Origin of the sequence: Stenotrophomonas sp. 1278 (genome assembly GCF_029892765.1) — a bacterium.
GTDB classification, from domain to species: Bacteria; Pseudomonadota; Gammaproteobacteria; order Xanthomonadales; family Xanthomonadaceae; genus Stenotrophomonas; species Stenotrophomonas indicatrix.
In genome coordinates, this window is record NZ_JARXWD010000020.1 from 1 (window position 1) to 57,671 (window position 57,671).

The following is a 57,671-nucleotide window of genomic DNA, read 5'->3' on the forward strand; positions in this document are numbered from 1 at the left end:
GTATGGGGCTGCAGGACCGTTGGCGCCATGGATGGCGCCATCGAGCCCCCATGGATGGGTTTACGGCGTGTCCTGCAGCCCCATACCGCCCCGCCCAACCCGCAGAAAACCCAGAGCCGGCTGTTGCCGTTGCTCCGGCAGTTGCTCCGGCCGTTGCTCTGGCTTGAAGCAGGTGCAGGGTGCAACCCTGCCGCCCCCTCCTGCGCTAGGGTGAGGCGATGCCGCGCTGCAGCTTGGCTACGCTGCATATTTGATTACACTTGAAACTTGTTTGCCCACGACTCCGGACACCCACCATGAAGCTTGGTTCCTTGAAGGAAGGCGGCCGCGACGGCACCCTGATCGTCGTCTCGCGTGACCTGCGCCACGGCGTGCGCGCCACCGGCATCGCCGCCACCCTGCAGTTGGCTCTGGAGGACTGGAGCCATCTGGCCCCGCGTCTGAATGCGCTGTATGAGTCGCTCAATGCCGGTGACGCCGATGGCGTGTTCGACCTGGACCCGCAGGCCCTGGCCGCGCCGATGCCGCGCGCCTATGAATTCGTTGATGGCAGCGCCTACCTGCCGCACGTCGAGCGCGTACGTCGCGCCCGCGGCGCCGAGGTGCCGGAGAGCTTCTACAGTGATCCGCTGATGTACCAGGCCACCAGCGCCGGTTTCCATGGCCCGCGCGATGCGGTCAAGGTGGTCAGCGAGGACTACGGCATCGACCTGGAAGCCGAGATCGTGGTGATCACCGACGACGTGCCGATGGCGGCCACGCCCGAACAGGCGGCCGGCCACATCCAGCTGATCGGCCTGGTCAACGACGTCTCGCTGCGCAACCTGATCCCGGGCGAACTGGCCAAGGGCTTCGGCTTCCTGCAGTCCAAGCCGCGCTCGGCGTTGTCGCCGGTGTTCGTCACTCCCGACGAACTGGGCGCTGCCTGGCAGGACAGCAAGGTGCACCTGCCGCTGCTGACCCACATCAACGGGACGTGGTTCGGTGCGCCGGAAGCGGGTGTCGACATGCAGTTCAACTTCGCCCAGCTGGTCGCGCACGCGGCGAAGACGCGGCCGCTCAGTGCCGGCACCATCGTCGGCTCGGGCACCATCGCCAACGAAGACACCAGCAAGGGAGCTTCGTGCTTCGCCGAACAGCGCGTGGTGGAAACCCTGCGCGACGGCAAGCCGAGCACGCCGTTCATGTCCTTCGGCGACGTGGTGCGCATCGAGATGCTCGATGCCGCCGGCAACAGCATCTTCGGTGCGATCGAGCAGCGCATCGAACAGGCGGCCAAGCCCTGAGCATGGAGGCGGCGATGGAGATTCCGGTCGACGACGGCATCGTGCTGTACACCTACTGGCGATCCAGCGCCGCCTACCGCGTGCGCATCGGCCTGGCCTTGAAAGGCCTGGCTTTCGAAGCACGACCGGTGCATCTGGTGCGCGAGGGCGGCGAGCAGCACCATGACGCCTATCGCGGGCTCAACCCGCAGCAGCTGGTGCCCACGCTGCTGCATGACGGCCACGTGCTGACCCAGTCGCTGGCGATCCTGGAGTATCTGGAAGATCGGTTCCCGCAGGTGCCGCTGCTGCCGGCCGACGCCGCTGGCCGCGCACGGGTGCGGGCGCTGGCGCAGCTGGTGGCCTGCGACATCCACCCGATCAACAACCTGCGGGTGATGCAGTACCTCGAGCGCGATCTGCAGTTGCCGGCCGATGCACGCACGCGGTGGACCCTGCACTGGATGGCCGAGGGCTTTGCCGCAATGGAAACGATGCTGGCCAACAGCGCTGACACCGGTACGTTCTGCCACGGTGACCGCCCGGGCCTGGCCGACATCTGCCTGTTGCCGCAGCTGTACAACGCCCATCGCTTCGGCCTGGACCTGGCGGAATACCCCACACTGCGCCGCATTGAAGCGGCCTGCCAGCAGCTGGATGCCTTCATCGCTGCACGCCCCGAAAACCAGATCGACGCCGCCTGACGTCCCGCTGTGCTCGCCGGGCATGGCCTGGCGCTACCGGTCTCCGGCGCGCGGTAGCGCCGGGCCATGCCCGGTGGGCGCGGAATCGGTCGCCAGCAGTTGCCGCAGGTCATCGCGGAACAACCGGTAGGCGTCCTCGCGCCGCGTATCATCCTTCTGCCGCAGTACCCAGGCAGGATGCACGGTGGCGTATCCCCGGGTGCCATCCTCGAGCGTGAGCCAGCGGCCACGGTCGCGCGTCAGGTTGAAATCGCGACCGAATACGGACGAGGCCGCCGTGGCGCCGAGACAGACGATCACCTGCGGCTTCACCCGTGCGATCTCGCCCTGCAGCCACGGCCGGCAGGCATGCACATGGCGGCTCTCAGGGCGCTTATGCAGGCGCACCTTGCCTCGCCGCTCGTGGTGGAAGTGCTTCACCGCGTTGGTCAGGTACAGGGCGCTGCGTTCGATGCCCAGTTCCTGCAGCGCACGGTCCAGCAGCTTGCCCGCCGGCCCGGCGAAGGGGCGACCACTCAGGTCCTCGACATCACCGGGCTGTTCGCCCACCAGCATGATGCGTGCATCGGCACGACCTTCACCGAACACGGTCTGGGTCGACGCTTCCCACAGCGGGCACTGCCGACAGACGGCAGCCTGCTGGCGCAACGCCTGCAGGCTGCCATTGTCCGCACCGGCACCGGTTGCATCGTTCGGCCGTGCGGGAATACGTCGCTGCGGTGCCTGTGCCGGTCGATCATGCATCTCCTGCACGCGGCCGGCTGCGTCGCGCACAAGACCCGGCAACAGGTGCGCTTCGGGAAGATGCTTCCAGTAACGGGCGGGCATTTCCTGCTGCATCATCCGCGTGTTGAGCCGGGCCGGATTGAAGATGCTGGCGTAATAGGTCTGCCACAGCGTCTCCCGGGCGTCTTCGGCGGGTGCATCGCGACGGCTGCCGCCATCACCGAACGAGAGCGCGCTGCCATCCCAGCGGACACTGCGCGCGGGTGTCAGGATCGCCCAGCGCATGCCGGCAAAACGGCGGGCGAAAAACGGCGCGACCCGGTCGACGATGTTGTGATCGGGCTCGAACCAGGCGATGAACGCGTCGGTCTCGCCGGGCACCTCCCGGAAGCGTACGAAGGCCTTCATCTTGTGCGTGTCGCGGCGCACCGCCTGCGCCAGCGCCATCAACCGCAGCACATCGGCGTCGGCCGGATTGGACAGCACCGTGCGTTCGCCATGCGCGATGCGCCACAGCAGGCGGTACAGCAGCGGCAGGCGCTGCGGATCGCGATGGCACAGGCAGGTAGCGGCCAGTTCGACGAAGTCGCGCGGCACGTTCGGGACGGTGGCGCCGTCGGGCGGTGGCGCCTGCTGCACCGCCGGCGCGTCCAGCAGCGACGCTTCGGTACCTGTGATCCAGTCCAGCTGTTCCGGCAGCACGCCGCGCAGCAAGGCCTCACGCGCCGCACCGCGCCAGGCATCCAGCGACCACGGCGGGTCTACGCGCAGCGACCAGCGCTGCAGCTCAGGCAGCGGGCGCGGCATCGAACAGCGAGCCCTGGCGGGGTGGTGGCGCCAGCTTCGCGCGCAGCGCCGCCGGATCATCCAGCGCACTGCGCGGATGGTGGTCGGCCAGCTGCACGAACGGCAGCAGTTTGCTCATCGGCGCCTTCAGTCGTGCAACGTCGGCCACCCGCAGGCGGCCGTGGCGGCGTGCCATCAATACGCGCTTGACGTTGCGCACTCCCAGGCCTGGCACCCGCAGCAGCAGCTCCTTCGGCGCAAGATTCAGGTCCACCGGGAAGCGTTCGGGATGGCGGATCGCCCAGGCCATCTTCGGATCGATGTCCAGATCCAGCATGCCGCCCTGGGTGGTGTCGGTGATCTCCTCCACGCCGTAGCCGTAGAAGCGCAGCAGCCAGTCGGCCTGGTACAGCCGGTGCTCGCGCTGCAGCGGAGGTGGCTGCAGCGGCAGCTGGCGGCTCGCATCGGGAATCGGGCTGAAGGCGGAGTAGTACACCCGGCGCATGCGGTAGTTGCCGTAGAGGCTGTCGGCACTGGTCAGGATCTGCTGGTCGCTGGCACCGTCGGCGCCGACGATCATCTGCGTGCTCTGCCCGGCGGGTGCAAAGCGGGGAGGGCGAGGGCGCGTGCTGCGGCTGGAAACCGGTGCGATCACTGCCGGCGCCTTGCGGGCCTCCTTGGCTTCTTCGATGCGCCAGCGCAGTTCACCCATCGCGCCGCGGATCGATGTGCTGGTCTTTTCCGGGGCGAGGGTGGCCAGGCCTGCCTCGGTGGGCAGTTCGACATTGATCGACAGGCGATCGGCGTAACGACCCGCAGCGGCCAGAAGTTCTGGCGATGCCTCGGGGATCGTTTTCAGGTGGATGTAGCCGGCGTATCGGTGCTCCTCGCGCAGCCGACGAGCCACCTCCACCATGCGCTCCATCGTGTAGTCCGCGTTGCGGATGATGCCGCTGGAAAGAAACAGCCCTTCGATGTAATTGCGCTTGTAGAAGTCCAGGGTGAGCGTGACCACCTCGTCCACGCTGAAACGCGCGCGCGGCACGTTGCTGGACACCCGGTTCACGCAATAGGCGCAGTCGTACACGCAGAAGTTGGTCAGCAGGATCTTCAGCAGCGACACGCAGCGGCCATCGGGCGTGTAGCTGTGGCAGATGCCCATGCCCTCGGTACTGCCGATGCCGCCGGAGGCGCGCGAATCGCGCTTGCCCGCACCGCTGGAGGCGCAGGAGGCATCGTATTTTGCGGCATCTGCAAGGATGGCCAGCTTGCGTATGGTTTCCATTGAAGAAACCTACGCACGAGGGGTCTCATTGGATGAGACCGCCCCTTAACCCTTCAGGATTCCACCGGGCATGGACCGGCGCTGCCACCACGCGTCCGGTAGCGCCGGGCCATGCCCGCCGGGCGCGCCGTCAGAACCCGTGGGTAATGCTCGGCGCGCCGGCCGAGAAGTCCGCATACGGATCGTGCTCGCCGCTGCCGCCTTCTGACAGGCGGAACTTCAGCGCCAGGCCATCGCGCGAGTCGGCCGCGCGCAGGGCTTCTTCCTGATCGATGGTGCCGTTCTTGGCCAACCGGAACAGGCACTGGTCGAAGCTCTCCATGCCTTCTTCCAGCGAAGCCTCCATCGCCGCCTTGATCTCGTGTACCTGGCCGCGACGCAGCAGGTCGCGGATCATCGGCGTGTTGATCAGTACTTCGGTGGCCGGCAGGCGGCGCCCCTCCTTGTTCTTCACCAGACGCTGGCTGATCACCGCACGCAGGTTCAGCGCCAGGTTCATCAGCACGTTCTTGTGCGCGCTTTCCGGGAAGAAGTTGAGGATGCGCTCGATGGTCTGGTCGGCGTTGTTGGAGTGCAGGGTGGCCAGGCACAGGTGCCCGGTTTCGGCGAAGGCGATCGCCGCCTCCATCGTTTCGGCATCCAGGATCTCGCCGATCAGGATCACGTCCGGCGCTTCGCGCATCGCGTTCTTCAGCGCATTGTGGAAGGCATGGGTATCGAGCCCGACCTCGCGCTGGTTGACGATGGACATCTTGTGCTTGTGCAGGTACTCGATCGGGTCCTCGATGGTGAGGATGTGACCGGTGGTGGTGCTGTTGCGATGGTCGATCATCGACGCCAGCGAGGTGGACTTGCCCGAGCCGGTGGACCCCACCACCAGCACCAGCCCACGCGGGGTCATGATGACGTCCTTCAGCACCTGCGGCAGGTTGAGCTCTTCGATGCTCGGAATCCGGCTGCGGATGGCGCGGATGACCATGCCCACTTCACCGCGCTGCTTGAACACGTTGACGCGGAAACGCCCGGCATCGGCCAGGGCGATGGCCATGTTGAGTTCCAGCTCGCGCTCGAACTGCGGCACCTGGCCCTCGTCCATCAGCGAGTAGGCGATCTTCTTCACCATTCCCGGCGGCAGGCCGGTATTGCCGAGCGGATACAGCTTGCCCTCGATCTTGATGTACACCGGCGCGCCGGTGGTCAAGAACATGTCCGAAGCGTTCTTTTCGGTCATCAGCTTCAGGAAGTAGCCGATATCCATTGCGAATTTTCCCCAACGAAACTGCCGGTGCCCGTTGCAAGCACGGTACCGGCTTGACGACAATGGCCGCGAACCGACAACCGGTACGGCCTCCCCAATGAAACGACTTAGCTTCGCACGAATGCGCCACAGCCTGTATGTGATGGCGTTTGCATTCGCACTCTCTGCTCCCGCCTGGGCGCAGGATGGCGCGTTGGAACTGGCCCAGGCCCGGCAGGCGGTGGACAAGGCCACCCAGGCCGACGCCGACCAGTACGCCCCGGACCTGATCGGGTTGGCCCGCCAGGGGCTGGAGCAGGCCCAGCGTGCCGCTGGCGACCGCCGCGAGCGCAAGAACGCACCGGCCCTGGCCCTGCGTGCCACCGTTGACGCCGATCTGGCCCGTGCCCGCAGCGAGGAAGCCACGGCGACCGCACAGCTGCAGCTGCGCCGCAACGAGGTCAACCAGCTGCAGCGCCAGTTGTCGACCGGGGAGGACCGCCGATGAAGACGATTTCCGCGCTGACCCTGGCTACGCTGCTGGCCCTGCCGACGCTGGCATTGGCCGCTGACAACCCGATGGTGGGCCAGCTGAGCCAGCGCCTGATGGCGATCCAGGCCAATCCGGACACCGCCGAACTGGGCGCCTTCGAGCGCATGCAGGCGCAGCAGGCCATTGCCACCCTGGAAAAGGCCAAGCGCCGTGACCAGGAGCTGGCCACCTACCTGGCCGAGCGCCGGGTCGAGATCGCCGAGACCGCCGTGCGGGCTGCGCTGGCCGCGCGCGAGGTCGACCGCCTGGAGCGCACCCGCGGCGACCTGCTGATCGAGGCCAGCCGCCGCGATGCCGCCCGCGCCCGCCAGGAGGCCGAACAGCTGCGCATGCAGGCGCAGATGCAGGCAGAAGAGGCCGAACGCCTGCGCCAGGCGGCCGAGGCCGAGACCCTGGCCCGCCAGGATGCCGAGAACGCCCTGACCAGCGTGGCCGGCAAGCAGCAGCAGCGCCTCAGCTCGGCCCAGCAGAACGCGGCCAAGCTGGCCCGTGAGGAAGCCGAGCTGGTGTCCGGGCAGAAACTGCCGGGCTCGAAGTTCGATGGCCGCGGCGAGGTCTTCACCTTTGCCGGTGAAGCGTTTGCGGCCGGGGCCTCGAGCCTGTCCGGTGGCGCCCGCAACCAGGCCAAGGCCCTGGCCGAGTACGTGAACATCGGCAAGAAGGGCAGGATCCGCATCGAAGCCTATGACAGCGCCAATGGCGTCGGCCAGAAGCGCGCCGAGGCACTGCGCGACGCGCTGGTGTCGGCCGGTGTCGCCAGCAGCCGGATCCAGGTTGCTGGGAAGAAGGCCGCCTCCACCCGGGCCCGCTCGGCCGAGGTCGTCATCGCGCCGTAATTGATTGATATTGTTTGTTTTTCGTTGTGTTGAGTATTCAGCCTGAACCCCGCCTCGGCGGGGTTCGGTCTTTTTGCCGCAGGGGCTTGAACCCCGTCCAGAGCAAGCGTAGGGTCAATTGTCCGGGACGCAATAACGCGGACCGGACGATGGGAGGGCCGGGCCGATGCAAGCAGGGCGCGAACCGCAGCAGATCGAAGTGCGCAGGCCAGTGCCGCACGTCGTTGTGGGCACCCATGTGGGCATCGACCGGCACTCCTCCATGAACAACGCCCCGTGCCTTGCGGCCGGGGCGTTCGTGTATCTGTCGAAGGAGGTCCATCATGTTTGAAGATCAGCCCCAGAGCGAGATCGACGCCCGTCGCGCGCGCGATCCGGAGTTCCGGGCACTCCATGACCAGCACCGCAAGTTGAACAAGAAGTGCATGGATGCGGAGTTGGGTGTACTCCCGATCGATGATGTCACCCTGGGTCGAATGAAGCGCGAGAAGCTGCTGGCCAAGCAACGCCTTCTGCGAATGTACGAAACACCGCTCGCAACCTCGTCCCCCACGCATTGACGCACCCCTGTCGTGCCCGGAATGGCATGACCCGGCCATCGATGGCCCTGCCAGGCTCTCCTGACCTGGCAACGCGGCGCCGCTGAACGCAGGCGTCGCGCCAAGGCACCACACGCGGTGGTGCCTTGGCCCCGCAGGTACGTCCCCCGATGCGGGCGGTACCGGTCTCCTCGTCGATCCGGGGCCGTCCGCATCCCCTTGGGCCGCCAGCCGAGCTGGTGGGTGCCGACCGTGGGTCAGCACGCCTCCCGCCGGGCATGGCCCGGCGCTACAGAAACGGCTCCTGACTTTCGTCGCCATCCATCGGATAATCACCGGTCCGGCCCTGTGTGGCGCGAACCGAAGTCCCCCGAATGCCCATCCATTCTTCCGTCCTCGAACTCATCGGCCAGACCCCTATCGTCAAGGCCCAGCGCCTGGATGCTGGCGTCTGCGAGCTCTACCTGAAGCTCGAAAGCGCCAATCCGGGCGGATCGATCAAGGATCGCATCGGCCTGTCGATGATCGAAGCGGCAGAGAAGCGCGGCGACCTCAAGCCCGGCGCCACCCTGGTGGAAGGCACCGCCGGCAATACCGGCCTGGGCCTGGCGCTGGTGGCCCAGCAGAAGGGCTACAAGCTGATCCTGGTGGTCCCGGACAAGATGAGCCGGGAAAAGATCTTCAACCTGAAGGCGATGGGTGCCGAAGTGCGCCTGACCCGCTCGGACGTGGCCAAGGGCCACCCGGAGTACTACCAGGACCTGGCCAAGACCATCGCCGAGCAGACCCCGGGCGCCTACTTCGTCAACCAGTTCGGCAACCCGGACAACCCGGCCGCGCATGAATTCGGCACCGGCCCGGAGATCCTCGAGCAGATGGATGGCGATCTGGATGCCATCGTGTTCGGCTGCGGCAGCTCCGGCACCATGACCGGCCTCTCGCGCGCCTTCGCCACGCTGTCGCCGAAGACCGAGCTGGTGCTGGCCGACCCGGTCGGCTCCATCCTGGCCGAGTACATCAACGACGGTGTGCTCAACGACAAGTCGGGCAGCTGGCTGGTGGAAGGCATCGGCGAGGATTTCCTGCCCTCGATCTCCGATTTCAGCCGTGTGAAGAAGGCCTACGCCATCACCGATGCGGAGAGCTTCCATACCGCGCGTGAGCTGCTGGGCAAGGAGGGCATCCTCGGTGGCTCCTCGACCGGCACCCTGCTGGCGGCGGCGCTGAAGTACTGCAAGGAGCAGACCACGCCGAAGAAGGTGCTGGTGCTGGTCTGCGACACCGGCAACAAGTACCTGTCGAAGATGTACAACGACTACTGGATGCTGGACAACGGCTTCCTTGAGCGCCCGCAGCACGGTGACCTGCGCGACCTGATCCTGCGCCCGTACGGCCAGCGCGACACCGTCGTGATCGGCCCGAACGACCTGCTGACCACCGCCTATCAGCGCATGAAGCTGTATGACGTGTCGCAGCTGCCGGTGCTGGACGGTGACCAGCTGGTCGGCATCGTCGACGAAAGCGACGTGCTGCTGCACGTCTACGGCGACGAAGCACGCTTCCGTGACCCGGTGGCCACCGCGATGGTCAGCAAGCTGGACCGGCTGGATGTGAAATCGCCGATCGAGGCGCTGCTGCCGGTGTTCGACCGCGGCCAGGTGGCGATCGTGATGGATGGTGACACCTTCCTCGGCCTGATCACCCGCATCGACCTGCTGAATTACCTGCGTCGGCGCGTTCAGTAAGGCGTTTATCGCCGCAGATCGCTGCTGAACCCCGGTTTATCCGCGTCAAAGCTCGTTAAGGCCGCGCTGATAGACTCCCGCTCCTTCGACGGCGCCGGTCATCGGCGCCAATCAGGAAACGACATGTCCAACGCTTCTTCCCCGGACCGCGCGCTGGCGCTGGCCACCCTGGCCATCCATGGCGGCCAGTCGCCCGACCCGAGCACCGGCGCGGTGATGCCGCCGATCTACGCCACCTCGACCTACGCGCAGTCCAGCCCGGGCGAGCACCAGGGCTTCGAGTATTCGCGTACCCACAACCCGACCCGCTTCGCCTACGAGCGTTGCGTGGCCTCGCTGGAAGGCGGCACCCGCGGCTTCGCCTTCGCCTCGGGCATGGCTGCCAGCTCCACCGTGATCGAGCTGCTGGATGCCGGCAGCCACGTGGTGGCGATGGACGACATCTATGGCGGCAGCTTCCGGCTGTTCGAGCGCGTGCGTCGCCGCACCGCCGCGCTGGACTTCAGCTTCGTCGACCTGACCGATCTGGCCGCCTTCGAAGCGGCGATCACGCCGAAGACCAAGATGGTGTGGATTGAAACCCCGACCAATCCGATGCTGAAGATCGTGGACATCGCCGCGGTCGCCGCCATCGCCAAGCGCCATGGCCTGATCGTAGTGGTCGACAACACCTTCGCCTCGCCGATGCTGCAGCGTCCGCTGGAGCTGGGCGCGGACCTGGTGCTGCATTCGGCCACCAAGTACCTCAACGGCCATTCGGACATGGTCGGTGGCATGGTCGTGGTCGGCGACAACGCCGAACTGGCCGAGCAGATGGCCTTCCTGCAGAACTCCATCGGTGGCGTGCAGGGCCCGTTCGACAGCTTCCTCGCATTGCGTGGCCTGAAGACCCTGCCGCTGCGCATGAAGGCGCACTGCGCCAACGCGATGGCGCTTGCACAGTGGCTGGAAAAGCACCCGGCGGTGGAGAAGGTGATCTACCCGGGCCTGGCCTCGCACCCGCAGCATGAGCTGGCGGGCAAGCAGATGGCCGGCTACGGCGGCATCGTCTCGATCGTGCTGAAGGGTGGTTTCGACGCGGCCAAGCGCTTCTGCGAGAAGACCGAACTGTTCACCCTGGCCGAGTCGCTGGGCGGGGTGGAAAGCCTGGTGAACCACCCGGCGGTGATGACCCATGCGTCGATCCCGGTGGCACGCCGCGAGCAGCTGGGCATCAGTGATGCACTGGTAAGGCTGAGCGTGGGTGTTGAGGACCTGGGGGATCTGCAGGTGGATCTGGAGCGGGCGCTGGCGAGTACTGCTGCGTGAATCCGATAACCGTGTCGTCCGCCAAGACCTCGGTTTCGCCGCTGGCGATGGTGCGCAGTTTTCTCGGCAACCGCGTCTTGATCTACCAGCTGGCCAAGCGCGAGGTCATCAGCCGCTACCGTGGCTCGTTGATGGGCTTGGCGTGGTCGTTCTTCAACCCGTTGCTGATGCTCGCCGTGTACACCTTCGTGTTCTCGGTGGTCTTCAATGCCCGATGGGGTGGCGATGTGGCACACAAGGGTGATTTCGCGATCATCCTGTTCGTCGGCATCCTCGTGCACGGCATCTTTGCCGAGTGCGTCAACCGCGCCCCCAGCCTGATTGTGGGCAATGCCAGCTACGTCAAACGCGTGGTGTTCCCCCTCGATACGCTGCCCTGGGTGGCGATGGGGGCGGCGTTGTTCCATGCGCTTGTGACCCTGGTGGTGCTGCTGCTTGCGCAGTTGCTGATCCGTGGCGTCCTGCCCTTGACCGCACTGTATTTCCCGTTGGTGGTGTTTCCGCTGGTGCTGTTTACGATGGGCCTGGCCTGGCTGTTGTCGGCGCTGGGCGTGTTCGTGCGCGACATCGGCCAGATGACCGGCATCTTCACCACTGTGCTGCTGTTCCTGGCGCCGGTGTTCTATCCGGTGAACGCACTGCCGGAAAACATGCGCAAGTGGATCTACTTGAATCCGCTGACGTTCATCATCGAACAGTCGCGGGAAGTGCTGATCTGGGGCAAGGCGCCCGATTTCATCGGCTTGGGCAAGTACGCCGTCTTCGCTGCTGTCGTCGCATGGCTTGGCTATGTCTGCTTCCACAAAATGCGCCGGGGGTTCGCCGATGTCATCTAATGGATCCACGCACGAACCGGACGATCTTGCGATCCGGGTGTCCGGTGTCACCAAGTGCTTCCAGGTGTACGCGCAGCCGCAGGACCGCCTCAAGCAGGCTGTCCTGCCGCGGCTGTCGCGGCTGCTGGGACGCCCCGGCGGCATGTACTACCGCGAATTCTGGGCATTGAAGGGCGTCGATTTCGAGGTGCGCCGTGGTGACACGGTGGGTATCGTCGGCCGCAACGGCTCGGGCAAGTCGACGCTGCTGCAGATCATCTGCGGCACCCTGCAGCCAACCCACGGTGAAGTGACCGTGCGGGGCCGGGTGGCCGCGCTGCTGGAGCTCGGTGCCGGCTTCAATCCGGAATTCACCGGGCGCGAGAATGTCTACATGAGCGCCTCGATCCTCGGCCTTTCGCGCGAGGAGATCGATCGCAAGTATGACGATATCGTGGCATTTGCCGATATCGGTGACTTCCTCGAACAGCCGGTCAAGACCTATTCCAGCGGCATGTACGTGCGCCTTGCATTCGCGGTGATCGCTCACGTCGATGCCGATATCCTGGTGATCGATGAGGCGCTGGCGGTCGGTGACGCGATCTTCGTGCAGAAATGCATGCGCTACCTGCGCAAGTTCCGCGAAAACGGCACGCTGCTGTTCGTCAGCCACGACACCTCTTCGGTGCTGAACTTCTGCCAGAGTGCCGTCTGGCTGGATCGCGGTGACATGCGCATGCATGGCACCGCGCAGGACACCTGCAACGCCTACATCGAATACTGCTCACAGGAAGTGTATGGCGACACCGTCAAGCTGCAGTCGCGCCAGGCCGCTGCCCGAGCCGCGGATGCACCTCCCGGCACGCCGGCGCCCGCACGCATCGAGAAGGACCTGAAGGTCGAGTTGTTCGACAACGTCGCCAATTCGGCCGGCTGGCAGTCCGGCGTGGCGAGCATCGATTCGGTCACCCTGTGCAACGAAGACGGTGAACCTTTCACTACCTTCGTCGGTGGCGAGCATGTGGTGCTGAAGATCCGCGCGACCGCACACGACCCGCTGACCAGCCCGCTGATCGGGTTCTTCGTCAAGGATCGCCTGGGGCAATCGCTGTTCGGCGAACATACCTACACCTACATCCAACCGCCGATGGAAGTGGAGGGGGGGGCCGGGTTGGAGGCGTCGTTCCGGTTCACCCTGCCACTGCTGCCCAACGGCGAGTACTCGATGACTGTCTCGATCGCCGAAGGCGACCCGTACACCAACACGCAGCATGCCTGGCTGCACGATGCTGTGTTGATCCGGGTGGCGTCGCCCACGCTCCGCTATGGTCTGGTCGGTATCCCGTTCGAGGAAGTGACCATGGTCCGTACCGGGGAGCCGCAGCGGATGGGAGAAGAGCCGTGACCGCCCCGCACACGCCGACAGTAACCGAGGCCCATGGTTTCATCCCCCCATTGACCAGTGATGACCCTCGAATCAGCGTCGGTCGATACACCTACGGTTCTCCGCAGCTGAAGGTGTGGTCGGAAGGTGAGCGCATCGAGATCGGTGCGTTCTGTTCGATCGCTGATGATGTAGTGATCTTTGGCGGGGGCGAGCACCGCCTGGATTGGGTGACCACCTATCCGTTGCGCATCGCGTTGAATTCCCCTGGCGCGGGCCACGACGGCCACCCGCATACCAAGGGCCCGACCCGCATCGGCAACGATGTCTGGATCGGGCATGGCGCGATGATCGTTTCCGGCGTCACCGTGGGCGATGGTGCATGCATTGGCGCAGGCGCCGTGGTTTCGCGTGATGTGCCTGCGTACGCGGTTGTCGCTGGCAATCCGGCGATGGTGGTGCGCAAGCGTCATGACGAGAAGACGATCGCCCGTTTGCAGGCGCTTGCCTGGTGGAACTGGCCGATCGACCGTATACGGTCCTTCGAGTCACTGCTCTGCAGTAGTGATGTTGAAGCGTTCATTGCCGCCGCCAGTGCATCCTGATTCCTTCAACCATTTCAAAGAACCCGGCTGTCCCATGAATGATTTTCCGCTGTCGAACAGCATGCTGATCTCCCCACGCGAGCTTTCGCTGAGCGCGTGGCTGGGTCACATTCCCTTTGCCTCATGGCTGGTCGAGCAGCTGCAGCCACAGTCGATCGTCGAACTTGGCACTCATCGTGGCTCCTCGTTCCTCGCGCTCTGCCAGGCGGTGCAGGAGCAGGGGCTGACCTCGCGGGTGTTTGCTGTCGATACCTGGGAGGGCGATGAGCACGCTGGCTACTATGGCGACGAGATCTACAACGAACTGCGCGAGTACCAGCAGCGCAACTATGCCGGCATTTCGGAAATGCTGCGGATGCGGTTCAACGAAGCCCTTCCTTACTTCGCAGAGGGCTCGATCGATCTGCTGCATATCGATGGCCTGCACACCTACGATGCAGTTCGTGAGGACTTTGAAACCTGGTTGCCCAAGCTCTCCGACCGGGCGGTGGTGATCTTCCACGACACCTGTGTCCGCGAGCGCGGTTTCGGTGTCTGGCAGTACTGGAGCGAGATCCGCCAGCAGTACCCGGCGTTCGAGTTCACCCATACCCATGGCCTGGGTGTGCTGCTGGTCGGCAAGCAGCGTGTTCCTGCGTTAGCCGACCTGGCGGCCCGCGCCGCCACGGGCGCGTTTTCTCCCATCAATCGCCTTTTCGATACGCTGGGCAGCAATATCAAGCGCGCCGAAGAAGTGGAGCGGGTCAATGCCGGCCTGGTGGATGCACGCAACGAGGTCAATCGCCTCGGAACGCTGGGGCACGAGTTGCAGCAGCGTTGCCTGCAGCTGGAACAGGAAGTGCGCGACGGCCGGGAGCAGGTGCGACAGGCTGAGCAGCAGCTACAGCAGGTGCGGGAGCGGGCCGAGCAGAGTGCGGTGACGGCAGAGGACCTGAGCCGGATCGTTGCCGAGGAGCGTGCCAGGACGGTTGAGGACGTGCAGGCTGCACTGGGCCCACGACTGGATTCGCAGGCACGGTCGTTGGACAGGCTGCTGCAACCGTGGTGGCGCCGCTGATCGACATCCTGCCAACGGCCAGGATGTTACGTTGCAAATGCAGGGTGCTTGGGCTGTCAGGGGAAGTAGAGGGCAAGCGCTCCGGCAATGAATTTTTTCCAGACCCATCAGCAGATTGGGTTGAACCGTTTTCTAGGGATGAACATGTCTACCGTCAAGCCGATCTGCTTCTATCTGCCGCAATACCATCCCGTCGCGGAAAACTCGGAGTGGTGGGGACCTGGCTTCACCGAGTGGACCAATGTTGCCAAGGGAAAGCCGAACTTCGTCGGCCACTACCAGCCCCATATCCCGCGCGAGCTGGGCTTCTATGACCTGCGGCTGATCGACAACATGCGGGCGCAGGCTGAGCTGGCCTCGCTGTATGGGATCCATGGGTTCTGCTTCTACTACTACTGGTTCGATGGTCGGCGCATCCTCGAGCTGCCGCTGGACAACTATCTCAAGAGTGACATCGAGTTCCCGTTCTGCGTGTGCTGGGCCAATGAGAACTGGACCCGCACCTGGGATGGCCTCGAGAAGGACGTACTGCTCGAGCAGAAGCATGGCGCCGATGAGGATCGGCGGTTCATGGAGGATATCCTGCCGCTGCTGAAGGATCGCCGCGCGATCAAGGTGGATGGCAAGCCCATGCTGCTGGTCTACCGCGCTGACCTGTTCCCGGATGCGAAGGAAACGGTCGCGCGCTGGCGCGAGGTGGCCCGCGAAAACGGCGTGGGCGAGATCCATCTGGTGGCAGTGCAGTTCTATGGCATCGTCGATCCGCGGGATTGGGGCTATGACGCAGCGGCCGAGTTCCCGCCGCATACGTTCATCGGTGCAGAGAACCGGCTGACGCGGCCGATCGACATCACCAACCCGGAGTTCCGTGGTGGTCTTGTTGACTACCGCAAGGTGGTCGCCCAGTCGATCAGCCGGCCCAAGCCCGACTTCCGCTGGTATCGAGGCATCGTGCCGGCTTGGGACAATACGGCGCGGCGCCAGCACACCTCGCACACGCTGGTTGACGCCTCTCCGTCGATCTATCAGTACTGGCTGCATCGTCTGGTCGAGTACACCCGCGTCAACAACGCGCCGGAAGACCAGATCCTGTTCATCAATGCCTGGAACGAATGGGGCGAGGGCTGCCACCTGGAGCCGGACCTCAAGCACGGGCTGGCCTACCTGGAAGCGACCCATGCGGCGCTGAACGGCGTGGGCAGTGACGAGGCACTGATGAAGGACGAGGCGCTGCTGCGCGCACTCGGTGGCGAGCGCATGAAGGCGCTCCTGGACGATCGCGAACGCCTGGTCAACGATGTGGTTCTGCTCTCTGCCGAGGTGCGCCGTACCAATCCACAGGGAATTTCCTCGGTTCCGAAGCCGGGCCTGCGGGCCTTCATCGGCCGGTGCCTGCGGCCTTTCCCCCGCCTGCGTTCCTTCGCGGTGCGCGCCTATCACGCGTGGCACGCATGAGTTCCATCCGTCGCGTTGCAGTTGTTGCCCACTTCGACGCCGAAGGCCGGTTGACTGACTTCACGCGCCGGTTGCTCGAAAACCTGCTGCGGCACGCAGAGCGTGTAGTGCTGGTGTCGACACGTCTCGACGCAGACCAGGCCGTGGGCCTGGACGAGCGCATCACGGTCATCGTCCGCGAGAACGTTGGATACGATTTCTACTCGTTCCGGACCGGTGTGCTGGCGGTAGAGGCATTGTATGCCTACGACGAGTTGATCATCGCAAATGACAGTGTGCTGATGATCGATCCCGAGGGCATGGATCGTGCCTTCGCGAAGATGCAGGGCGTGGAATGCGGTGCGTGGTCCATGACCGAGTCGCAGCAGGTCAGCCGACACCTGCAATCGTATTTCATGGTATTCCGCAAGGACGTTTTCTTCAGCCAGTACTTTCATCAGTTCTGGAGCGATGTGCGCGTGCTCGATGACAAGTGGGAGATCATTCTTTCCTATGAGATCGGGCTGACACAGTGGCTGCTGCATCATGGGGTGCGAATTGCCTCGGCATTCGAACCCGATGCTGCCGGTCTACGCAAACTGGCCGAGCGCGTGAAGCGCAAGCGGGAGCGCGATGGCCTGGCCGCCGCTCCCGGCAAGTTTGAACTACAGCAGGCCAACCCCGTTCACTACCTGTGGGACGACCTGTACCGGCAGTTCGGCGTTATCAAGACCGAAGTGCTTCGCGATGATCCCAATGGCGTGAACGACGTCGGCCTGTCCAACCTGATCGCCGATCCAACGATGCTGGCAAAGGTCGAAAAAGAAGTGTCGCGAATGCGCCAGACGCGCAGCAATGTGATGCCTTTGATTGCGACCCAGTCAACTGGGCCGACGCAGGAAGAGCTGCAGCGCTACGGTGTGGGGGCCATCCCCGCCGACAAGTTGAAAGCGCGATTCGCCATCGTGCTGCACCTTTACCATATGGATCTGATCGAATCGATCCACGGCTACATGCGCAATCTGATTGCCGACCACGACGTGTTCGTGTCAGTGAAATCACTTGCCGATCGTCGGCTGGCGGTGCGCTTCTTTGAAGAGCGCCATGTGCGCGCATTCGTCTTCGTTCATCCCAACATCGGCCGCGACGTGGGGCCGTTCGTCAGCCTGCTCAACACCGGGCTGCTGGAGCGGTACGACGCGGTATGCAAAATCCACTCCAAGAAGAGTGTCTATCATGGCGCTGGTGGTCAATGGCGCGATGAACTGATGAAGTCATTGCTGGGATCCTCCCATACCGTGCTGAAGATCCTGCAGGCGTTCAAGCAGGAGCCGGGATGCGGCATCGTCGGACCCGAGCATGCCTACGTCTGCAATGCTCGCTTCTGGGGCGGCAACGAAGAGCGCCTGCGTCGCCTTGCTGCCGAGACGGGAGTCGAGGACGCACGCATCCGACTCGGCTTCTTTGCCGGTACCATGTTCTGGGTCCGACCGGCTGCATTGCAGGCGTTGCGTGACCGCAGCATCGGGTTGAGCGAGTTCGATCCGGAGGCGGGGCAGTTCGATGCCACGCTTGCCCATGTGATCGAGCGGCTCTTCGTGCTGTGGATCGAGCAGGCGGGATATTTTGCTGCCACGACCCGGTTGCCCGGCACGCCGCTTTGCCACGAAGACTACGCGACTCAAGGAATTTCAGTTCTACCTTCATGACTTTCAAACTATGGGATTGCAGGATGGATGATCAATCGTGGTATGAACGAATTGTCGGTTCCATCAGCGATCCCTCGCTGGGGCTGCCTGGGTTTCCAACGGCATACCAGCAGGAAGTCTTTGTTGGAAAGTCCAATGAGGCGGCGCTTGCGGAGGCGTTCCATTTTTACCGGCAGGTGAAAGCGGGGAGCTATGCTCTCCGTCGCGATTCTACGGTTCTGGACTTCGGCGTAGGCTGGGGGCGCATCATTCGCTTCTTCCTCAACGATGTCGATGCAGGCAACCTGCACGGCGTCGATGTGGACAAGGACATTCTGGACGTGGCGAGGTCCACCGGTGTTCCGGGCAATCTGAGCGTCATCCAGCCCAATGCCAAGCTCGAGTACGACGACGGCTACTTCGACGTCATCTATGCGTTTTCGGTCTTCTCGCACCTTTCCGAGCCTTCGGCGAAGTTCTGGCTGGCAGAGCTAATGCGTGTCCTGAAACCTGGTGGCACGCTGGTCATGACCACTACGACAGACAGTTTTCTGGAACTTTGCGAGGCTTGCTCGTACAAGCTCAATGATCGCAACCAGTACGAAGAGGACTATGCCCGCATGTTCGCGGACCCGGCGGAAGCACGTCGCCGATATGCCGCAGGCGAGCACGTCTACGCCGCTGTGGCGGGTAATGCTGAAGTGCTGGAAGCCTCCAATTATGGCTGGGCTGCCATGCCGCCGGCCTTCGTCGAACGTGAGATAGGGCGCCTTGCACAGTCCATCGCATTCGTCGAAGCCACCCTGGAGCTTCCGCAGGGCGTGTTCACTGTGCGCAAATCGGCCACGTTCGCCCACCGCGTGGCACGCAGGCTAAGGACGATGGTTGGAAGCTGAGGCCTTGAGCATCGGCCTGTTACGGCGTGAGCTCTTTTCAGGCGCGCCTATGGGGGCGTCGGCGCGCTGACGTTGACCGTGATGCTCCAGCCCGGGTTGACCGGAATCGTATGCGTACCGGGCTGGTCAAGTACTGAGGAATGACCCCGCCAATTGAGATCGACGAGCGATGGGCGTCGCAGGTACTGGGTGTTGGTGACGGCCACAAGCATGATGAGTGCCGTGGTTGTCAGCGTGGCATCGAGGCGGCTGCGCTTGGTGCCGTTGTTCAGGGCCAGCCACAACGCCCACCAGGCGACTACCTTCATCAGGTAGAAATAGCGGTCAGCTGCGCCCAGGGAGTACATGGGCGTGAGGTCGGCTATCCGCAGCATGGGTGCAAAGCACTCGACGGCGGCCAAGGCAAGAAAGCCCAGCACCACCAAGCGCGCGTGTCCGTCGACCTTGCGTGACCACAGCAAGGCGGCAAGGACCCCGGCATAAAGCAACAGCCAGGTCGTCCCGGTCAGGAAGTCGCTGCCGAATGTGTGGATGGGAACGATTTGGGTGAAGGTGGACTTGAACGCTGGCAGCAGTGGTTGCACCACCTCGTGCTCGCCCGGTGGATGGGTCACCAGCACGCAGACTTGAACCAGAGCGCCGACCACGAGGGGCCCCACGGCATATGCATCGCGGCTGGCAATGAAGCGGGACAAAGTCCCGCCGAAAGGGGCCATGGACAGGCGTTTGGCCAGCCAGCCGGCTGCTGCGATCCCGGCGACGACGATCAGCAGCAGGGTAGAGAACACGCCAGTCAGCGAGATCAGCAGAATGCCCACTGCGCGCAGCCACGAGGCGCGTGTCGATGACTTCTCCTGCGCGGGCGCAAGGCAGTAAGCCGCCATGGTGAACTGCAGGAACCATTGCGCATTTGTGATGGTGCCGAAGATTTCGCCGCTGGTCGGGACGGCCAGGAACGACAGGGCGACGATCCATGGAGGCAGATAGTTGCGCAATCTACGGCAGGTAAGGGCGATGGCAAGGGCGCAAAGGACGATGGCGGCTGCGTTGTAGATCAGCGGCGCCTTGCCGGGGCTCAGCCAGGAGGCGGCCCAGGCGACCAACCGCGGCAGGGTATGCAGGTAGCCCGCATAAGGCGAGAACAGCTGAGGCCACGCATGGCCGAACTGATCGCTGAAGAACACCGTGGCGTCTTCGGCCCAGAACTGGGGGGTGCTGAGCGCATCGTTGCACTTGTACGCAAGGGCGAACAGGATCACCAGGAAGAAGGAAATCTGCTCTCGGAGCGAGCGCGACGACCGCTCCAGTGACAGGCTTGTCGGTAGGGGCATCAGGCGGACACGCGAGGGCTTTGAGGAGATTCTAGCAATGGGCGATTATAGCCAGCACGCGTCGTAAACGGTCGTTTACAATGAATCAAGCGGCATAGGGGGCAATCCGGTGTATCCCCGGTCGACGAGAGGCAGCGTTTCGGCACATAGGGGTCGCACCCGGTCACGAAAACGCTGATTGCCTACGGTGGGTCGATTGTGTCAATGGTTGGCGCATAGCGCGATTTTTGGCCTGTTCGTCGTGCCTGGGATCCAAGCGCAACCTGGCAGGAAGACCATGCAGCAAAGCAGAAAAGCGCGGTACAGCGGAGAGACAACGGCAGTCTGGCAGCACCTTGCGTCGGCGGCCGCGTGCCTTCTCACGCTTCTGATGCTCACCCCGTTCGCACCGTACATGCCGTTCCCAGGCTTGGATGGCTCCTGGAACGAGGCGATGAATATCGCCACGGCTGAGCATCTCCGATTCGGAAAGGACATAGTCTTCACCTTTGGGCCGCTGGCATCGATCTATACCCGGGTCTACCACCCGGCGACGGATTGGATGATGTTGGCCGGCTCGCTGTTGATCGCGGCGGCATTGTTCGCCGGACTCTATGCTGCCGCGGCTCCGCGCAGGCGTGCCCTGCTGCTTGTTCTGCCCATCGTGATCAGTCTGGCCTGGGGGCGCGATGCGGTGTACCTGTTCGTTCCGGTCCTGCTGCCATTCGTTGTCCAGCGAGGCCTGGAGCGTGGCAGGCCCTTCACGCTGGCCCTGTGTCTGTTGGCGGCCGCTGCCGCGATTCTGCCTCTGGTAAAAGGCAATTTTGGGCTGCTGTTGGCCATGGCGACGATCGTCAGTGTGCTGCTTTGCTGGCGCAGTTGCCGGCGTACGGCCGTCATGGTCGTGGTGGTTGAGCTGGTTGCGATCATCGGCGTCTGGGCACTCACGGGGCAACGGCTGCTCGATCTGCCGGGCTATTTCCTTGCGCAGGCGCCCATCGTCTCGGGCTACACGGATGCCATGTCGGTTGTCGGCAATCTACGCGACATCTTCGTATTCGCGGCCGTTGCTCTGGTGCTGCTGTGCATTTCGCTGCGCACATCCCTGCGTCGCTATTGGTACATGCCCCTGATGCTGGCTGCGTACCTGTTTGTGTCCTTCAAATCCGGTTTCGTCCGCCACGACGAGCATGCGTTCGTGGCGGCCGTCGCACTGGCCTACGTGGGGCTGCTGCTCTGCCTCACGCTGGATGTGCGCTGGGGCGTCGGGGCGTTGCTTATTGCCTTGATCGGTTGGGGCGGGGTTACCCGGACCTATACGCCGGTGACATGGGCTGGCTCAACGGCGCGATTCGCCGAAATGGTGCGCATGCCGGTTCACGGTATCTCGCAGCGGCTGATGGCCCCCGATGTGTTGCCGGAACGCTATGCGGGCATTACCGCTGCGATTGGCAAGCGCCCCCCCTTTGCCGGTTACACCGGTGATGCTGACGTCTATCCGGTGGATCTGGGGGCGCTGCTTGGCGCGGGTGCGCAATGGAAGCCGCGTCCCATCCTGCAGAGCTACTCGGCCTACACCCCCGGGCTGATCCAGGCCAATGCGCAGCATCTGGCCACGCGTCCGCCACATCGCGTGTACTTCACGGTCGATCCGATTGATCACCGATACCCGGCACTCGATGATGGCGCCAGCTGGCTTTCCTTGCTTGGCAGCTTCAATCCCACGGCTTTGGACGCTGGTTATGCGGTACTTGAACGTCCTGAGCGCCCCACGCCGACGCTGAGGCCTGCCCGTCCAATTGAGCGGCAGGCCACCCTTGGTCAGGATATCGAGGTCCCCGGTTGGGAGAAGCCGGTGTGGGTCACGATGGATATTCGTCCCACTCTGGTGGGGAGACTGGTCTCCACGCTCTTCAAGGCGCCCAAGCTGTCACTGCGGGTAACGTTTGAGAACGGTGATACGGCGGACTATCGGCTGGTCTCCGGCATGACCCAGTCCGGCTTCTTGCTTTCACCGACGGTTGGAAGCGCGAAGGATTTCATTGCACTGCGGTCAAGCAATTGGCAGGCGTTGCTGAAGGGGCGACGAGTGAAGTCGTTGAAGGTCAGTGGTGATCGAGGTACCAGCATGTTGTGGCGCGCCGGTTATCGCGTGGGCTTTTCCCAGCTGGACATTCCAGCCGCACCCGAGGCGGATTCATTGCTGACGCCGGCATGGCAGGTCGCCCAGCAGCCTTCTTCCTACGAGCAGGGAGGGGAATGCAATATCGACGAGGTGAATCGCCGGCAGGTGAGCGCTTCCAGTGTGGCGCTTCCAGCAGGGATGGCCACGATCACCGGATGGGCAGCCATCGATACGGCCACGGGTGTGGCGAATGATACGGCCGCGTTGCTGTTGACCGGTGCTGACCAGACGTCCTACCGGATCGAGGCCATTCGCGTGCCGCGAACCGATGTTGCCGCTGGTTTCAGTCAGGCAGGGCTCGGATTTGCTGGCTATGAGGCGATCATCGATACAAGCAGGATGCCGAACGAAGCGCAGATACACGTGATCCAGGACAAGGACGGCAGGACACTGCTCTGCACGACGAAGGTACTCAGCGTGCACCGCCGCGATCAGGGGTGATCGCAGCGGTACCGAGACTCGTTTCCTTGCTCCTGGGCTGACGGCGGCAACGGTGGCCGCCGTCAATCGAGGATGCTATCGGAAGTAGAGGGCCGCTCTCACGTGCGGAAGGAAAAGCGTTTGTGTCCGATATAACTGGTAATCACGGGCACTGCGACGCCAACGGCGTGGGCGATGGTTTCGTTGTGAAAATCGATGCCCAGTGCAGGTAGCAGCCAGCGGGCCAGCAGCAGGCTGATCACCACCGTCTGCGCTACCGCCGCCAGGTTGATCACGATGAACCACAGTACCTGGTGGTGCAGGCGGTTGCTGGCCTCATTGAAGACGAACAGTTTGTTCAGCGTAAACGCGGTAATCATTCCCAAGCAATACGCGATCACGATGGCGGGCACATAGTGCAGCCAGTGGCTGAACGCAATGCGCGAGCAGAAGTTGACCGCGGCGGCCAGTCCGCCTGCTACCAGGAACAAGACGAACTGGCGTGACAGGACCGGGGCCTTCACCGGGTAGCGGCTCCCTGGGCGGCAACCTTGGCCAACGTTTGACCGACGGCGATGCTCTCGTTGATCGAGCGGTCCTCCGGGTAATAGTAGGCGGTGTCTGCCATGAAGAAGCCCTGCAGCGGCGTCTTCATCGCCGGCAGCATGTCCTGGAACCCGGGCGGGCAGATGGTCTGCGCGAACTCATAGCGATGGCAATGGGTTGCGCGTATCCACTCCGGCTTGAATGCCGGGTTGATCATCGGCAGGTAGCTGATCACTTCGTCGATCAGCTGCTGGTTGCTCCACTGCCATTTCGGGTGGGTCTTGGGCATATAGTACGGCGCGTACACGATGTGCTCGCCCGGTCCCTTGCCCGGATTGAGATTGCTGTACTCGATCAGGCCCGGGATGGTGATGCGGTCATCACTGATATTCATCCAGAAGTTTTCGCTGACCGGCTGCGACAGCTTCAGGATCACGCAGGCCACTGGGATGTTCTCGATGGCAGCGACCTGTTCGGCGAAAGCCTTGGGCAGACCCGGTACCATCTTCGGCACGTACTGGATGGGTGCGGTGGAGACCACCGCATCATAGGCGTGGTGGCCATCCGGCGTGCGGATGCCGGTGACCTTGCCTTCCACCGACGTCACTTCCTCGATCGGTTTCGACACCAGTATGCGGCCGCCCCGACGCTTCACGTCGGCAGCCATTTTTTCCAGCAGCACAGCCGAGCCGCCTTCCAGGTAGCCCATGCTTTCGTTGAACAGGTTGCGCCGCGACAGCGCTACGCGCTTGATACGGGTGCCGATCCACGATGCCGACAGCTTGTTCTGGTACTCGAAGAATTTCAGCGCGAACGCCTTTTCCCACATCACCTTGTAGGCCTTGCGCCCGATCCAGCGGGTGATCCAGTCGCGCGCGTTCTCCTTGTCCAGTGCTGTCCAGTCCTGAATGCCCTTGGTGTGCATGACGTGCAGGGCATAGCGGACCTTGTCGATCAGGCCCAGATGTGGGAAGCCCAGCAGCGCGAAGGGCGTTCCCCACTTGTGCAGCTTGCCTTCGTAGTAGTAACCCATCTTGGTATCCGTCCAGTGCAGGCGATCGGACAGTTGCATCTCATCGAGCAGCTTGAACAGCGGGTAGTCGGTCTTGCAGATGAAGTGGTAGTAGCGCTCGATGCGCAGGCCATCGAAATCGAAGTCCGCCGACATGCCGCCGATACGATCGTCACGTTCGTAGACGTCGACCTGGTGACCCTGCTTCAGCAGCTCCATGGCTGCCATGAGGCCCATGGGGCCACTGCCGATGATGGCGAAATTGCTCATTCGAATGATCTTCCGTCTGTTCTGTTGGGTCAGCGCTGCAGCACGATATGGCTGTAGCGCGGGTCGGTGTAGCTTTCGCGGATGGCGTCTTCGAACGGCGTCTGCCGAACCCCGAACACAACCTGGGTATCGATGCCCTTGAAATCATCGCCGGCACTGAGTGCCTTGAGCTGGTCGGCGGTAAAGGGCGGCTTGTTGCTGAAGATCGAATAGGTCTTCAGCAGGAAGGCGAAAAAGCCAATTGGAATGTGCACGATCAACGTCCGCAGCTTCTTGACGCGCTTGATGGTGCGGATGATGTCGACGTAGTCCACGCGGGTATCGCCCACGATATCGAATACCTGGCCGTCCGGCTCGGTTTCGATGCATTTGGCGATGCAGCGGCAGAAATCGCGTTCGTACAGCGGCTGGCGCATGAATCTGCCATCGCCCGGAATCGGGAACACCGGCGTGCGCGCCATGAAGCGCGACAGCCAGCCCAAGTGTTTGGGATCAAACCAGCCGAACATCAGCGTCGGACGCAGCACGCAATGGCGCTGGCCGCTGGCGACCACCATTTCTTCCTGCTCGCGCTTGGTGTTGGTGTAATCGTCCTTTGCAACCGAGTTCACCACCGACGAGCTGATGTGCACCATGTAGGGCACGGCGGCGTCCTGGGTGGCCTTCAGCACGTGGCTGGTGGCAGTGATGTTGTTGCGCACGAACAGGTCGGTGGTCTTGCCGGTGATCTGCGCATGCAACTGCACCACGCAGGCGGCGCCGTTGAACTCGGCCGCCCAAGTGCCCTGCTCGGCCAGGTCAGCGTGCAGTATGCGCACGTCCGGATGCAGGTCCTGCAGGATGTGCAGGTTGTGTGCGTGCTTGTCGATGGCCACCAGCTGGGTGTAGCCCTGCTGCTTCAGCTCGACGATCAGATTCTGGCCGACCAGGCCGGCGGCACCGGTGATGACAATCTTGGCGTGCTTGTCGGTCATGTCAGAGCTTGATCCTGCGGAAGACGAATTCGGGAATGTTCTTGATGATCATCATGATTGCCCACCAGAAACCGGGCAGGTAGGCCACCGCCTTGCGCTTGCCGATGGCCCTGAGGATGCCGGCGGCGACCTTGTCTGGGGTGGCCCACAGGGCGCCTTTCTTGAACGCGGCGGTCATGGGCGTATCGACAAAGCCGGGCTTGATATTCAGCACATTGATGCCGGCCGGGCGCAGGCGCTGGCCGAGGCCGCTCAGGTAGGCGGTGACGGCCGCCTTGGCACTCCCGTACAGATAGTTGCTGGCGCGGCCGCGGTCGCCTGCAACTGAGGAGATGACCGCCAGGGTGGCGCCAGGCTGCAGGCGCTGCGCAAGCGCCGCTGACAGTGCGATGGTGGACGTGCCGTTGGTGGCGAACTCGCGCAGCGACAGCTCGACCGAGGCGTCACAGGCGGCCTGGTCGGGCAGGGTGCCGTGCGCGATGAGCACGGTGTCGATACCGCCCAGCGTGTTCCAGGCCGCATCGAGCAGCGTGCCGTGGGCGGTCACATCGTTGACGTCGAGCACGCCATACTCGGCGCGCTGCGCACCGCGCACCCGCAGATCGGCGGCGATGGTGTCCAATCGGCCGGCATTGCGACCGACCAGATAGATTGCAGCCGCGCGGGCGGCATACAGGCGGGCGACGGCCTCGGCGATGGCCGAGGTGGCACCGATGATCAGGATCTTCTGCATGCTTACTCCATCACCCGGCGCCAGAAGCCGGATGAGAATCGGGGGTCGATGTAGCGGGAGAAGGCTTCCCAGGCCGGGAAGGCCTGGCGGAACAGGGCGCCGGACATGCGCGCATCCTTGGCTGGATAAACCGCGCCACCCGCCTCACTGACGATGCGGTCCAGGCGGTCGAGCATCTTCAACAGCTCTGGGCCGTCGTTGGGGAAATCCAACGCCAGGGTGGTGCCCGGTCGTGGGAATGACAGCAGGCCCGGGGAGGGCCGGTCGCCGAACTCCTTCAGTACCGCCAGGAACGAGCCACGCCCGCCGCGAGCGATTTCGCCCAGCAGTGCAGCGGTGGCGTCGCGCGCGGTGGCGGGCGGCAGCACGCACTGGTGCTGCAGGAAGCCGCGTGGGCCATACATGCGGTTCCAGTGGTTGATGCCGTCCAGCGGGTAGAAATAGCTCTGGTAGTGCGAGACCGCGCGCGCGCGACGTGCTGGCTGCCGCCAGTAATACAGCGTATTGAACGGACGCAGCGTCAGTCGGTTGACCAGCGACACCGGCGGTACCACCGGCATGCTGCGGCGCGGGGCCGAGCTGGGTGTAGCGGCCTGTGCATTGCCCGGTGCATGGTCCCCGCGCAGGAAATGCCCGCGGCCCAGGTGCTTGCCACGGGCCAGGCAGTCGATCCAGGCCACGGTGTACTCGAAGCCCTCAGCGGATTCCCGCGACAGGCTGAAGAATTCATCGAGGTTGTCGAAGCGGATCGATTCGGTCTCGATCCAGGGGCCGGGGACGCGCCGCAGCTGCAGCTCGGCCCAAGTGATGAAGCCTGTCAGGCCGAGGCCGCCCACGGTCGCTTCAAACAGTCCGCTGGAGTCGCCAGGTGCCAGCTCAAGTCGCGTGCCGTCACTGCGCAGCAGCTGCAGCCGGCGGACATGATGGCCGAACGTGCCAGCACGATGATGGTTCTTGCCATGCACATCGTTGCCAATCGCTCCGCCTACAGTGGCATAGCGCGTGCCGGGCGTGACCGGCAGGAACCAGCCGTTGGGCAGGGCGATGTCGATGACGTCGGCCAAGGTTACCCCGGCTTCGCAGCGGACGATGCCGGTTGCCGGGTCGAACGTCATGAAGCGATCCAGCGCCCGGCTGGCCAGCAGGGTCCCATCCGGATTCAGGCAGCTGTCGCCGTAACTGCGGCCATTGCCGTGCGGTAGCACGCTGCCGTCGTCAGGCAGCGGCAGGCCATCCTGGCGATCGAGCACGGGGACCACGCGCTGCTGTACGCGCGGGTAACGCCCCCAGGATGCGCCGCTGACCAGGGTCATATCGCGATCAGGACGATCAGCACGCACAGCGCGATGACGATCTGGCTACCACGATCCATCGCCGCGAACACGATCGGGTCGTCATGCATGTCACCACGATGGGAAACGATCCACATGCGGCTGATCCAGTACAGCAGGATCGGGCACAGCAGCCACAGCAGTTTGGGATTGGTATACAGCTCCAAGCTCTCGGGGCTGTTGATGTACAGCGCGAACACCAGGACGCCGATGTAGCCGGCGGCCGCGCCCAGCGACTGCACCAGTGGCAGATCGGCCACCGAGTAGCCGCGGCCGATGGCCATTTCCTTGCCATTGGCCAGCGCCGATGCCAGTTCGGTATAGCGCTTGAGCATGGCGAGGCTGAGGAACACGAACATGGAGAATGCCAGCAGCCAGAACGAGAGCTCCGAGCCGATAGCCACCGCGCCGCCGATGATGCGCACGGTGTACAGCGCGGCCAGCATCACCACGTCGATCATCACGATGCGCTTGAGCTTCAGGGAATAACTCAAGGTCATCACGTAGTAGCACAGCAACACGCCGGCGAAGGCCGGGCTGCAGACCAGTGCCAGCGCGAAACCGGCCAAGGTGATCAGCGGCGCCGCCAGCAGGCCATGCAGCAGCGGCAGCTTGCCAGCCGCAAACGGACGCTTGCGCTTGCGCGGGTGCATCCGGTCCGGCGTCAGGTCCAGCAGGTCATTGAGCAGGTAGACGCCCGATGCGCATAGCCCGAAGGCCAGGAAGGCGACGCCGGCATCGATGACCGAGGTTAGATCGAAGAAGCGGTGGGCAGTCAGCAGCGGTACCAGCACCAGCAGGTTCTTCAGCCACTGATAGACGCGCAGCGCCTTGACCCAGGTGAGCAGGCCGCCGTTCTGCGAGGGCAGGTGGGCCAGTACCTCGGTCTGTCCGGCTGCCGCGCGGGCCAAGCCGACACCATTGTTGACGACCAACGCACCACCGGCATGGGCCCAGACCTTCAGGTCGACACTGCCGTTGCCCATGTAGTCGAAGCCGCGTTCCCCGAAGCGCGCCGCCAGTGCCTGGCCCTTGTTGCTGCCAGACAGGTTGATCTGGCCATCACTGGCCATCACTTCCTCGAACAACCCAAGATGGTCGGCGATGGGCTGTACCAGCAGTCGGTCCGAGGCCGTGCACAGCACGCGCGGGCGCTGCGTGGTGGTGCGCAGGATCTCCAGCACGCGCTCGTCATAGGGCAGCGTTTCGGCCGGCAACTGCACCCGCGACGCCAACTGGCGCTTCACGTAGGCCTTGCCGCGCATGAGCCAGAAGGGAACCAGGAACAGGTAAAGGGGGTTGTGGGCGAGCAGCGCCAACAACGATTCGTACAGGATGTCCGAGCGGAGCAGGGTGCCGTCGAGGTCGACGCAGAGGGCGCGTGGAGTGGACTTCACTTGCTGGAGGCTCCGGCTGGAAAGGGGCGGGGCGCGTTCATGGGGCAGTCCCATCCCGTGTGGGCGAAATCGTAAGTATAACGGGCGTTTGCGACGCACTATGCCGAAAACGCCATTTGGGCCGCCTGCAGAGGGACTGCGTGCCTCCTACGACGGGCACGCCTGCTGGCTTGTCACGGCTTGACCAAGCCGATGGCTGGGGTGGCGGCACCTTGGCGCGGGTCGGCGAGTCCCAGGGGCCACGGCTCCCTGGACGAACCCGCCGATGGGCCGCTCCGGTGCCGGCCAGGGCTCCGTGGACTCGCTTGCCAGGCGCCTCATCGTGGCGAAGGCAGTGCAGTCCCCACGCGGCTGAAGTCGACGGGGCAGCCCGGAACCCGGTATGTGGGGCCGGTGGAATACTCCACCACGACGCAGGCGCGCTTGGCGTCGCCGGCTTCTCCGGCCTCCCAGAAGCTCACACCACCGCCCTCCACGAACTGGATGGAGAGCTTGTCGTGGGTACCCGCGGGCACATCGAAATACGCGTAGGCATTGTCCTGCATGTCTGCCAAGGGCATTCTGGAGAGCACCTTCGTGCTTCCGTCCGGGAGCGTGGCCACGAGCGCTGCGATGCCCTCATTGCGACGTCCGTAGGTTCCCATCAGGGCGCCGACCGAACGAACCGTTCGATCGTTGGCAGCTACCTCGTCCCGAACCTTGATCTGGTCACCCTTAACGACCTGCGCACTCGCACCAAAGGTGTCGGCCGATCCGCCCACCAGGCCCTCCGCAGCCGCGATGTCGCTGCGGACGTAGTAGATGGTGTGGGGCAGTCGAACATAGTCGCGGGCCAGCGCGCTGGAGATGCAGCCGCCATAGCTGGACCATTCGAATCGGTCCCATACCTTCCACTCATGCAGCATCACGACCTTGGGCTTGACCGTATTGATGTCTTCACAAGGGTCGATGCGAATTCCCAGCACCGGATGCTCCAGATACTTCTGTTGCCAGGGGAAGTAGAAGTAATAGCCCGACGCCGGCAGTCGATCCGAAGCGATGTACTCGTAGTTCTGGAACGAGTATGCAAGGACCCTGTCACCGGGCTGGGTCAGGGCTTTGGCCAGTCGCGAGAACTCGGTGGTCTCTGGGATCCGATACTTCGCGATATGCGCGCGCTCGTCTTGTCCGCCAGTCACCAGCCGGGCCAGAAGAACGGTACTCAGTATCAGCAGCATCCCGCGCATTGCCACGCTGCGGTCATCCAGTCGGGCCACCAGAAGCAGGGGCAAGGCAAGTGCTGCGTATTGATAGCTCAGCCCGTGGAACGCCAGCCCTCGCAGAAGGAGGGAGCCGATGGCCAGGCCCACCAGTACATGGCGCCAGGGAAAACCCTTCTTGAGTCCGGCGGCAAATGCCAGCGAACCGACCACCAGCACAAGTTGAAGGAGACTGCCCAGGTCGGATGTGGCTGCGAAAAAGGCATTCTGGAGGAGCGGCGCAGCCTGGCCTTCGTTAAAGAGCGGCAGGACGGTAGCGTTGAGATATATGTGGAAGGCCAGGTAACCGCGCAGCGATCCGGTCGAGGCAAGGAAGATCAGATTCAGGACCACAGCGGCTGAAGCACCGAACACCACTCTGCGCCAGTTGTCGCGGTGCAGCGATGCAATCAGGAGCGCTGCGGAAGTAGGAACATAGGTGATCGCCAGAAAAGGTAGACACGCAATCAGCGCGCTGCCGATGATCGTTCTCGTGCTTCCTTGCGCCCCAACATCGTCCAGAAGCGGAAGCAACCAGCCCGAAAGGGCGATGGTAAGCATCAGCCCGGACATCACCTGGTAGATATAGGTATGACCGAAGCCGGCGGGAAGCACTGCGACGTAGATGGTCGCGACCACAAGCACATAAGTGACACGGACTACCACGTGTCTGCCAGTGATCAATGGCGAGAAGAACAGGCTCGCCAGAGCGATCAACTGCAGGAAGTCAATGAAAATGCGATGTGCCGCTACTGTGTGGCCGCCAAGCAGCTCCACAAGCATGCCGGGAAGGAATGTCAGCGGGCCATGGTGATTGAAGAAATCCCGATACAGGTTGCTACCGGCGACCATCATCTTTGCCGCGACAATGGTCTCGGATTCGTCGCCGTACTGCATGAAATTCAGCAGGCGGTACTGGTATGCAATCAACGCAAGGAGCGAGGCTGCACCCAGTCCCCAGGCGACCCATGCGGTCCAGTCCAGGCGTCGCGTGCCGTTCGGGTTGAGGCTCATGAGCGCGGCGCCTTGGTGGGGTTGTAGCAGCCGGAAATCGTCGCAAACAACACGCGAAGAACCTGGAGGTTGCCACGGAAGCTGCTGATCTTGGTAGGAACTTCGCCCTTTGGATAGCTTCGTGTGGTTGGCAGCTCCTTGCAGCGAAAGCCCAGGCGAGGTGCGCGATATGAGAGATAGGCCAGCAGTTCGTATCCGTTGAATACATCGCGGAAGGCGCCCACGCTTGGATCCTCCAGCAGCGCGCGGCTGTAGGCGCGGAAGCCTTGGGTGGTATCGGTCCAGCGGAAACCAGAAAACAGGCTCAGTAGCGGTGCGTGGATGAGTCGGATCGCGGCATAGCGCGACAAGGGGGTGTTCTCGGCCATGCCGCCCGATATGAAGCGGGAAGCCTGCACGAAGTCCGTGCCCTCTTCGAGTGCTTCGATGAACCTGTGGATGGGGGAGGGCTCGTCCTTGTTGTTGCCATCAATGGTAACGATGCCTTGGTAATCGGCGCTGAGGCAGAACGCATAGGCGCAGCGCAACTGTGCGCTGAGCCGGCCGGGACCGGTCTTGATGAGCAGTCCAGTCACATCGCAGCTCTTGAGAAAGGTCTCATCCAACGAGCCGTCACTGCTGCCACCGTCAACGATGAAGATGTCGGCGATGGAGGAAATACCGATCTCGTGCATCCGGGACAGCAGTGCGCGGATGCGCTCTCCTTCGTTGATCACGGGAATGACAACGGCATAATCGTGGCTCTTGCCTCGCAGCAGCGTCTCCGTAAAGGCCGGAATCTGCCAATCCACGCTGTATCCGGCCGGCCGAGGGGGCGTAGTGAGGGGGGTCATTGCGGAAGTCACTGTCGACGTTTCAGGGGGCGTGAACGGTAATCAGAACGACACCGGAGAGTATCAGTGCGATGCCTGCCACGGTGGTCCAAGGCATAGGCTCCCGGAATGCGATCATCGAAACGCAAGCGACCAGGGCAATGGCGCCTGCCGTGGAGATCGGATGGGCAACATTGAGCGGAAGGCGTGCCAATGACATGGAGTACAGCATGAAGGCGCCGCCGTAGAGGGCCAGGCCGGTCCAGAAGGGCCAGTTGCGCAGTGCCCCCATTGGATCGGCAAGCGAGGGGAACTGCCGTGGCGCACTGACGGCAACCTTGATGAGGGCACTTGCACCCGCATTGCAGAGAATGCCGATGAACAGGATCAGCCACTTGTTCATGACAAGGCTCCGCGGTCCTGTGACCGATAGTGGCCAAGCGCGAATTCCAGAGACGCCCTGATTTCACGTTCACCGCCATCCGGGCGCAGCATCTCGATTGTCAGTGGAACATCGCCCAGATGCCGGCGTAACAGCGTGGCCATCGATGCATGATCGCTATCCCGCGTACCCAGAGGGGCCAGCCCCGGCTCGCTCAGGTGGACATGACCGATGATGTCGGCGTGCCGCCGCAGTAGTTCTGCAGGGTCTTCCTTGTTGATGAATATCGAGCCGGTGTCGAACTGCATCCTGACGTACGGGTGGCCTGTCAGGCGTACGACGTCGGCCGTGGATTCCGTGTGGGTCATGAAGTTGGCGCCATAGCATTCAGGATTGGGCTCAAGGCAGAGCGTGATGCCCTCCAGACGGGCAGATTCACCCAGGCGATGGAAGAACTCAGCACCTGCTTCATTTGCTCGCCTCAGGGGCAGGGATCCTCTGTCGCGATTGCGTGGCGAGCCAAAAACAGCGCGTGTTGCGCCCAGGCCGGATCCAATCCGGAACACGTGGCGAAGATGCTCAAGCATGTGCAGCTGGACATCGGCTGAAGCAAAGATATTCAAGCCTTCCGTGCCGAACAGCAGCGACTGCATCCCGATGATGTCGACGCCGATTGCTTCCCACGAGCGTCGGATCCTGGCAATTGCCGTGTCGCTGGCTTCTGCAGGTGCGGGAAAGTATTTGCTTGGTGCAACATCGATGTAGCGAATGCCGAGTTCGACAAGAAGTTGTCCGATCGCATCGTCCTCATCCGCGTTCCACCCAATATTGGAGATCGAGATGCTCATCAGGCGAGCCCCGAATCTGTTGGCTCAGTCTGATGATAAGCGCGGATGGCAGTCAGTACCGCGCGCCGGTCGTACTGATACCCAGGGCTTCCCCCTGGGCCAGCTGCGTGGCGACTGAGCATGTTGTAGCTTGCAGGAGCGTCGGAGATCGCGTTGTCGAACGGCAGATCGAAGCCTTGCAGGGCCACTTCGCTGACACTGAGCGGGGCGCCAGTCAGATGCAGGAGATCGATGTCTTCTCGCCGAGCCGCCTGGATATCTGCATTGAGGTTGACCATTGGATAGAACTGGAACCGCCCACGGCTGTCGATGGCATGCACGTTGTTGTTGTTGTGCAGATCGAAAATGACGTTCTTGCGCAGGCCCGGGCCCACCAATCCGGGGAGACGGACGATCATCCTGGATCGAAACCGCGATTCCACGAACTCTTCAAGGCGCCGTCGGTGCAGCCCATACGGATGCAGTCCGTTGGTCGCAACCGGCGTAGATTCGTCGACGTCGGTCGGGTTGGCGAACACATCCACTGTGCTGATCAGGACAAAGTGATCACAGACAATGGAATCGAGCGCTTTGATGAGTGCCTGGACGTTCTTCCAGTCGGCTTCCGGTTCGCGATTGGCGATCCATTTCTGCGCAGGTGCAGCCGAACAGACCACTGTGTCATAGGCCTGGGCGGCAACATCCGCGATGTTGCTTCTGTTGAACAGATGCTCGAACCGCGTCTGTCGCTTCAGGGTGGAGCCCACGAAGCCGGTGTGGCCAATGAGCGCGTGAGGCATGGAGTGCTCCTGGTGCCCGGATGACCGGACGGCTGTGCGATTCGGATGCGGTTGGCGGGAAGGGGCGAGCGGGTTGTGCTGTCCCTTGCTAGGGCGACGTATGGAAGGAAATCATATCCAGATGGCCGATTACGTCGTAGATGTTGTCAATCTTTCCGCCAAGTATCGTCGAGTACCCTGGCAGCTGGGGATATGACTCGAACAGGATCGGGCGACCATCGTCGCCTTCGTTCTTCACCAGGACCGTTTTGATTTCGAACAATGACTGCTGATACACGGCCTTCGAAATGCTCGGGAGATAGCGGGCGGCATCCCGGAGCATGTAATTGAATCGGCTTGAGCGTGCTTGGGATTCAAGCTCGGCGTAGGGATTGCGCGCCGGCGTGTCGATCCATGCCGTATGGGGCGTGTAGCGAACATGGGATAGTGTGCTGGACCGGCGCGCGGGGAAGGGCATGACGGAGAAGAACGGCCCGTCCATCACCGTGATGCCCAGCCCCTCCAGGGCGGGGGGGAGCTTGATCAACACCATCTCGGTGATTTCATGCTTGAGTGAGGCGTGGCTGTGTCCATGTGGGCCACTGATCAGGTTGAGCCCTGCATAGGTGCAGTTGAAGACATGCCCAGCCACCATGGACGTTGTGGTTCTCCCGTCAACGCTGCGCATGCACACACGTACCGCGTCAATCTCCCTCTGCACGGCAGTCGCTTCGTGTCCCATGCTCAGGTGCACGCCCGCCCTCGCCAGTCTGGTTTCGAGCAACTGGCGGAGGCGCTCGGAGTCGAAGCTGTACTCCTGCGCGATGAAGGCTCGTTCGATCAGGTGCGGGTTGAACAACTTCGCCAGTGACGCGGGTGCCAGTTCCAGAGGTGCGTCAATCGTGCGACAGAAACGCACGAACTGGGCTGCGGTGACCTTTGAGTTGCGCCGAGCGATGGCATAAACCTTCAGGAAGTCGGAATGTACCGCCGAATCCCACTCCCGCATGAAACGGGGAAGGTTGACCCTGCTGCGATAGGCCGTGGTGAAGCTGCGTGGATAGTGGTAGCCGTTATGGACGCGCGCCTGGTTCGAAAACGAGGCGCGCTGCATCAATCGGGATTCACGTTCGATCAGAATGACCCTGGCCATCCCCCTCTCGCTGGCGAGATAGCTGGCGACCACGGCGCCATAGAAGCCTCCACCAATGACGATCGCATCGGCGTCCAGGGGCATGGTCTCAGGCACGCTTGGGCGGTCCAACCAGGCTGGCAGCGCGTTCCACGTTCACGCGCTCAAGCCGTTCAAGGCGTGCGCTGGTGAACTCCTGGGCGACATGGAAAGACGGACCCTCGTTACTGAGGGTGGCCATGTGCAGGATGTACTCGCCCAGCACCAGCAGTACAAGGGAGATCAATAGGAACATCCCGGATTGCTGCAACGAAAGGCTGACCCAGCCCGGTTCGACGTCCGTCTTGAAGATTGCGATGGCCAGGACATAGAAGGAATAGAACAGGTTGGCCAGTGCGCCGAAGGTCGACAGCATGGTCACCAGTCGCATGGGGAGCCGGGTGCTCGACACCAGCAGGCGCATGCCTCGGTCGATGCTCTGTCCGAGCTTCTTTTCCGGGGCTGTTTTCGGCTCGTAACGGTAGGTCACGTTGGTCCGGGTAAAGCCTGCAGTAACCGGTAGCAGACGATAGATGGCGGCTGGCCGCGGATGTTGCAGGATGTAGTTGACGACCTTCTTGCTCATCACCCTGTACGGTGGGGCCTCCGCGCCAGGGTCAACGCCATTGAGCCAACGGAACGCCCGGTTGAATACGGCATTGGCCAGCCGGTACGCGAGGCCCAGACGTGGGCGTGCCTGGTTGTTGGCGAACACCACGTCCGTCCCCGTGACTGCGGCCTCCAGCAACTTCGGGAGGACCGAAATATCGTCGGTCAGGGGGTCGAGAACGGCGATGAAATCGCCGAGCGCGCTTTCGATGCCTGCCCAGGCTGCCGTTTCCCAGGCAACGGTCTGGGTCAGTGCGTAGACCTGCAGATTGGGTAGGCCACCCTCGCGGGTGAGCTCTCGCAGCCGAGCCACACTCTCGTCGGTGGACCCATTGTCCACCACGACGAGTTCATAGTCGGTGGCCAGTGCGCCGAGGCTGGCTACGGTTTCCGTGAGCAATGACGCCATGTCTGCGCCGTGATTCCGCATCACGTACACGACGGAGATGAAGGCTGAAACGGATGCGGTCACGCCATCTCCTTGTGGGCGCAAATGTGGCTAATTGCGTTGTAATTTGGCGATTATAGCCCTATCAGTGCACGCATCAGGGGGCATGCCGCTCAAGTGACAGCGGGCTTGCGCGCTTCCAGTACAACAGCCGCAACCATTCCCACCGCTACCGCCAGCCACAGGCTGGCCAGGCGTATCCCGATGGCCGCCGCCAGGGCCGTATCCAGGTCCGCACCGGATGCTGCCAGCATGAGCACGATCGCCGCTTCGGTGGTGCCCACGCCGCCGGGAACGAAGGAGAGGGCGCCAATCAGCATCGCCAGCGGGTAGATGGCCAATGCGTACTGCCAAGGCAGAACGATCCCCAGCGCGTGGCATAACCAGGCGAAGGCCGCCGAGGTGAGCAGCCAGGCCGCCAGGCCACAGGCGATGCTGGCTGCCGTCAGCCCCGGGCGCAACAACGGACGCAGCGAAGTTGTGCCATCAACCAGAAATCGCGCCAACCGGCGCAGCGGCCGGCCGGGGAGCCAAGCGACCAGCGCGATGGCTGCACGCTGCAGCGTGGCAATGCAGGCAACCATGCACAGGGCCAGCACCAGGCACAGCACGACGGTGGCGAGCACGCCAAAGAGGGGAATCAGGTGCGCCGCTCCCAGGCTCAGTGCGGTGATCACCAGTAGATCCAGCGCGCGTTCGTAGATGAAGGTGGTCAGCGTGACCTGCGCGGGGACGCCCAGGCGAGAGAAATAGCGGATACGCAGCAGCTCGCCGGCCTTGCCGGGAGAGGCAGTGAATGCGAACCCGGCGAGATAGGCGAGCATGCCGGCGCGCCAGCCCGTAGGCTGGCCTTGCGCTCGCAACAGCATGTGCCACCGCAGGTGGCGGAACCCATAACTGGCCAGGACCAGGGCAACGCAGCCACACAGGGGGAGTGCCAGCGCCTGCAGGCGGGTCAGGATCTGCTTGTCCCGGTCGATATACCACAGCCCCAGCAGGTAGACGCCGGCTACCAGGGTCAGCCAGGCCAGAGCCCGTCCGCGGCGGATCGGCCTGGCGGCGGTGGTGGAAAGCGTTTCGGACACGGGTGCGGCACCTTCTGCAGCGCCGGCAGGAAGGTCACGGCCGGACGGGGCGCGATCCTACCATCGCTGCTGCCAGCACCGTGCACGCTGGCAGCGGCGCCGATCTACTCGGTGTCTCCAATAACCAGATCCATGGCCTTGTAGCGGGCGATCAGCTCGGTACCCGCTTCGAAAGCGGCAACGTCGGCCTCGGGAACATTCGGGCGGGCGTAGACCAGGCCGTTGCGCGTGAGGTAGTACTCGTCCTTGCCCATGCTGGAGATCCGATCCAGCGCGCATTCCTCGAAGAACGTGCAGCCAAGAAACAGGGTATTGGCATTGCGGATGCCGAGCAGGCTCAACAGGGTGGGGGCGAAATCCAGTGAATTCTTGTAGTCGGCGTTGATCTGGCGGTGTTCGACACCCTTCCAGTAGATCAACAGCGGAATCGGATCGATGAAGTAGCCGCCGACGTCCGGGTCGGCCTGCTGTGCCGGTGGGTCGGGAAAGGTCGAGTGATCGGCAGTGATTACCAGCACCGTGTTCTCGTGCAGGCGGCTGGCCATGAACCGCTGCAGGAAGACACCGATGTTGTGGTCGTAGGTATGGAATCGATTCAGTACCTGGTTTCGGCCATCACCGTACATCTGCTCGCCATCCAGGAAGGCGTGCGTCTGGAAGTTGTAGGCTGCGGCGAAGAACGGCCTGTCACGGGGCTGTGCCTCCAGCTCATCCAGCATCGCGGTGAACAATTGCGGATCGGACAGGTATTTCGGGCGTTCTTCGTCGGGTGTGGTCCGCAGGTGCTTGTCGAACAGGTAGTCCCTGCCCAGCGTTGCGTCGAAGCCGAGCGTCTCGATCATGTTGTTGAGGAATGCCTGCTGCGACAGGAAGAACAGGCTGTGGTACCGATGCGAGTGCAGTACGTCGGGCAGGCTGGCGCGCGATATCGCGGTGATGTCGCGGGAGACATCACGCTGGCCAATTCCGCTGCCATCCTCATAGAAGCCATCGATTTCCTGGTGGCCGGACGTCAACTGACCGCGCAGGCCGCGGAAGGTGGCTGCCGTATGGTTGTAGTAGTTGCGCACCATCAATGACCCGCCGGCAAATCGATCCAGGTTCGGCATCAGGTCGGCGTAGGCCCCGCCATAGCTGCCCATCCAGCGTGCCGACATGCCTTCAGTGAACAGGACGATGACATTGGGATGCTGTGGCAGACCGGCCGTCATCTCCTCGGGAAAGCCCTGATCGTAGACAGTGCGCCGGGAAAACTGCGCCCGCACAGCAGTGAGTTCGCTGCTGCTGAGTCGTGTCTGCGAGCTCATTCCCGCGTACATCATCATGGAATGAGCCAGTGAGGAGACCGGCGCTTCGCCGCGCGCAACGGCAATACCGCGTGCCAGCGGCTGCTTGTGGATCATACCGGCGTAGGCGACAGCCAGGATGCCGACGCAGGCGAACGCTCTACGGAGGGAGTAGCGTGATCTCGTACCGCGGTATCCATAAGCGTGCGTCGCGAATGCGACGAGGTAGATGCCCAGCAAAGCGTAAATACCATTGAAGGCGATCAGGCCCGCAACCTCTCGATTGGCAAGCGCGATGGGCGGAATCAGGCCGCCAGAAATCCAGATCGAGTACATCTGGGCGATGTAGGCCGAGCCCAGCGCAACTGGAATCAATAGCGCAGCAGTCCTCGCGGCGCGTTTTCGAATATCCAGCGCAAGCTGCGTGATCATTTCAATCAGTGCCAGCTCCAATGCGAACGTGGCCGCGATGTAGAGCAGATCCGGCAGAGCGAGAAAGGGGCGCATCCGAGCCAGGAGGACGCAGGAAAGCACAGCAGCAACGCAGGTTCCCCATGCGGGGAAACGCGGTTGGAAGGAAGAAAACGTAACGCTCATCAGCTGTAAGGAAGAATCGCCGTGAATCCTTCCGCAGGCCTCTCTTGGAAAGGAAACGGAGACCAGGATTCCCGGCAGCGGTGATGCCCTCGGTGCTGATCAGGTATCCATGGCGGGCCGGATCATAAGGCTTTCTTCACATTATTTACACATCGATGTCCATGCGACCACGTTGCGAACACGCGCATCACTGAAGTATCCCGATACACTCTGATTCGAAGCTGCGCATGGTGCTTGCCGAGTCTGGCGAATGCAGTCGGAAAATGTGATCTGCTCGACTATTCGGGAATAAAAAAGGCCGGAATCGACTGATTCCGGCCCTCGTCAATGAAACACTGTATTTCGGTTTACAACGCCTTTTCCAGCTCCGGCAGAATCGCAAACAGATCCCCGACCAGGCCGATATCGGCAATCTCGAAGATCGGCGAATCCGCGTCCTTGTTGATCGCCACGATCGTGCCGGCATCCTTGATGCCGGTCAGGTGCTGGATGGCGCCGCTGATGCCGACGGCCACATACAGCTCCGGCGAGATGATCTTGCCGGTCTGGCCGACCTGCAGGTCGCTGGGCACGTAGCCGGCATCCACCGCAGCGCGAGAGGCACCCACGGCGGCGCCGAGCTTGTCGGCCAGCTGGAAGATGACCTTGAAGTTCTCTTCCGAACCAACACCACGGCCACCGGAGACCACGCGCTTGGCGCTCTGCAGGTCCGGGCGGTCGCTGGCACCGGCGGCCAGGCCGACGAAGCGGGTGTGGGTCGGCAGGGAGGCGTCGACGCTTGCGGCCTCAACCGAGGCGCTGCCGCCTTGGGCGGCTTCCGGCCACGACGCGGCACGCACGGTGGCGACCACGATCTGGTCGGTTGGTGCTTCCACGGTGATGATCGCGTTGCCGGCGTAGATCGGGCGCTTGAAGGTGTGGCTGCCTTCGACGGCCATCAGGTCGGAGACCTGGTTGACGCCGAGCAGGGCGGCCACGCACGGCATCAGGTCCTTGCCGAAGGTGGTCGACGGGCCGAACACGTGGGTGTAGCCCTTGGCCAGCTGCGCGATCTGCGGGGCCAGTACCTGGGCCAGCGCCTGCGCGTTGGCGGCATTGGCCACGGTCAGGACCTTGGCGACGCCGGCGATCTTGGCCGCTTCAGCCGCAACGGCGGTCGGGTCGGCGGCCAGCACCAGCACGTCGATGCTGGCGCCGGAAATGGCGGCGGCCGCGCTGACGGTCTTGGCGGTAGCGGCGTTGAGCTTGCCGTCGTGGTGCTCGGCGATGACGAGAATCCTGCTCATTACAGCAACCCCTTCTGCTTGAGTGCGGCAACCAGTTCGGCCGCGTCCTTGACCATCACGCCCTTGCTGCGCTTGGACGGTGCGGCGTACTGGGTGGTCTTGAAGGTGTCGGCGGCGTCCACGCTGAGGTCGGCCAGCTGCAGGGTTTCCAGCGGCTTGGCCTTGGCCTTCATGATGTCGGGCAGCTTGATGAAGCGCGGCTCGTTCAGGCGCAGGTCGGTGGTGACCACGGCCGGCAGGTCGACTTCCAGCGTTTCCAGGCCGGCGTCGACCTCGCGGGTCACCGTGGCCTTGCCATCGGCAATCTCAAGCTTGCTGGCGAACGTCGCCTGCGGACGGCCCCAGAGCGTGGCCAGCATCTGGCCGGTCTGGTTGGCGTCGTCGTCAATGGCCTGCTTGCCCAGGATCACCAGGTCCGGCTGTTCCTTCTCGACCAGCTTGAGCAGGGTGCGGGCGGCGGTCAGCGGCTGGATTGCCTGGTCGGTGACCACGTGGATGGCGCGATTGGCGCCCATGGCCAGACCGTTGCGCAGGTGCGCCTGGGCGTCGGCCGGGGCGATGGTGGCCACCACGACTTCGCTGGCGATGCCCTTGTCGCGCAGGCGCAGGGCCTCTTCCAGGGCGATTTCATCGAAGGGATTGGGAGACAGCTTGACGCCATCGGTGACCACGCCGGAGCCGTCCGGCTTGACCTGAATGCGGACGTTGTAGTCCACCACGCGCTTGTACGCGACGAGGATTTTCATCTGGTACGAGATCCTTGTAGTGCCGGTCGCTGGCCGGCTCGCATTTGCTGGAGAACGTCCGGTCCTGCAACAGCAACCGGTTCGGGGGTGGGACCCCGATTCTAGCTGGCTTGGGGCAACCATGCGAATGCGTATGGTCTACTTGTTTCCTGGTGCGATGCAGCAATCCAGTGGGCGCCAGTTCACCTGTGTGATCGCCCGCTACAGGAACTGCGTTGTATCCTTTCAAGTTGCATTGTCGGGGCCACGAGGGCCCCGTCCCGCGAATCATCATCAGGAGAACAGGTAGTGCCCACATGGCTTGTCACCGGCGGCGCCGGATTCATTGGCGGTAACTTCGTTCTCGAGGCCGTCGCACGCGGCGTCAAGGTCATCAACCTCGATGTGCTGACCTATGCCGGCAACCTGAAGACCCTGTCCAGCCTGGACGGCAATCCCAACCACGTGTTCGTCCAGGGTGACATCGGCGACAGTGCGCTGGTTGCCCGCCTGCTGGCCGAGCACCAGCCCGATGCCGTGCTGAACTTCGCCGCCGAAAGTCACGTCGACCGTTCGATCGATGGCCCTGGCGCGTTCATCCAGACCAATGTCGTCGGCACCCTCGGCCTGCTTGAGGCAGTGCGGGACTACTGGAAGGCGTTGCCGCCCGAGCAGGGCGCGACGTTCCGCTTCCTGCATGTCTCCACCGACGAGGTGTACGGCACCTTGGGCGAGACCGGCAAGTTCAGCGAAACCACCCCGTATGCCCCGAACTCGCCGTACTCGGCGTCCAAGGCCGCCTCGGACCACCTGGTGCGTGCGTTCCACCATACCTACGGGCTGCCGGTGCTGACCACCAACTGCTCCAACAACTACGGTCCGTACCACTTCCCGGAGAAGCTGATCCCGCTGGTGATCGCCAAGGCGCTGGCCGGTGAGCCGCTGCCGGTGTACGGCGATGGCAAGCAGGTGCGTGATTGGCTGTTCGTGTCCGACCACTGCGAAGCGATCCGTACCGTGCTGGCCAAGGGCCAGGTGGGCGAGACCTACAACGTCGGCGGCAACTCCGAAAAGCAGAACATCGAAGTGGTGCAGGCGATCTGCGCGCTGCTGGACCAGCGCCGCCCGCGTGCGGACGGCCAGCCGCGCAGCAGCCAGATCACCTACGTTGCCGACCGCCCGGGCCATGACCGCCGCTATGCGATCGATGCCTCCAAGCTGAAGAACGACCTGGGCTGGGAACCGGCCTACACCTTTGAGCAGGGCATCGGTTTCACCGTCGACTGGTACCTGGACAACCAGGAATGGGTGAACGGCGTGCTCGACGGCAGTTATCGCCTGCAGCGCATCGGCACCGCGGCCTGAACCAAGGACACGACATGACCCAACGCAAGGGCATCATTCTCGCCGGCGGCTCCGGCACCCGGCTGTACCCGATCACCAAGGGCGTCAGCAAGCAGCTGCTGCCGGTGTATGACAAGCCGATGATCTATTACCCGCTCAGCGTGCTGATGCTGGCGGGCATCCGTGAAGTGCTGATCATCAATACCCCGCACGAACAGGCCTTGTTCCAGCAGTTGCTGGGCGATGGCTCGCAGTGGGGCATGGACATCCAGTACGCCGTGCAGCCGAGCCCTGATGGCCTGGCCCAGGCGTACCTGATCGGCCGCGATTTCGTGGCCGGCAAGCCGAGCTGCCTGGTGTTGGGTGACAACATCTTCCACGGCCATGGCCTTCGCGAGGTGCTGCGCAATGCCGATCAGCGCGACCACGGCGCGACGGTGTTCGGCTACTGGGTCAATGATCCGGAGCGCTACGGCGTTGCCGAGTTCGACAAGTCTGGAAAGGTGGTCGATCTGGTGGAGAAGCCGGAGAACCCGCGTTCCAACTATGCCGTGACCGGCCTGTATTTCTACGACGGCAATGCCAGCCACCATGCGGCCGAGCTGAAGCCGTCGCCGCGCGGCGAGCTGGAGATCACTGATCTGAACCAGCGCTACCTGCGTGAAGGCAACCTGCATCTGGAGGCGCTCGGCCGCGGCTACGCGTGGCTGGATACGGGTACCCACCAGTCGCTGCTGGAAGCGTCCAACTTCATCGAGACGATCCAGACCCGCCAGGGCCTGCAGGTCTGCTGCCCCGAGGAAATCGCCTTCGGCCAAGGCTGGATCAGCGCCGAGCAGTTGGAAGCGCTGGCTGCACCGCTGATCAAGAATGGTTACGGCCAGTACCTGCACAAGCTCGCCCTGCGTGGAGTCGTTCCGTGAAAGTGATTGAAACCAAGTTGCCCGGCTGCGTGGTGATCGAGCCGGCCGTGTTCGGCGATGCCCGTGGTTATTTCTTCGAAACCTGGAATGCCGAGCGCTTCGCCGCGCTGGGCCTGCCGGATCGCTTCGTGCAGAGCAATGTTTCCACCTCGGCGCAGGGCGTGCTGCGCGGCCTGCATTACCAGTGGCCGCGCCCGCAGGGCAAGCTGGTCAGCGTGCTGGAAGGCGAGGTCTACGACGTGGCTGTGGACATCCGCCGCGGTTCGCCGACCTTCGGTCAGTGGGAAGCGGTGGTGCTGAGCGCGGAAAACAAGAAGCAGTTCTGGATTCCGGAAGGTTTCGCGCATGGTTTCGCGGTGCTGTCCGAACGCGCGGTGTTCAGTTACCTGTGCACCGAGGTCTACCTGAAGGACTTCGATGCCGGTGTGCGCTGGAGCGATGCGGATATCGGCGTGGATTGGCCGGTCAGTGCACCGACGCTGTCGGCCAAGGACGAGAACGCTCCCTTCCTGAAGGACATTGCTGAAGACCGCCTGCCGGTCTACGTGCCATGACCGTTCTGGTATTCGGCGGCAACGGCCAGGTCGGCCAGGAGCTGCTGCGCGCGCTGGCACCGCTGGGCAAGGTGGTTGCGACCACCCGCAGCGGCGTCCTGCCCGATGGCAGCGCCTGCGAAACCGCCGATTTCGGCCAGCCTGACAGCCTGCCGGCGCTGCTTGACCGGCTGCAACCGTCGATCGTGGTCAATGCGGCCGCCTACACCGCCGTCGACCGTGCCGAACAGGAGGTCGACGCCGCCTTTGCGGCCAACACGCAGGCGCCGGGCGTGATCGCGCGCTGGTGTGCGGCGCATGGCGTGCCGTTCGTGCATTACTCCACCGACTATGTGTTCGATGGCCAGGGCACGGCCCCATACCGTGAGGATGAACCCACCGCGCCGCTGGGGGTCTATGGCACCAGCAAGCGTGATGGCGAAGACGCCGTGCGCGCTGCCGGCGGCCGTCATCTGATCTTCCGCACGGCGTGGGTGTATGCCTCGCACGGCGCAAACTTCCTGCGCACGATGCTGCGGGTGGGTGCTGAGCGCGATCAGCTGCGTGTGGTGGCCGACCAGATCGGCACGCCGACGCCGGCGGCATTGATCGCGGATGTCACCGTGCAGGCGCTGCAGCATCCGGGCGCGCTGTCGGGAACGTGGCATCTGACGGCGTCGGGCCAGACCAGCTGGCATGGTTTTGCCGAAGCGATTTTCGCTGAAGCACTGGCGATGGGCGTGCTGGCCAAGGTGCCGGCCGTCGAGGCGATTCCCAGCTCCGAATATCCGACGCCGGCCAAGCGCCCGGCCCGGTCGGTGCTGGACAACCGTCGGTTGCAGCAGGATTTCGGCATCACGCTGCCGGCGTGGCAGGACGGCCTGTCGCGCGTGATCGGCGAGGTTGCTGCGGCCCGCGGCTGAGACAGTGCAGGCAACGGGGCGCGTCAGCGAACAGGTTTCGCGGCGCGCCTTTTTCTTTGACAGTTCCTGCAAATGGCTCCACCATCGCGCGGCGCATTCATCGACGAGAAGGAATTCATGAGCAGAGTGTCCGCTGCGCCCGCCGCAAGGAATGGACTGTCCCCGCTGGCTGTGGCCGCAGGTGTCGCAGCGATCGCGCTGCTGGTGCGCCTGCTTTACGTACAGTTCTTCAGCACCCCGATGCCCTTCTGGGACCAGTGGGATGGGGAAGGCGCCACTGCGCTGCAGCCCTGGTTGAACGGGACGCTGCAGTGGAGCACGTTGCTGACCCCGCACAACGAGCATCGCATCCTGCCGACCCGCCTGGTGGCGCTGCTGTCCTATCTGTTTACCGGACAATGGAACAACGTCTACGAAGCTCGCATCAGCGCTGTCGTGTTCTGCTTCATTCCTGCGATGCTGGTCTGGTACGCGCTGCGCGATGCTGCAACTGCCCGGGGGCGCACATTGCTGGTCGCCTTCGTGCTGCTGATGTCGATACTACCGTTCTCCTGGCAGAACTTCCTGGTCGGGTTCCAGAGCCAGTTCTACTTTCTGATCCTGTCCAGCGTCGTCGCTGTAGGACTGGTTGCGCGCCATCATCAGAGCATTCCCGCGTTGCTGGCGGCCATCGCGCTGAGTGTTTTGGCAGCCACCACTATGGCATCGGGCATGCTGACCAGTATTGCTGTCGGCATCACCTGCGTGGTCGCCTGCATGTGCCTGCCTGGCAGGCGTGCCCCCGCACTGTGCGCGACGGTGGTACTGGCCGTGCTGGCCGTCTTCGCTTACCGCGCGATCCCGGTCATCGACAGCCATGGCATGCTGCGTGCCCAGTCACTGGGAGAGCTGCTGCTGGCGGCGACCTACACGCTGGCATGGCCGGTGCGCTCGAACTGGGGAGTCGTCGTTGTCTGGTTACCCAGCGCGTTGATGATCACCCGGATGCTGCTGCGACGACAGGCGAGCAGGACCGATGTGGTGATGGCAGGCCTGTGCATCTGGACGGCACTGCAGGGTCTGGCAATTGCCTACGGCCGTGGTCACGAGACGCACGTACCCGCGTCGCGCTATACCGAATTGTTCGTTCCTGGCCTGTTTGGTACTGCTTGGTTTGCCTTGCAGTTGTGGGGCCTGTTGCCGCCATCGCGGATGCGGGCCGCCGCACGTACTGCAGTGGTGCTCTTCTCGCTGGTTGTGGTGGTTGCGCCGCTCACCCAGGTGGGCAAGGATTTTCGCAGGATCCGCACGTTCGCTGCCGATTGCCGTCTGCAGCAGGAGAATGCCATTCGCTATCTGGTTACAGGTGATCCCGCCGCGTTGGACGTAGGCGAGTTCGAACTGCCCTATCCGGATGCGGCCAAGCTGAAGGCTCAGCTGGATGATCCCAGGCTTCGCAAGATCCTGCCAGTGAAGCTCGATGCTCCAGAAACCGGCACGCATTGACGAGACAGGCGGGTCGTCGATGTCTGTCGCCCGCCGGCCTGTTCCGTGCTGTCAACTGCGCCCGTACGTATCCTCGAACCGCACGATGTCATCCTCGCCGAGGTAACTGCCGGACTGCACCTCGATCAGTTCCAGCGGCAGCTTGCCGGGGTTGCGCAGGCGATGGGTCACCCCCAGCGGGATGTAGGTGCTCTGGTTTTCGCTCAGCAGGATCACCTCGTCGCCACGGGTGACTTCGGCGGTGCCGCTGACCACGATCCAGTGCTCGGCACGGTGGTGGTGCATCTGCAGGCTCAGCGTACCGCCGGGCTTGACCGTGATCCGCTTGACCTGGAAACGCTCGCCGTTGTCGATTGAATCGTAGGCTCCCCACGGGCGGTAGACCTTGCGGTGCCAGGTCGCTTCGCTGCGGCCGTCAGCCTTCAGCTTCGCCACCACCGTCTTGACCTCCTGCATGCGGTCGGCCTTGCCGACCAGCACCGCGTCGTCGGTCTCGACCACGATCACATCATCCAGCCCGACCATCGCCACCAAGCGTTGGCCGTAGGCATAGGTGTTGCGGCAGTCGATGGCGATCACATCACCCTGGTGCGCATTGCCATCGCCGTCCTGCTGCGATACATCGCGCAGTGCGGTCCAGGAGCCAACATCGTTCCAGCCGGCATCCAACGGCACCACCACTGCATCGGCGGTCTTTTCCATCACGGCGTAATCGATCGAATCGGACGGCACGGCAGTGAATGCGTCCTTGTCCAACCGGGTGAAATCGGCATCGCGGCGTGCGCTCTGCCATGCGTCGCGGCAGGCCGACAACATGGCCGGCTGCAGGCGTTCCAGCTCCTGCAGGTAACGCGAGGCCTTGAACAGGAACATGCCGCTGTTCCAGTAGTACTGGCCGCTGGCCACGTAGCCGGTGGCGGTGTCCAGATCGGGCTTTTCGACGAAACGCTCAACCGCGCGCACGCCTTGGCCGTCGGCGGCTTTGATGTAGCCGTAGCCGGTTTCCGGGCCAGTCGGCACGATACCGAAGGTGACCAGCTTGCCGGCTTCAGCGGCGCCGGCAGCAGCCTGCACCGCAGCGCGGAACGCGGCTTCGTCGGTGATCACGTGGTCGGAGGGCAGTACCAGCAGCAGTGCATCGTTGCCATCGCGGGTCGCCTCAAGCGCGGCAACGGCAATGGCCGGGGCGGTGTTGCGGCCGACCGGCTCAAGAATGATCGCCGCGGGCTCGGCGCCGACGTGCTGCAGTTGTTCGGCCGCAACGAAGCGATGTTCCTCATTGGCAATGACCAGCGGGCCACGGCTGGCAATGGGCGCCACGCGCCGCCAGGTCGCCTGCAGCATCGTCAGCTCACCGGCCAAGGGCAGGAACTGCTTGGGATACGCTTCGCGCGAGAGCGGCCACAGACGGGTGCCGGAACCACCGGAGAGGATCACGGGCTGGACGGTGTTCATCGGAACATCTCCGCTCAGGCCTTCAACAGCGTGGCGATTTCATCGGTGCGTGCCTGCATCAGCGCCGCATCCCCACGCGATTCCACGTTCAAGCGCAGCAGCGGCTCGGTGTTGGAACTGCGCAGGTTGAAGCGCCAGTCGCCGAAGTCGGCACTGATGCCATCGGTATGGTCCAGCGCCGGCAACTGCGCGGTGAAGTGTTCCATCACGCGGGCCACGGACGCCTTCGCATCGCTGACCTTGAAGTTGATTTCGCCGCTGCACGGATAGGCGGCCATGCGGTCTTCAACCCAGTCGGCCAGCGAACGGCCGCTTTCGGAAATGAGCTGGGCGATCAGCAGCCAGGGGATCATGCCCGAGTCGGCATAGGCGAATTCGCGGAAGTAGTGATGGGCACTCATTTCGCCGCCATATACCGCGTCCTCTGCGCGCATCTTCTCCTTGATGAAGGCATGGCCGCTCTTGCACAGCACCGGCACACCACCCGCCTGTTCGACCATCTCCACGGTATTCCAGACCAGGCGTGGGTCATGCACGATCTTGCCACCCGGGTTACGGTCCAGCGCCGCCTTGGCCAGCAGGCCGACGAGGTAATAGCCCTCGATGAAGCGCCCGTTGTGGTCGAAGAAGAAGCAGCGGTCGAAATCGCCATCCCAGGCAATGCCGAAGTCGGCGCCGTGCTCGCGGACCGCCTCGGCCGTGGCGGCGCGGTTCTCCTGCAGCAGCGGATTGGGAATGCCGTTGGGGAAGCTGCCATCGGGTTCGTGGCAGATGCGGATGAACTCGAACGGCAGGTGCGGTGCGAGCAGGTCGACGATGGCGCCGGCGCCCCCATTGCCTGCGTTGACCACCAGCTTGAGGGGCTTGAGCTTGGTGCTGTCCACATAGGACAGCAGATGCTGGATGTAGGCGCTCTTGTCGTGCTCGCTGCGTTGGCCTGCGGTCGGCGGCTGCGGTGTTGCGCTGTCGGCCGCCACGGCATCGGAGATCGCGAACAGGCCGGTATCGGAACTGATCGGCCGGGCGTTCTCCTTGACCAGCTTCATGCCGTTGTAGTCCATCGGGTTGTGGCTGGCGGTAACCATCACACCGCCCGCTGCACCGCGATGGTCGGTCTGGAAATAGACTTCCTCGGTGCCGCACAGGCCGATGTCGATCACTTCCCGGCCCGCGCCGCGCAGGCCGGCTGCCAGGGCATCCTGCAGCGCCGGACTGGTCAGGCGGACGTCGTGCCCCACCACCACTGGCCCGGGTGACAACTGATCGGCCAAGGCCACGCCGATCCGCCGGGCGAGGTCTTCGTTCAGTTCTTCCGGCACACGGCCGCGGATGTCATAAGCCTTGAAGGCGGGCAGGGGCATCGCTGGAATCCTTTGTCAGATCAGTTGGCTAGTGTAATCCCAGCCTTGTATGGGAATCGTTTCCATAGACCCAACGCTGCCTGACCGCCGAGTGGTCACGTGTGGGTGGCCCTGCGTCTGCCTGCCGCGCGTTTGGCCGGCGCGCCGGGCAGGGGAGACAGCAGGGCCTCAAGGTCGGCTGCGTCGAAACGTGGGCCTGTGCCGGCACTGCCCTCCAGGATCGCGTCGGCCAGGTCGGCCTTGCGCTGCTGCAGCTCGGCGATCCGTTCCTCGACGCTGCCGGCGGTGATCAGCTTGTAGACGAACACCGGCTGGTCCTGGCCGATGCGATGGGCACGGTCGGTGGCCTGGTTCTCGGCGGCCGGATTCCACCAGGGATCGAAGTGGATGACGGTGTCGGCAGCGGTCAGGTTCAGGCCCACGCCACCGGCCTTCAGGCTGATCAGGAACACGGGAACCTCGCCCTGCATGAAGCGCTGCACGGGCGTGACCCGGTCCTGGGTATCGCCGGTGAGCTGCACGTAGGGCAGGCTGAGTTCCCGCAGGGCCTGGCCGATCAACGCCAGCATGCCGGTGAACTGCGAGAACAGCAGGATGCGCCGCCCTTCCTCGACCATGGCAGGCAACATCTCGCGCAGCAAGTCCAGCTTGGCCGAACCGGCAGCGCGCGCGGGTGTCTCGCCTGGCAGCAGGCGCGGATCGCAGCAGACCTGGCGCAGCTTCAGCAACGCGTCCAGTACCACGATGTGATTGCGCGCCAGCCCGCTGCCGTTGATCGCATCGCGGACCTGCTTTTCCATCGCCGCACGCACGGCTTCGTACAGATCGCGCTGGGCGCCTTCCATTGCCACGGTGCGGGTGATGACCGTCTTCGGTGGAAGCTCGGAAGCGACCTGGTCCTTGCGCCGGCGCAGGATGAAAGGTCGCAGCCGCTGGGCCAGCAGCTGAGCACGCCGCTGGTCGCTGCCGCGTTCGATGGGATGGCGCCAGTGCTGGTTGAACTGTTTTTCGCTGCCGAGCAGGCCGGGCAGCAGGAAGTCGAACTGCGTCCACAGCTCGCCCAGATGGTTCTCCAGCGGGGTGCCGGTCAGGCACAGGCGATGACGCGCCTGCAGTGTGCGCAGCGTGGCCGCCGCGCGCGATCTGGGATTCTTCACCTGCTGTGCCTCGTCCAGGATCAGCAGGTGATAGGAATGGGCCTGCAGCGCCGGTTCGTCGCGCCACAGCAGGGGATAGGTGGTGAGTATCAGATCATGGGCGGCAATGGCGTCGAACTGCGTGTCACGTGCGGGGCCGTGCAGGGTCAGTACACGCAGATCCGGGGTGAAGCGCGCCGCTTCGCTCTGCCAGTTGTGCAGCAACGAGGTTGGCACGACCACCAGCGCCGGCTTGTCCAGGCGGCCACTCTGCTTTTCAAGCAGCAGATGGGCCAGGGTCTGCAGTGTCTTGCCCAGGCCCATGTCATCGGCCAGCACGCCGCCCAGGCCCTGCTGGCGCAGGTACTGCAGCCAGGACAGGCCTTCAAGCTGGTAGCTGCTCAGCGTCGCGCGCAAACCCTGGGGCGCTGGGACAGCGCTCATCGCCGGGGCGTCCAGCAGGCGCTGCACGCGTGCACGGGTATCGTTGCTGCTGTGCAGCCGTAACTGCGCAGCGTCCTGCAGGGCCTGCAGGCGGCCGCGATCATGCGCCTGCAGGCGCAGCGGTTGCCCACGGTCGCCGAACAGATCCGCAAGCAGCGCGATCACCGGCTTCAGCCGCGCTGCCCGCAGGGCAAGACGTTCATTGTCTGCCGTCGTCAGCAATACGTTCTCGTCATCGCCAATGGCATCCAGCTGGCCGCGCAGCCAGCGCGGATCGGACTGCAGTACACCCTGCAGCAGCGGAACCAGCGCAATGCTGCGGCCATCGACGTCGATGGTCAGGGCCAGGTCGAGCTCGTTGCTGTCGGCGGACACCGACCGGACATCCAGGTCGATGTCCTCCACCCGGGTGATGCGGTGGCGGAAGGCGTCGTCAGTCTCGATCTTCCAGCCCAGTGCTTCCAGCCGCAGCACGTCTTCCAGCAGGAAGCGGGTCCAGTCGAAACTGCGCAGCTCGAACAACGGCCCGCCGCCGTCCAGCACGATGCGCGGTTGCCGCTCGCGGTGCAGGTGGACGCTGTGCAGTTCAGCCTCGCGCCGTGCCTCCCCGGCCAGGTCACGCGGCAGCAGGTAGAGCTGGCCCTCGGCGTCGTGCACGAACAGCGAGGGGTCTTCGAGAAATCGCACGTGTTCGTCGTACTCGAACGCGACGGTGGCGACGTCGAGCCACTGCGAGGGGTCACGTTCGGTGAGCCAGGCAGGCCGGTATTCCATGCTGTGCAGATGCAGGATCGGCGTCATCGCCTGGATCTGCAGGGTAGGCAGTATCGGATCGGCGGCCGCACGCAGCGAACCCGGTTCACCCTCCAGTGAGTTCCGCAGTGCGGCCAGCAATACCGCGGCGACATGCTCGCAGTGTGTGCCAGCCGGGCAGGTGCAGCGACTCTGCAGGGGGCTGTGCGGGGTGCGGGCGCTGGCATCCAGGTCGATCGCCACCTGCCAGCCCTCGACCTGGGCGGTCAGCAGCGGTGACCGGTAGCGCAGCTCGCGCACTGCCGACACGTGGTGGTTGCCCTTTTCCAGCGTCCCGGCATCCAGCCAGCGGGACAGTTCCCCTCCGGTGAATACTTCGGCCATGCGTCGTCCTGTCCTCTCCATCTACAGCACGCGTTGCCAAGGGCACCGCAAGCGGGAAAGGGAACATTCTACGGATTGGCAGCCCGGCATGCCGGTTCATGCTGCGGCGCATCCCAGCCGGTAACGAGTGTGCCGCTAGAATGGCGGCATTCTCACCGGGTAGGGCAGTAGAGATGCAGCAATCAACTTCCAGCGGCACGCGCAGCAAGCGTTTCGCCTCTGCGGCGCAGGCCCTGCAGGGCGTGGTCGCCGATGGCCAGATCCTGGCCGTGGGGGGCTTTGGCCTGTGCGGCATTCCCGAGGCACTGATCGCCGCGTTGCGCGACAGTGGCGCCAAGGGCCTGACCGTGATCTCCAACAACGCCGGCGTCGATGGCTTTGGCCTGGGCCAGCTGCTGGAAACCCGGCAGATCAGCAAGATGATTTCGTCGTACGTGGGCGAGAACAAGGAATTCGAACGGCAGTTCCTGGCCGGCGAGCTGGAGCTGGAATTCAATCCGCAGGGCACCCTGGCCGAGCGCCTGCGTGCCGGCGGGGCGGGTATCCCGGCGTTCTTCACCGCCACCGGTTACGGCACCGTGGTCGCCGAGGGCAAGGAAACCCGCGAGTTCGATGGCAAGCACTATGTGATGGAAACCGCGCTGCGCGCCGACGTTGCCCTGGTCAAGGCCTGGAAGGCCGACGAGGCCGGCAACCTGGTGTTCCGCAAGACCGCGCGCAACTTCAACCCGGCCTGTGCGATGGCCGGCAAGGTCTGCATCGTGGAAGTGGAGGAGGTGGTGCCGGTCGGCAGCATCGATCCGGACCAGGTGCACCTGCCGGGCATCTATGTGCACCGCATCGTGCACAACCCCACCCCTGAAAAACGTATCGAACAGCGCACCATCCGTGCGGAGGGCAACTGACATGGCATGGACCCGCGATGAGATGGCCGCGCGCGCTGCGCGTGAACTGACCGATGGCGCCTACGTGAACCTGGGCATCGGCCTGCCGACGCTGGTCGCCAACCACATTCCCGAAGGCGTGGACGTGTGGCTGCAGTCGGAAAACGGCCTGCTGGGCATCGGTCCGTTCCCCACCGAGGCCGAGGTGGACGCCGACCTGATCAATGCCGGCAAGCAGACCGTCACCGCACGTGCGGGCGCCAGCTACTTCGGCAGCCATGACAGCTTTGCGATGATCCGCGGTGGCCACGTCAACCTGGCCATCCTCGGTGCGATGCAGGTGACCGACAAGGGCGACCTGGCCAACTGGATGGTGCCCGGCAAGATGGTCAAGGGCATGGGCGGTGCGATGGACCTGGTGGCCGGCGTGCAGCGCGTGGTGGTGCTGATGGAGCACACCGCCAGGAACGGCGAACACAAGATCCTGGCCGAATGCACGCTGCCGCTGACCGGTGTGGGCGTGGTCGACCGCATCATCACCGACCTGGCGGTATTCGATGTGACCGATGACGGCCTGGTGCTGGTGGAGACTGCAGCGGGTGTGGGCGAGGATGAATTGAAGGAAAAGACCGGCGTCGCGTTCGTGCGCGCCTGAGTCGTATCGTTCTCAGCGCCTACGGGCGAAGGGGTATTCCGTAGGCGCTGGAACGACCGCTGCCCCTGCCACCTGGGAGGTGTCACCGATTCGATATCCGGCCGCGATGACCACCGAGCCTGTGGCGCGCTCAATGGCATGTGCCAACGTGCCATCGATCTGGCCGGCCTCGGGTTCGAAGGCGCTCGGCAGCAGGTGCGCGTCCAGCAGCGGGCGCAGCGCTTCCAGCCGGGCCCAGAACATGCTGCCGGAGGCGAACTGCGCGTCTGCCTTCAGACTGTCCAGCCCCAACTGCGCCCATAGGCGCTCCATTCTTGCTCTGTTGCCGCCCAGGTAGTCCGCCACCGGCAGCAGGTGGCCCGCAGGTGCCAGCAGTCCGATATCCGGATGGCCCTGCAGGTGGGCGAGATTCGCTGCAGCGCGTGAGGGACCAAGGAGGGCTTCCACCATGTCACGACGCCATTGGTCGCCGTTGTCACGGTGGGTCGAGCGTTTGGTGTGGAGTTTCAGTACCAGCGATTCGTTCTCCTGCAGCAGGCGATCTGCCGCATGCAGGAACGGCAGGATGTCGCGACCTTGGTTGTCATGGCACCACACCTCCGCCTCCACCCCGTTGGCCAGGGCGATTGCCTGGACCTCCTGGTTCCGTTCGTGGCTGGTGGTGATGACAACACGTGCCTGCAACCGGCTGTCGAGCACCGCCTGCAGCAATTCCTGCAGCGTCTCCACATACCAGGCATGGATGACGATGCAGGGGCGTGCAGGTGGCGCGACCGGCGGCTGCAGGGCGCGACGGGTGGCATGTAGCCAGGCATGTCCCAGTCGAGCATCGGGTTCCAGTACTGCGCTCTCGGCCCATTCGTTCCATGCGTTCACGAAGACCAGGCGCTGTGCGAGCGGCGTCTCGCGCAATCGTTCATGCACGGTGTCCCGCAGCCAGTCACCGTAGCCACGCGGCGAGGCATGCAGCAGTACGCGCCCTCGGCCTGGGCGCCGGGCTTCATTGTCCCAGCCCGGATTGACGCCCGGATACAACGGATACGCCGGCAGCGGCGCGCGACGCATCTGCGCGGCCAGTTCGCGCCAGTCGCGCACATCGCCTTCGTAACCGGGATTGAGCAGGAACTGCGTCGTGTTCAATTGTCGTGGTGCCGCGATGTTCGGCGGAAACTCGACCGCGGCGTCAAAGCCGATGTCGCGTGGGTCAGGCCGTTCGAAGCTCTGCACATAGGCCAGGTGGATCTCGCCGATGCCGTTGTCTCGGCACCACCTGCGCCAGCGCGTCGCAGTGGCCTTCGGGTCCGGCAGCAACTGCGGGCGATACAGCAGCAGGACAGGTCGCCCATCGACCTTCAATGCACGGGCATCGCGAAGGTAATCGGCAACATGGGCGATGAAGGCGAGGTCGTCTTCTTCGCTGTGCTGTTGGCCCATCAGCACGTCCTGGTTGCGCCCATCCCAGCGCCGGGTCCAGTTCTCGTTGGCCCAGCAGAGGCAGAATGGAAGGCTGATCGTGCTGTCAGCCAACCACTGACGCAATGGCTGCTCCATCAGTGTGCGGCCACTGAACCAGTAGAAATAGAAGCAGAACGCACCAATGCCATGGTCGGCGGCCAAGCGTGCCTGCGATCGCATGACGTCAGGCACGCGCAGGTCGTAGAAACCCAGATCGCCAGGCAGGCGAGGCTGGACGTGGCCTTCGAACTGGGGCAACGCACGACAGACGTTGCGCCATTCGGTGAAGCCCTTGCCCCACCAGGTATCGTTCTCGGTGAACGGATGGAACTGCGGCAGGTAGAAGGCGACCAGGGTTGCCGGCAACGTTGCGGGCAAAGGGGCATCCTGGGCTGGTACGTAGCCGATCGCGCGTTCATCGGCACGCTGCAGTGCGCGAGCGCCGTCGGTGGGTGCGCCAGTACGGCCACGCGGTGGCGCCGGACTCCAGCTGCCGATACTGTCTAGCCCTTTGTTGCGCAGGCGGTCACGCAGCGAAGCAGGCAACGGTACCGCGCGGAACAGGGCGCGCAGGACCGAAAAAGTCAGTTGCCGGGCACCGGATGCGGCATTGCTCATGGAAGAGACCTGGGACAGTGGGCGCAGAGCATCATTCGGGACCAGCAACGGGATGAGGGCCATTTTCCGGTAATCGGCGCTGCAACGGCAAATCGATCGGATGCTACCGTGTCGCCATGCTGTTTTCCCCCGACCTGCCCGATGCGGACGTGCGCCACCTGCCGGGCTGGTTGCCGGCGGCTGCGGCTGATGCCCTGCAGCAAGCGCTGCAAGCCGAAATCCCTTGGGAAACCCACCGCATCCGCATGTTCGGCAACTGGGTGGATTCACCGCGGTTGAGCTGCTGGATCGGTGATCCGCAGGCGCGTTACCGCTATTCAGGCGCCGAGTTCATCCCGCATCCGTGGCCACCGCTGCTGCAGGGACTGCGCATCCGCCTGCAAGAACAGAGCGTCGGTCGATTCAACAGCGTACTGCTCAACCGCTATCGCGGCGGCACCGACTACATGGGCTGGCACAGCGATGACGAGCCCGAGCTGGGGCCGGCGCCGCTGATCGCTTCGTTGAGCCTCGGCGCAGCGCGGCGGTTCCTGCTGCGCCGCCGTGATGACACCACGCGCAAGGCGGAATTCCTGCTCGGCCATGGCGACCTGCTGCTGATGGGCGGCGCCACCCAGCGCCACTACCAGCACGCGCTGCCGAAGATGGCGCGGGTGCAGGGCGAACGCATCAACCTGACGTTCCGGTGGATCCATCCGCGTTGACCGGGGTTCGCCGGGCATGGCCCGGCGCTACCAGGAACCGGTGGCGGTAGCGCCGGGCCATGCCCGGCGTGTGCAACGGGCAACCTCAGCGCTTCAGCGCCTGCTTGTCATTCTGCCCGCTGGTCAGCGTCCAGCCCACCACGTCCTGCGCCACCTGCTGCAGGCCACGCTCGAAGGCGGCGGCTACTGCAGACACCTCGGTGCTGCCCACCGCTTGAAGCTGGCGGAAGGTGCGGTCGGCGACCACGCGCTGGTTGGTGACGTCGATCAGCTTGGCGTTGATCTCGATGACGACCGTCGGCGTTGCCTGGCCCTGGTAATCCGATTCGAATCGACGGATGTCGGTGGACAGCTTGTAGTCGGCGCGGATGCCGGCGGCAACGCGGGCCACGCCGTGGATGCGGCCGGAATCCTCGAAGCCACGCAGCAGGGTGTCTTCGATCATGTCGGTGGCCGGCTGCGCCCAGCTGGCGCCCTTGTAGATCTCCAGCTCCGACGGCGTCGGCCGTACGTTGATGCGCGGGCTGTCGACCATGCGCGCGGCGCTGGGCTTGGCCAGCACCAGCTGCCAGTCGGCCTGCGGCCAGCTGGGGTCGACCTTGACCTGCACGGCCGGCGAATACAGGGTCACGGGGTTCTTGTCGCCGCTGCCGAGGATCGAGCAGCCACCCAGCAGGGTGGCCAGCGACGCTGCCAGCAACAGGCGCGGAAGGGTGGTCGGGCTCATTTGGGTTCGAACTCCTTCGGGGCGTCGCGGCCGAGCAGGTAGCGTGCGGGATTGTTCTCGAGGCGGTCGCTGACCCGGCGCAGGTCGCGGATCAGGCCACGCAGTTCACCCAGGGTCGGGCCGAGCTGGCCCAGGCCGTCATTGGCGAAGCTGTTGATGGCGGCGCGGTTCTCGCCAAGGATCGAATCGGCATTGCCGGCCGCCGAATCAAGCTTGGCCAAGGTGGCGTCGAGCTTGTCGATGATGCCCGGCAGCTGCTGCACCAGGTTCTTGTCCAGGCGCTCGATGGTGCCGTTGGTGGTCTTCAGGGTGGCGTCCAGGCTGCGCGCGGCATCGCGCGCGCTGAGCAGCAGCGACTGCGTGCCCTGGTCACGGTCGGCCAGGCCGCCACTGATGGTTTCCAGGTTGGCCAGGGTGGCGTTGATCGAGGCGACGTTGCGGTCGCTGAGGATCTGGTCCATGCGCTCGACGATGCGGTTGGCCACGTCGGTGATGTTCTGCAGCGCCGACGGCGTGGTCGGGATGATCGGTGCCGGGTCCTTGTTGACCGTGGTCAGCGCCGGCGACTGCGGCGTGCCGCCGCTGAG

50 protein-coding genes (1 of these 50 running past the window's edge) are annotated in these 57,671 nt (G+C 63.8%); 23 read left to right on the forward strand and 27 right to left on the reverse strand.

Annotated elements, in window-relative coordinates; all coding sequences use genetic code 11:
* Nucleotides 1-296: 296 nt before the first annotated feature.
* Both M2299_RS15640 and maiA read left to right on the forward strand, forming a co-directional pair.
* Nucleotides 297-1,286, forward strand: a complete 990-nt coding sequence (locus tag M2299_RS15640) for a fumarylacetoacetate hydrolase family protein (protein WP_025878446.1) — start codon at nt 297-299, stop codon at nt 1,284-1,286.
* Between the two features lie 14 nt (nt 1,287-1,300).
* A complete protein-coding gene (gene maiA / locus M2299_RS15645) occupies nt 1,301-1,969 on the forward strand; it encodes a maleylacetoacetate isomerase (RefSeq protein ID WP_280884628.1) in 669 nt (222 codons plus the stop codon).
* A gap of 33 nt (nt 1,970-2,002) precedes the next feature.
* Here the strand turns inward: maiA and M2299_RS15650 are convergent, their stop codons facing one another.
* The 3 genes from M2299_RS15650 to M2299_RS15660 form a co-directional block, all read right to left on the reverse strand.
* Nucleotides 2,003-3,502: a UdgX family uracil-DNA binding protein gene (locus M2299_RS15650; protein ID WP_280884629.1), complete on the reverse strand. Its 1,500-nt coding sequence runs from the start codon at nt 3,500-3,502 to the stop codon at nt 2,003-2,005.
* Entirely contained in the window at nt 3,483-4,766 is a 1,284-nt protein-coding gene (locus M2299_RS15655; RefSeq protein ID WP_059065909.1) for a putative DNA modification/repair radical SAM protein, read from the reverse strand. Before M2299_RS15655 ends, M2299_RS15650 begins: the two co-directional genes overlap by 20 nt.
* 130 nt (nt 4,767-4,896) lie before the next feature.
* Nucleotides 4,897-6,024, reverse strand: a complete 1,128-nt coding sequence (locus M2299_RS15660; RefSeq protein WP_025878450.1) for a PilT/PilU family type 4a pilus ATPase — start codon at nt 6,022-6,024, stop codon at nt 4,897-4,899.
* A 121-nt stretch (nt 6,025-6,145) separates the two neighbouring features.
* Here M2299_RS15660 and M2299_RS15665 point away from each other — a divergent pair, with 121 nt between their 5' ends.
* The 12 genes from M2299_RS15665 to M2299_RS15720 all read left to right on the forward strand — a co-directional run bounded on the left by M2299_RS15665 (nt 6,146) and on the right by M2299_RS15720 (nt 18,863).
* Nucleotides 6,146-6,511, forward strand: a complete 366-nt coding sequence (locus M2299_RS15665) for a DUF4398 domain-containing protein (protein ID WP_025878451.1) — start codon at nt 6,146-6,148, stop codon at nt 6,509-6,511.
* Nucleotides 6,508-7,392, forward strand: coding sequence for a hypothetical protein (locus M2299_RS15670; RefSeq protein ID WP_280884630.1), 885 nt, complete (start codon nt 6,508-6,510; stop codon nt 7,390-7,392). The genes M2299_RS15665 and M2299_RS15670 overlap by 4 nt, the downstream gene beginning before the upstream one ends.
* 323 nt (nt 7,393-7,715) lie before the next feature.
* Nucleotides 7,716-7,952 (forward strand): YdcH family protein, encoded by a 237-nt coding sequence (locus M2299_RS15675; RefSeq protein ID WP_025878453.1) that lies wholly within the window; start codon nt 7,716-7,718, stop codon nt 7,950-7,952.
* 353 nt (nt 7,953-8,305) lie between these two features.
* On the forward strand, nt 8,306-9,676 hold the full coding sequence (locus M2299_RS15680; RefSeq protein ID WP_025878454.1) for a pyridoxal-phosphate dependent enzyme: 1,371 nt from the start codon (nt 8,306-8,308) through the stop codon (nt 9,674-9,676).
* Nucleotides 9,677-9,799: 123 nt separating this feature from the next.
* Nucleotides 9,800-10,984, forward strand: a complete 1,185-nt coding sequence (locus M2299_RS15685; RefSeq protein WP_280884631.1) for a cystathionine gamma-synthase — start codon at nt 9,800-9,802, stop codon at nt 10,982-10,984.
* Between the two features lie 47 nt (nt 10,985-11,031).
* Nucleotides 11,032-11,820, forward strand: coding sequence for an ABC transporter permease (locus M2299_RS15690; RefSeq protein WP_280884671.1), 789 nt, complete (start codon nt 11,032-11,034; stop codon nt 11,818-11,820).
* Nucleotides 11,810-13,204 (forward strand): ABC transporter ATP-binding protein, encoded by a 1,395-nt coding sequence (locus M2299_RS15695; RefSeq protein WP_280884632.1) that lies wholly within the window; start codon nt 11,810-11,812, stop codon nt 13,202-13,204. Before M2299_RS15690 ends, M2299_RS15695 begins: the two co-directional genes overlap by 11 nt.
* Nucleotides 13,201-13,788, forward strand: coding sequence for a CatB-related O-acetyltransferase (locus M2299_RS15700; RefSeq protein ID WP_280884633.1), 588 nt, complete (start codon nt 13,201-13,203; stop codon nt 13,786-13,788). The genes M2299_RS15695 and M2299_RS15700 overlap by 4 nt, the downstream gene beginning before the upstream one ends.
* Before the next feature lie 34 nt (nt 13,789-13,822).
* On the forward strand, nt 13,823-14,845 hold the full coding sequence (locus M2299_RS15705; RefSeq protein WP_280884634.1) for a class I SAM-dependent methyltransferase: 1,023 nt from the start codon (nt 13,823-13,825) through the stop codon (nt 14,843-14,845).
* A gap of 144 nt (nt 14,846-14,989) precedes the next feature.
* A complete protein-coding gene (locus tag M2299_RS15710; protein ID WP_105164922.1) occupies nt 14,990-16,300 on the forward strand; it encodes a glycoside hydrolase family 99-like domain-containing protein in 1,311 nt (436 codons plus the stop codon).
* Nucleotides 16,297-17,988: a rhamnan synthesis F family protein gene (locus M2299_RS15715; RefSeq protein ID WP_280884635.1), complete on the forward strand. Its 1,692-nt coding sequence runs from the start codon at nt 16,297-16,299 to the stop codon at nt 17,986-17,988. The genes M2299_RS15710 and M2299_RS15715 overlap by 4 nt, the downstream gene beginning before the upstream one ends.
* A gap of 23 nt (nt 17,989-18,011) precedes the next feature.
* A complete protein-coding gene (locus M2299_RS15720; protein ID WP_280884636.1) occupies nt 18,012-18,863 on the forward strand; it encodes a class I SAM-dependent methyltransferase in 852 nt (283 codons plus the stop codon).
* 47 nt (nt 18,864-18,910) lie between these two features.
* On the opposite strand, the gene M2299_RS15725 is transcribed toward M2299_RS15720, so the two are convergent.
* Nucleotides 18,911-20,122: a hypothetical protein gene (locus tag M2299_RS15725; protein ID WP_280884637.1), complete on the reverse strand. Its 1,212-nt coding sequence runs from the start codon at nt 20,120-20,122 to the stop codon at nt 18,911-18,913.
* Nucleotides 20,123-20,627: 505 nt separating this feature from the next.
* Here M2299_RS15725 and M2299_RS15730 point away from each other — a divergent pair.
* Nucleotides 20,628-22,799, forward strand: coding sequence for a hypothetical protein (locus tag M2299_RS15730; RefSeq protein ID WP_280884638.1), 2,172 nt, complete (start codon nt 20,628-20,630; stop codon nt 22,797-22,799).
* 98 nt (nt 22,800-22,897) lie between these two features.
* On the opposite strand, the gene M2299_RS15735 is transcribed toward M2299_RS15730, so the two are convergent.
* From M2299_RS15735 to M2299_RS15815, 17 genes are all read right to left on the reverse strand, one after another.
* Complete coding sequence (locus M2299_RS15735) at nt 22,898-23,302, reverse strand: GtrA family protein (RefSeq protein ID WP_280884639.1); 405 nt, start codon at nt 23,300-23,302, stop codon at nt 22,898-22,900.
* Entirely contained in the window at nt 23,299-24,606 is a 1,308-nt protein-coding gene (locus M2299_RS15740) for an NAD(P)/FAD-dependent oxidoreductase (protein WP_280884640.1), read from the reverse strand. The genes M2299_RS15735 and M2299_RS15740 overlap by 4 nt, the downstream gene beginning before the upstream one ends.
* Nucleotides 24,607-24,635: 29 nt before the next feature.
* On the reverse strand, nt 24,636-25,580 hold the full coding sequence (locus M2299_RS15745; protein WP_280884641.1) for an NAD-dependent epimerase/dehydratase family protein: 945 nt from the start codon (nt 25,578-25,580) through the stop codon (nt 24,636-24,638).
* 1 nt (nt 25,581) lies between these two features.
* A complete protein-coding gene (locus M2299_RS15750; protein ID WP_280884642.1) occupies nt 25,582-26,313 on the reverse strand; it encodes an SDR family oxidoreductase in 732 nt (243 codons plus the stop codon).
* 2 nt (nt 26,314-26,315) lie between these two features.
* Entirely contained in the window at nt 26,316-27,620 is a 1,305-nt protein-coding gene (locus M2299_RS15755; RefSeq protein ID WP_280884672.1) for an FAD-binding oxidoreductase, read from the reverse strand.
* Between the two features lie 2 nt (nt 27,621-27,622).
* A complete protein-coding gene (locus M2299_RS15760; protein ID WP_280884643.1) occupies nt 27,623-29,041 on the reverse strand; it encodes a UbiA family prenyltransferase in 1,419 nt (472 codons plus the stop codon).
* Between the two features lie 317 nt (nt 29,042-29,358).
* Nucleotides 29,359-31,293: a hypothetical protein gene (locus M2299_RS15765; RefSeq protein WP_280884644.1), complete on the reverse strand. Its 1,935-nt coding sequence runs from the start codon at nt 31,291-31,293 to the stop codon at nt 29,359-29,361.
* On the reverse strand, nt 31,290-32,084 hold the full coding sequence (locus M2299_RS15770; protein ID WP_280884645.1) for a glycosyltransferase family 2 protein: 795 nt from the start codon (nt 32,082-32,084) through the stop codon (nt 31,290-31,292). The genes M2299_RS15765 and M2299_RS15770 overlap by 4 nt, the downstream gene beginning before the upstream one ends.
* Nucleotides 32,085-32,148: 64 nt before the next feature.
* On the reverse strand, nt 32,149-32,508 hold the full coding sequence (locus M2299_RS15775) for an SMR family transporter (RefSeq protein ID WP_280884646.1): 360 nt from the start codon (nt 32,506-32,508) through the stop codon (nt 32,149-32,151).
* Nucleotides 32,505-33,335 carry a sugar phosphate isomerase/epimerase gene (locus M2299_RS15780; RefSeq protein WP_280884647.1) on the reverse strand — a complete coding sequence of 277 codons (831 nt, stop codon included), beginning with the start codon at nt 33,333-33,335 and terminating at the stop codon, nt 32,505-32,507. The genes M2299_RS15775 and M2299_RS15780 overlap by 4 nt, the downstream gene beginning before the upstream one ends.
* Nucleotides 33,335-34,114 (reverse strand): NAD-dependent epimerase/dehydratase family protein, encoded by a 780-nt coding sequence (locus M2299_RS15785; protein ID WP_280884648.1) that lies wholly within the window; start codon nt 34,112-34,114, stop codon nt 33,335-33,337. The genes M2299_RS15780 and M2299_RS15785 overlap by 1 nt, the downstream gene beginning before the upstream one ends.
* 88 nt (nt 34,115-34,202) lie before the next feature.
* Nucleotides 34,203-35,342: an FAD-dependent oxidoreductase gene (locus M2299_RS15790; protein WP_280884649.1), complete on the reverse strand. Its 1,140-nt coding sequence runs from the start codon at nt 35,340-35,342 to the stop codon at nt 34,203-34,205.
* Nucleotides 35,335-36,345 (reverse strand): glycosyltransferase, encoded by a 1,011-nt coding sequence (locus M2299_RS15795; protein WP_280884650.1) that lies wholly within the window; start codon nt 36,343-36,345, stop codon nt 35,335-35,337. Before M2299_RS15795 ends, M2299_RS15790 begins: the two co-directional genes overlap by 8 nt.
* Nucleotides 36,346-36,434: 89 nt before the next feature.
* Entirely contained in the window at nt 36,435-37,406 is a 972-nt protein-coding gene (locus tag M2299_RS15800) for a lysylphosphatidylglycerol synthase transmembrane domain-containing protein (protein WP_140228337.1), read from the reverse strand.
* 104 nt (nt 37,407-37,510) lie between these two features.
* Nucleotides 37,511-39,289, reverse strand: a complete 1,779-nt coding sequence (locus M2299_RS15805) for a sulfatase-like hydrolase/transferase (protein ID WP_280884651.1) — start codon at nt 39,287-39,289, stop codon at nt 37,511-37,513.
* A 347-nt stretch (nt 39,290-39,636) separates the two neighbouring features.
* Nucleotides 39,637-40,575, reverse strand: coding sequence for an electron transfer flavoprotein subunit alpha/FixB family protein (locus M2299_RS15810; protein WP_280884652.1), 939 nt, complete (start codon nt 40,573-40,575; stop codon nt 39,637-39,639).
* Nucleotides 40,575-41,321 (reverse strand): electron transfer flavoprotein subunit beta/FixA family protein, encoded by a 747-nt coding sequence (locus M2299_RS15815; RefSeq protein WP_280884653.1) that lies wholly within the window; start codon nt 41,319-41,321, stop codon nt 40,575-40,577. The genes M2299_RS15810 and M2299_RS15815 overlap by 1 nt, the downstream gene beginning before the upstream one ends.
* 288 nt (nt 41,322-41,609) lie before the next feature.
* Here M2299_RS15815 and rfbB point away from each other — a divergent pair, with 288 nt between their 5' ends.
* From rfbB to M2299_RS15840, 5 genes are all read left to right on the forward strand, one after another.
* A complete protein-coding gene (gene rfbB, locus M2299_RS15820) occupies nt 41,610-42,665 on the forward strand; it encodes a dTDP-glucose 4,6-dehydratase (RefSeq protein ID WP_280884654.1) in 1,056 nt (351 codons plus the stop codon).
* A gap of 14 nt (nt 42,666-42,679) precedes the next feature.
* Nucleotides 42,680-43,567 (forward strand): glucose-1-phosphate thymidylyltransferase RfbA, encoded by an 888-nt coding sequence (rfbA, locus tag M2299_RS15825; protein WP_025878478.1) that lies wholly within the window; start codon nt 42,680-42,682, stop codon nt 43,565-43,567.
* A complete protein-coding gene (gene rfbC, locus M2299_RS15830) occupies nt 43,564-44,121 on the forward strand; it encodes a dTDP-4-dehydrorhamnose 3,5-epimerase (RefSeq protein WP_280884655.1) in 558 nt (185 codons plus the stop codon). The genes rfbA and rfbC overlap by 4 nt, the downstream gene beginning before the upstream one ends.
* Entirely contained in the window at nt 44,118-45,023 is a 906-nt protein-coding gene (rfbD, locus tag M2299_RS15835; protein WP_280884656.1) for a dTDP-4-dehydrorhamnose reductase, read from the forward strand. Before rfbC ends, rfbD begins: the two co-directional genes overlap by 4 nt.
* Nucleotides 45,024-45,140: 117 nt before the next feature.
* Entirely contained in the window at nt 45,141-46,508 is a 1,368-nt protein-coding gene (locus M2299_RS15840) for a hypothetical protein (protein WP_280884657.1), read from the forward strand.
* A gap of 51 nt (nt 46,509-46,559) precedes the next feature.
* On the opposite strand, the gene M2299_RS15845 is transcribed toward M2299_RS15840, so the two are convergent.
* The 3 genes from M2299_RS15845 to M2299_RS15855 all read right to left on the reverse strand — a co-directional run bounded on the left by M2299_RS15845 (nt 46,560) and on the right by M2299_RS15855 (nt 52,041).
* The gene (locus M2299_RS15845; RefSeq protein WP_280884658.1) at nt 46,560-47,963 is read right to left on the reverse strand and encodes a mannose-1-phosphate guanylyltransferase/mannose-6-phosphate isomerase; all 1,404 of its coding nucleotides are present in this window, start codon (nt 47,961-47,963) and stop codon (nt 46,560-46,562) included.
* A gap of 14 nt (nt 47,964-47,977) precedes the next feature.
* Nucleotides 47,978-49,324, reverse strand: a complete 1,347-nt coding sequence (locus M2299_RS15850) for a phosphomannomutase (protein WP_280884659.1) — start codon at nt 49,322-49,324, stop codon at nt 47,978-47,980.
* A gap of 95 nt (nt 49,325-49,419) precedes the next feature.
* Nucleotides 49,420-52,041 carry a DEAD/DEAH box helicase gene (locus M2299_RS15855; protein ID WP_280884660.1) on the reverse strand — a complete coding sequence of 874 codons (2,622 nt, stop codon included), beginning with the start codon at nt 52,039-52,041 and terminating at the stop codon, nt 49,420-49,422.
* Between the two features lie 173 nt (nt 52,042-52,214).
* Here M2299_RS15855 and M2299_RS15860 point away from each other — a divergent pair, with 173 nt between their 5' ends.
* Together M2299_RS15860 and M2299_RS15865 are read left to right on the forward strand one after the other, a co-directional pair.
* Complete coding sequence (locus tag M2299_RS15860) at nt 52,215-52,946, forward strand: CoA transferase subunit A (protein WP_099782757.1); 732 nt, start codon at nt 52,215-52,217, stop codon at nt 52,944-52,946.
* 1 nt (nt 52,947) lies between these two features.
* A complete protein-coding gene (locus M2299_RS15865; RefSeq protein WP_280884661.1) occupies nt 52,948-53,580 on the forward strand; it encodes a CoA transferase subunit B in 633 nt (210 codons plus the stop codon).
* Nucleotides 53,581-53,592: 12 nt separating this feature from the next.
* Here the strand turns inward: M2299_RS15865 and M2299_RS15870 are convergent, their stop codons facing one another.
* Complete coding sequence (locus tag M2299_RS15870; protein WP_280884662.1) at nt 53,593-55,653, reverse strand: glycoside hydrolase family 99-like domain-containing protein; 2,061 nt, start codon at nt 55,651-55,653, stop codon at nt 53,593-53,595.
* A 116-nt stretch (nt 55,654-55,769) separates the two neighbouring features.
* Here M2299_RS15870 and M2299_RS15875 point away from each other — a divergent pair, with 116 nt between their 5' ends.
* Nucleotides 55,770-56,357: an alpha-ketoglutarate-dependent dioxygenase AlkB gene (locus M2299_RS15875; protein ID WP_280884663.1), complete on the forward strand. Its 588-nt coding sequence runs from the start codon at nt 55,770-55,772 to the stop codon at nt 56,355-56,357.
* A gap of 85 nt (nt 56,358-56,442) precedes the next feature.
* On the opposite strand, the gene M2299_RS15880 is transcribed toward M2299_RS15875, so the two are convergent.
* Together M2299_RS15880 and M2299_RS15885 are read right to left on the reverse strand one after the other, a co-directional pair.
* Nucleotides 56,443-57,084 (reverse strand): ABC-type transport auxiliary lipoprotein family protein, encoded by a 642-nt coding sequence (locus M2299_RS15880; RefSeq protein WP_280884664.1) that lies wholly within the window; start codon nt 57,082-57,084, stop codon nt 56,443-56,445.
* Nucleotides 57,081-57,671 carry the 3' portion of an MlaD family protein gene (locus tag M2299_RS15885; protein WP_025878489.1) on the reverse strand. Its footprint extends 336 nt past the window's final position, so 591 of the gene's 927 nt are visible here — the last part of the coding sequence; its start codon lies off the right edge, out of view — the gene reads right to left on this strand; its stop codon occupies nt 57,081-57,083. The genes M2299_RS15880 and M2299_RS15885 overlap by 4 nt, the downstream gene beginning before the upstream one ends.

What these genes read in the sequence shown, in the direction of transcription:
- M2299_RS15765 (WP_280884644.1), bottom strand. Translation starts at nt 31,293, where the DNA reads ATGAGCCTCAACCCGAACGGCACGCGACGCCTGGACTGGACCGCATGG.
- M2299_RS15680 (WP_025878454.1), top strand. Translation starts at nt 8,306, where the DNA reads ATGCCCATCCATTCTTCCGTCCTCGAACTCATCGGCCAGACCCCTATC.
- rfbD (WP_280884656.1), top strand. Translation starts at nt 44,118, where the DNA reads ATGACCGTTCTGGTATTCGGCGGCAACGGCCAGGTCGGCCAGGAGCTG.
- M2299_RS15710 (WP_105164922.1), top strand. Translation starts at nt 14,990, where the DNA reads ATGTCTACCGTCAAGCCGATCTGCTTCTATCTGCCGCAATACCATCCC.
- M2299_RS15875 (WP_280884663.1), top strand. Translation starts at nt 55,770, where the DNA reads ATGCTGTTTTCCCCCGACCTGCCCGATGCGGACGTGCGCCACCTGCCG.
- M2299_RS15685 (WP_280884631.1), top strand. Translation starts at nt 9,800, where the DNA reads ATGTCCAACGCTTCTTCCCCGGACCGCGCGCTGGCGCTGGCCACCCTG.
- M2299_RS15670 (WP_280884630.1), top strand. Translation starts at nt 6,508, where the DNA reads ATGAAGACGATTTCCGCGCTGACCCTGGCTACGCTGCTGGCCCTGCCG.
- M2299_RS15640 (WP_025878446.1), top strand. Translation starts at nt 297, where the DNA reads ATGAAGCTTGGTTCCTTGAAGGAAGGCGGCCGCGACGGCACCCTGATC.
- M2299_RS15745 (WP_280884641.1), bottom strand. Translation starts at nt 25,580, where the DNA reads ATGACCGACAAGCACGCCAAGATTGTCATCACCGGTGCCGCCGGCCTG.
- M2299_RS15740 (WP_280884640.1), bottom strand. Translation starts at nt 24,606, where the DNA reads ATGAGCAATTTCGCCATCATCGGCAGTGGCCCCATGGGCCTCATGGCA.
- M2299_RS15665 (WP_025878451.1), top strand. Translation starts at nt 6,146, where the DNA reads ATGCGCCACAGCCTGTATGTGATGGCGTTTGCATTCGCACTCTCTGCT.
- M2299_RS15705 (WP_280884634.1), top strand. Translation starts at nt 13,823, where the DNA reads ATGAATGATTTTCCGCTGTCGAACAGCATGCTGATCTCCCCACGCGAG.
- M2299_RS15845 (WP_280884658.1), bottom strand. Translation starts at nt 47,963, where the DNA reads ATGAACACCGTCCAGCCCGTGATCCTCTCCGGTGGTTCCGGCACCCGT.
- M2299_RS15775 (WP_280884646.1), bottom strand. Translation starts at nt 32,508, where the DNA reads ATGAACAAGTGGCTGATCCTGTTCATCGGCATTCTCTGCAATGCGGGT.
- M2299_RS15660 (WP_025878450.1), bottom strand. Translation starts at nt 6,024, where the DNA reads ATGGATATCGGCTACTTCCTGAAGCTGATGACCGAAAAGAACGCTTCG.
- M2299_RS15715 (WP_280884635.1), top strand. Translation starts at nt 16,297, where the DNA reads ATGAGTTCCATCCGTCGCGTTGCAGTTGTTGCCCACTTCGACGCCGAA.
- M2299_RS15850 (WP_280884659.1), bottom strand. Translation starts at nt 49,324, where the DNA reads ATGCCCCTGCCCGCCTTCAAGGCTTATGACATCCGCGGCCGTGTGCCG.
- M2299_RS15785 (WP_280884648.1), bottom strand. Translation starts at nt 34,114, where the DNA reads ATGCCTCACGCGCTCATTGGCCACACCGGCTTCGTGGGCTCCACCCTG.
- maiA (WP_280884628.1), top strand. Translation starts at nt 1,301, where the DNA reads ATGGAGATTCCGGTCGACGACGGCATCGTGCTGTACACCTACTGGCGA.
- M2299_RS15880 (WP_280884664.1), bottom strand. Translation starts at nt 57,084, where the DNA reads ATGAGCCCGACCACCCTTCCGCGCCTGTTGCTGGCAGCGTCGCTGGCC.
- M2299_RS15730 (WP_280884638.1), top strand. Translation starts at nt 20,628, where the DNA reads ATGAATATCGCCACGGCTGAGCATCTCCGATTCGGAAAGGACATAGTC.
- M2299_RS15690 (WP_280884671.1), top strand. Translation starts at nt 11,032, where the DNA reads ATGGTGCGCAGTTTTCTCGGCAACCGCGTCTTGATCTACCAGCTGGCC.
- M2299_RS15810 (WP_280884652.1), bottom strand. Translation starts at nt 40,575, where the DNA reads ATGAGCAGGATTCTCGTCATCGCCGAGCACCACGACGGCAAGCTCAAC.
- M2299_RS15720 (WP_280884636.1), top strand. Translation starts at nt 18,012, where the DNA reads ATGGATGATCAATCGTGGTATGAACGAATTGTCGGTTCCATCAGCGAT.
- M2299_RS15815 (WP_280884653.1), bottom strand. Translation starts at nt 41,321, where the DNA reads ATGAAAATCCTCGTCGCGTACAAGCGCGTGGTGGACTACAACGTCCGC.
- M2299_RS15840 (WP_280884657.1), top strand. Translation starts at nt 45,141, where the DNA reads ATGAGCAGAGTGTCCGCTGCGCCCGCCGCAAGGAATGGACTGTCCCCG.
- M2299_RS15865 (WP_280884661.1), top strand. Translation starts at nt 52,948, where the DNA reads ATGGCATGGACCCGCGATGAGATGGCCGCGCGCGCTGCGCGTGAACTG.
- M2299_RS15780 (WP_280884647.1), bottom strand. Translation starts at nt 33,335, where the DNA reads ATGAGCATCTCGATCTCCAATATTGGGTGGAACGCGGATGAGGACGAT.
- M2299_RS15655 (WP_059065909.1), bottom strand. Translation starts at nt 4,766, where the DNA reads ATGGAAACCATACGCAAGCTGGCCATCCTTGCAGATGCCGCAAAATAC.
- M2299_RS15805 (WP_280884651.1), bottom strand. Translation starts at nt 39,289, where the DNA reads ATGAGCGTTACGTTTTCTTCCTTCCAACCGCGTTTCCCCGCATGGGGA.
- M2299_RS15675 (WP_025878453.1), top strand. Translation starts at nt 7,716, where the DNA reads ATGTTTGAAGATCAGCCCCAGAGCGAGATCGACGCCCGTCGCGCGCGC.
- M2299_RS15855 (WP_280884660.1), bottom strand. Translation starts at nt 52,041, where the DNA reads ATGGCCGAAGTATTCACCGGAGGGGAACTGTCCCGCTGGCTGGATGCC.
- M2299_RS15695 (WP_280884632.1), top strand. Translation starts at nt 11,810, where the DNA reads ATGTCATCTAATGGATCCACGCACGAACCGGACGATCTTGCGATCCGG.
- M2299_RS15650 (WP_280884629.1), bottom strand. Translation starts at nt 3,502, where the DNA reads ATGCCGCGCCCGCTGCCTGAGCTGCAGCGCTGGTCGCTGCGCGTAGAC.
- rfbA (WP_025878478.1), top strand. Translation starts at nt 42,680, where the DNA reads ATGACCCAACGCAAGGGCATCATTCTCGCCGGCGGCTCCGGCACCCGG.
- M2299_RS15750 (WP_280884642.1), bottom strand. Translation starts at nt 26,313, where the DNA reads ATGCAGAAGATCCTGATCATCGGTGCCACCTCGGCCATCGCCGAGGCC.
- M2299_RS15870 (WP_280884662.1), bottom strand. Translation starts at nt 55,653, where the DNA reads ATGAGCAATGCCGCATCCGGTGCCCGGCAACTGACTTTTTCGGTCCTG.
- M2299_RS15860 (WP_099782757.1), top strand. Translation starts at nt 52,215, where the DNA reads ATGCAGCAATCAACTTCCAGCGGCACGCGCAGCAAGCGTTTCGCCTCT.